Source organism: Actinomadura decatromicini (genome assembly GCF_008121305.1).
Lineage (GTDB): Bacteria > Actinomycetota > Actinomycetes > Streptosporangiales > Streptosporangiaceae > Spirillospora > Spirillospora syzygii.
In genome coordinates this window covers 288,357-344,537 of the sequence record NZ_VSRQ01000009.1, presented here as the reverse complement: position 1 = coordinate 344,537, position 56,181 = coordinate 288,357, and the positions used below count along the sequence as shown (strand labels likewise).

General features: G+C 69.5%; 55 protein-coding genes and 3 pseudogenes (2 of these 58 running past the window's edge). 34 read left to right on the top strand and 24 right to left on the bottom strand.

Annotated elements, in window-relative coordinates:
• From FXF68_RS36065 to FXF68_RS42815, 8 genes are all read left to right on the top strand, one after another.
• Positions 1-131, top strand: partial view of a GNAT family N-acetyltransferase gene (locus FXF68_RS36065; RefSeq protein ID WP_148767308.1) — the 3' end only. 631 nt of this gene lie to the left of the window's left edge; the window shows 131 of its 762 coding nt (coding positions 632-762); the start codon falls outside the window, past its left edge; the stop codon is at positions 129-131.
• 112 nt (positions 132-243) lie between these two features.
• The gene (locus tag FXF68_RS42820) at positions 244-585 is read left to right on the top strand and encodes a hypothetical protein (RefSeq protein WP_187438284.1); all 342 of its coding nucleotides are present in this window, start codon (positions 244-246) and stop codon (positions 583-585) included.
• Positions 586-1,287: 702 nt separating this feature from the next.
• Entirely contained in the window at positions 1,288-1,536 is a 249-nt protein-coding gene (locus FXF68_RS36055; RefSeq protein ID WP_148767307.1) for a hypothetical protein, read from the top strand.
• 3 nt (positions 1,537-1,539) lie between these two features.
• Positions 1,540-1,836, top strand: coding sequence for a hypothetical protein (locus tag FXF68_RS36050; protein WP_148767306.1), 297 nt, complete (start codon positions 1,540-1,542; stop codon positions 1,834-1,836).
• Positions 1,829-2,830 (top strand): hypothetical protein, encoded by a 1,002-nt coding sequence (locus FXF68_RS36045; protein WP_148767305.1) that lies wholly within the window; start codon positions 1,829-1,831, stop codon positions 2,828-2,830. The genes FXF68_RS36050 and FXF68_RS36045 overlap by 8 nt, the downstream gene beginning before the upstream one ends.
• 212 nt (positions 2,831-3,042) lie before the next feature.
• Positions 3,043-3,876, top strand: a complete 834-nt coding sequence (gene istA / locus FXF68_RS36040) for an IS21 family transposase (protein WP_222870250.1) — start codon at positions 3,043-3,045, stop codon at positions 3,874-3,876.
• A complete protein-coding gene (locus FXF68_RS43505) occupies positions 3,845-4,231 on the top strand; it encodes a Mu transposase domain-containing protein (protein ID WP_222870249.1) in 387 nt (128 codons plus the stop codon). The genes istA and FXF68_RS43505 overlap by 32 nt, the downstream gene beginning before the upstream one ends.
• A gap of 5 nt (positions 4,232-4,236) precedes the next feature.
• Positions 4,237-4,614, top strand: a complete 378-nt coding sequence (locus FXF68_RS42815; protein WP_425458649.1) for an ATP-binding protein — start codon at positions 4,237-4,239, stop codon at positions 4,612-4,614.
• 476 nt (positions 4,615-5,090) lie between these two features.
• On the opposite strand, the gene FXF68_RS36035 is transcribed toward FXF68_RS42815, so the two are convergent.
• Together FXF68_RS36035 and FXF68_RS42810 are read right to left on the bottom strand one after the other, a co-directional pair.
• Entirely contained in the window at positions 5,091-6,260 is a 1,170-nt protein-coding gene (locus FXF68_RS36035; protein ID WP_148767304.1) for a PP2C family protein-serine/threonine phosphatase, read from the bottom strand.
• A 910-nt stretch (positions 6,261-7,170) separates the two neighbouring features.
• Positions 7,171-7,650 (bottom strand): MarR family winged helix-turn-helix transcriptional regulator, encoded by a 480-nt coding sequence (locus FXF68_RS42810; RefSeq protein ID WP_187438283.1) that lies wholly within the window; start codon positions 7,648-7,650, stop codon positions 7,171-7,173.
• Positions 7,651-7,875: 225 nt separating this feature from the next.
• Between FXF68_RS42810 and FXF68_RS36025 the strand changes: the two genes are divergently transcribed.
• The 7 genes from FXF68_RS36025 (at position 7,876) to FXF68_RS42800 (ending at position 14,598) form a co-directional block, all read left to right on the top strand.
• The gene (locus tag FXF68_RS36025) at positions 7,876-8,547 is read left to right on the top strand and encodes an STAS domain-containing protein (RefSeq protein WP_148767344.1); all 672 of its coding nucleotides are present in this window, start codon (positions 7,876-7,878) and stop codon (positions 8,545-8,547) included.
• Positions 8,548-8,553: 6 nt separating this feature from the next.
• Positions 8,554-8,799 (top strand): STAS domain-containing protein, encoded by a 246-nt coding sequence (locus FXF68_RS36020; RefSeq protein WP_148767303.1) that lies wholly within the window; start codon positions 8,554-8,556, stop codon positions 8,797-8,799.
• A gap of 8 nt (positions 8,800-8,807) precedes the next feature.
• Positions 8,808-8,951: a hypothetical protein gene (locus FXF68_RS42805; protein WP_187438282.1), complete on the top strand. Its 144-nt coding sequence runs from the start codon at positions 8,808-8,810 to the stop codon at positions 8,949-8,951.
• Complete coding sequence (locus FXF68_RS36015; RefSeq protein WP_342787227.1) at positions 8,948-9,511, top strand: ATP-binding protein; 564 nt, start codon at positions 8,948-8,950, stop codon at positions 9,509-9,511. The genes FXF68_RS42805 and FXF68_RS36015 overlap by 4 nt, the downstream gene beginning before the upstream one ends.
• 231 nt (positions 9,512-9,742) lie before the next feature.
• Positions 9,743-10,216, top strand: coding sequence for a hypothetical protein (locus FXF68_RS36010; RefSeq protein WP_148767302.1), 474 nt, complete (start codon positions 9,743-9,745; stop codon positions 10,214-10,216).
• Positions 10,217-10,442: 226 nt separating this feature from the next.
• Complete coding sequence (locus FXF68_RS36005) at positions 10,443-14,279, top strand: tetratricopeptide repeat protein (RefSeq protein ID WP_187438281.1); 3,837 nt, start codon at positions 10,443-10,445, stop codon at positions 14,277-14,279.
• A gap of 151 nt (positions 14,280-14,430) precedes the next feature.
• Positions 14,431-14,598 carry a hypothetical protein gene (locus tag FXF68_RS42800; protein ID WP_187438280.1) on the top strand — a complete coding sequence of 56 codons (168 nt, stop codon included), beginning with the start codon at positions 14,431-14,433 and terminating at the stop codon, positions 14,596-14,598.
• Between the two features lie 561 nt (positions 14,599-15,159).
• Here the strand turns inward: FXF68_RS42800 and FXF68_RS36000 are convergent.
• Positions 15,160-15,570: a hypothetical protein gene (locus tag FXF68_RS36000; protein ID WP_148767300.1), complete on the bottom strand. Its 411-nt coding sequence runs from the start codon at positions 15,568-15,570 to the stop codon at positions 15,160-15,162.
• A gap of 41 nt (positions 15,571-15,611) precedes the next feature.
• Entirely contained in the window at positions 15,612-15,866 is a 255-nt protein-coding gene (locus tag FXF68_RS35995) for a hypothetical protein (protein WP_187438279.1), read from the bottom strand.
• Positions 15,867-16,620: 754 nt separating this feature from the next.
• Between FXF68_RS35995 and FXF68_RS42795 the strand changes: the two genes are divergently transcribed.
• On the top strand, positions 16,621-16,794 hold the full coding sequence (locus FXF68_RS42795; protein ID WP_187438278.1) for a hypothetical protein: 174 nt from the start codon (positions 16,621-16,623) through the stop codon (positions 16,792-16,794).
• Between the two features lie 518 nt (positions 16,795-17,312).
• Entirely contained in the window at positions 17,313-17,660 is a 348-nt protein-coding gene (locus tag FXF68_RS35990; protein WP_148767298.1) for a hypothetical protein, read from the top strand.
• 266 nt (positions 17,661-17,926) lie between these two features.
• On the opposite strand, the gene FXF68_RS44860 is transcribed toward FXF68_RS35990, so the two are convergent.
• The 9 genes and pseudogenes from FXF68_RS44860 to FXF68_RS35950 all read right to left on the bottom strand — a co-directional run bounded on the left by FXF68_RS44860 (position 17,927) and on the right by FXF68_RS35950 (position 26,904).
• Complete coding sequence (locus FXF68_RS44860) at positions 17,927-18,208, bottom strand: tyrosine-type recombinase/integrase (RefSeq protein WP_222870248.1); 282 nt, start codon at positions 18,206-18,208, stop codon at positions 17,927-17,929.
• Positions 18,209-18,361: 153 nt separating this feature from the next.
• Positions 18,362-18,565 carry a site-specific integrase gene (locus tag FXF68_RS44260; protein WP_246179123.1) on the bottom strand — a complete coding sequence of 68 codons (204 nt, stop codon included), beginning with the start codon at positions 18,563-18,565 and terminating at the stop codon, positions 18,362-18,364.
• A gap of 222 nt (positions 18,566-18,787) precedes the next feature.
• Positions 18,788-18,910: pseudogene (locus FXF68_RS44855) on the bottom strand (tyrosine-type recombinase/integrase); the annotation flags it as partial.
• Between the two features lie 183 nt (positions 18,911-19,093).
• Positions 19,094-20,059, bottom strand: coding sequence for an AraC family transcriptional regulator (locus FXF68_RS35975; RefSeq protein WP_148767341.1), 966 nt, complete (start codon positions 20,057-20,059; stop codon positions 19,094-19,096).
• On the bottom strand, positions 20,059-20,781 hold the full coding sequence (locus FXF68_RS35970) for an XdhC family protein (protein WP_148767297.1): 723 nt from the start codon (positions 20,779-20,781) through the stop codon (positions 20,059-20,061). Before FXF68_RS35970 ends, FXF68_RS35975 begins: the two co-directional genes overlap by 1 nt.
• Entirely contained in the window at positions 20,778-22,877 is a 2,100-nt protein-coding gene (locus tag FXF68_RS35965; protein ID WP_148767296.1) for a xanthine dehydrogenase family protein molybdopterin-binding subunit, read from the bottom strand. Before FXF68_RS35965 ends, FXF68_RS35970 begins: the two co-directional genes overlap by 4 nt.
• Complete coding sequence (locus FXF68_RS35960) at positions 22,877-23,860, bottom strand: FAD binding domain-containing protein (RefSeq protein WP_148767295.1); 984 nt, start codon at positions 23,858-23,860, stop codon at positions 22,877-22,879. Before FXF68_RS35960 ends, FXF68_RS35965 begins: the two co-directional genes overlap by 1 nt.
• Positions 23,857-24,402, bottom strand: a complete 546-nt coding sequence (locus tag FXF68_RS35955) for a 2Fe-2S iron-sulfur cluster-binding protein (protein WP_148767294.1) — start codon at positions 24,400-24,402, stop codon at positions 23,857-23,859. Before FXF68_RS35955 ends, FXF68_RS35960 begins: the two co-directional genes overlap by 4 nt.
• Positions 24,403-24,645: 243 nt before the next feature.
• Positions 24,646-26,904 (bottom strand): Orn/Lys/Arg family decarboxylase, encoded by a 2,259-nt coding sequence (locus tag FXF68_RS35950; protein ID WP_246179122.1) that lies wholly within the window; start codon positions 26,902-26,904, stop codon positions 24,646-24,648.
• Between the two features lie 480 nt (positions 26,905-27,384).
• Between FXF68_RS35950 and FXF68_RS35945 the strand changes: the two genes are divergently transcribed.
• Positions 27,385-27,750 carry a helix-turn-helix domain-containing protein gene (locus FXF68_RS35945; RefSeq protein ID WP_148767292.1) on the top strand — a complete coding sequence of 122 codons (366 nt, stop codon included), beginning with the start codon at positions 27,385-27,387 and terminating at the stop codon, positions 27,748-27,750.
• A gap of 8 nt (positions 27,751-27,758) precedes the next feature.
• On the opposite strand, the gene FXF68_RS35940 is transcribed toward FXF68_RS35945, so the two are convergent.
• From FXF68_RS35940 to FXF68_RS35910, 7 genes and pseudogenes are all read right to left on the bottom strand, one after another.
• Positions 27,759-28,361: a ClpP family protease gene (locus FXF68_RS35940; protein ID WP_148767291.1), complete on the bottom strand. Its 603-nt coding sequence runs from the start codon at positions 28,359-28,361 to the stop codon at positions 27,759-27,761.
• Positions 28,358-28,987: a ClpP family protease gene (locus tag FXF68_RS35935; protein ID WP_148767290.1), complete on the bottom strand. Its 630-nt coding sequence runs from the start codon at positions 28,985-28,987 to the stop codon at positions 28,358-28,360. Before FXF68_RS35935 ends, FXF68_RS35940 begins: the two co-directional genes overlap by 4 nt.
• 245 nt (positions 28,988-29,232) lie before the next feature.
• Positions 29,233-30,561, bottom strand: coding sequence for an FUSC family protein (locus tag FXF68_RS35930; protein WP_148767289.1), 1,329 nt, complete (start codon positions 30,559-30,561; stop codon positions 29,233-29,235).
• Positions 30,562-30,580: 19 nt separating this feature from the next.
• A complete protein-coding gene (locus tag FXF68_RS35925; protein WP_148767288.1) occupies positions 30,581-32,209 on the bottom strand; it encodes an FAD-dependent oxidoreductase in 1,629 nt (542 codons plus the stop codon).
• Positions 32,157-32,477: pseudogene (locus tag FXF68_RS44850) on the bottom strand (Hsp20 family protein); the annotation flags it as partial. The pseudogene FXF68_RS44850 and the gene FXF68_RS35925, both read right to left, overlap by 53 nt.
• Positions 32,478-32,755: 278 nt before the next feature.
• Positions 32,756-35,548 carry a LuxR C-terminal-related transcriptional regulator gene (locus tag FXF68_RS35915; protein WP_148767287.1) on the bottom strand — a complete coding sequence of 931 codons (2,793 nt, stop codon included), beginning with the start codon at positions 35,546-35,548 and terminating at the stop codon, positions 32,756-32,758.
• A 132-nt stretch (positions 35,549-35,680) separates the two neighbouring features.
• Positions 35,681-36,130 (bottom strand): DUF1931 family protein, encoded by a 450-nt coding sequence (locus FXF68_RS35910; RefSeq protein WP_148767286.1) that lies wholly within the window; start codon positions 36,128-36,130, stop codon positions 35,681-35,683.
• Positions 36,131-36,479: 349 nt separating this feature from the next.
• Here FXF68_RS35910 and dnaK point away from each other — a divergent pair, with 349 nt between their 5' ends.
• Genes dnaK through clpB form a run of 5 tightly spaced genes read left to right on the top strand, consistent with a single transcriptional unit; the run spans position 36,480 to position 42,793 of the window.
• Entirely contained in the window at positions 36,480-38,357 is a 1,878-nt protein-coding gene (gene dnaK / locus FXF68_RS35905) for a molecular chaperone DnaK (protein WP_148767285.1), read from the top strand.
• Positions 38,326-38,904, top strand: a complete 579-nt coding sequence (locus FXF68_RS35900; protein WP_148767284.1) for a nucleotide exchange factor GrpE — start codon at positions 38,326-38,328, stop codon at positions 38,902-38,904. The genes dnaK and FXF68_RS35900 overlap by 32 nt, the downstream gene beginning before the upstream one ends.
• Positions 38,905-38,907: 3 nt before the next feature.
• Positions 38,908-39,852 carry a DnaJ C-terminal domain-containing protein gene (locus tag FXF68_RS35895; protein ID WP_148767283.1) on the top strand — a complete coding sequence of 315 codons (945 nt, stop codon included), beginning with the start codon at positions 38,908-38,910 and terminating at the stop codon, positions 39,850-39,852.
• Positions 39,852-40,196 (top strand): chaperone modulator CbpM, encoded by a 345-nt coding sequence (locus tag FXF68_RS35890; protein WP_148767282.1) that lies wholly within the window; start codon positions 39,852-39,854, stop codon positions 40,194-40,196. Before FXF68_RS35895 ends, FXF68_RS35890 begins: the two co-directional genes overlap by 1 nt.
• Positions 40,178-42,793: an ATP-dependent chaperone ClpB gene (clpB, locus tag FXF68_RS35885; RefSeq protein ID WP_148767281.1), complete on the top strand. Its 2,616-nt coding sequence runs from the start codon at positions 40,178-40,180 to the stop codon at positions 42,791-42,793. Before FXF68_RS35890 ends, clpB begins: the two co-directional genes overlap by 19 nt.
• A gap of 8 nt (positions 42,794-42,801) precedes the next feature.
• Here the strand turns inward: clpB and FXF68_RS35880 are convergent, their stop codons facing one another.
• The 4 genes and pseudogenes from FXF68_RS35880 to FXF68_RS35865 form a co-directional block, all read right to left on the bottom strand.
• Positions 42,802-43,857, bottom strand: coding sequence for a hypothetical protein (locus tag FXF68_RS35880; protein WP_148767280.1), 1,056 nt, complete (start codon positions 43,855-43,857; stop codon positions 42,802-42,804).
• 159 nt (positions 43,858-44,016) lie between these two features.
• Positions 44,017-44,385, bottom strand: a pseudogene (locus FXF68_RS44255) (DUF1345 domain-containing protein).
• Between the two features lie 143 nt (positions 44,386-44,528).
• The gene (locus FXF68_RS35870) at positions 44,529-44,984 is read right to left on the bottom strand and encodes an acetyl-CoA carboxylase biotin carboxyl carrier protein (RefSeq protein WP_148767279.1); all 456 of its coding nucleotides are present in this window, start codon (positions 44,982-44,984) and stop codon (positions 44,529-44,531) included.
• Entirely contained in the window at positions 44,984-45,769 is a 786-nt protein-coding gene (locus tag FXF68_RS35865) for an SDR family NAD(P)-dependent oxidoreductase (RefSeq protein ID WP_148767278.1), read from the bottom strand. The genes FXF68_RS35870 and FXF68_RS35865 overlap by 1 nt, the downstream gene beginning before the upstream one ends.
• 170 nt (positions 45,770-45,939) lie before the next feature.
• Between FXF68_RS35865 and FXF68_RS35860 the strand changes: the two genes are divergently transcribed.
• The 11 genes from FXF68_RS35860 to FXF68_RS35810 all read left to right on the top strand — a co-directional run.
• Entirely contained in the window at positions 45,940-46,368 is a 429-nt protein-coding gene (locus FXF68_RS35860) for a nuclear transport factor 2 family protein (RefSeq protein ID WP_148767277.1), read from the top strand.
• A gap of 60 nt (positions 46,369-46,428) precedes the next feature.
• A complete protein-coding gene (locus tag FXF68_RS35855) occupies positions 46,429-47,697 on the top strand; it encodes a beta-ketoacyl-[acyl-carrier-protein] synthase family protein (RefSeq protein ID WP_148767276.1) in 1,269 nt (422 codons plus the stop codon).
• Entirely contained in the window at positions 47,694-48,917 is a 1,224-nt protein-coding gene (locus tag FXF68_RS35850; RefSeq protein ID WP_148767275.1) for a ketosynthase chain-length factor, read from the top strand. The genes FXF68_RS35855 and FXF68_RS35850 overlap by 4 nt, the downstream gene beginning before the upstream one ends.
• A 65-nt stretch (positions 48,918-48,982) precedes the next feature.
• Entirely contained in the window at positions 48,983-49,243 is a 261-nt protein-coding gene (locus tag FXF68_RS35845) for an acyl carrier protein (protein WP_148767274.1), read from the top strand.
• Positions 49,240-50,184 (top strand): aromatase/cyclase, encoded by a 945-nt coding sequence (locus FXF68_RS35840; RefSeq protein WP_148767273.1) that lies wholly within the window; start codon positions 49,240-49,242, stop codon positions 50,182-50,184. Before FXF68_RS35845 ends, FXF68_RS35840 begins: the two co-directional genes overlap by 4 nt.
• The gene (locus tag FXF68_RS35835; RefSeq protein WP_342787226.1) at positions 50,181-51,095 is read left to right on the top strand and encodes an MBL fold metallo-hydrolase; all 915 of its coding nucleotides are present in this window, start codon (positions 50,181-50,183) and stop codon (positions 51,093-51,095) included. Before FXF68_RS35840 ends, FXF68_RS35835 begins: the two co-directional genes overlap by 4 nt.
• Positions 51,096-51,112: 17 nt before the next feature.
• Positions 51,113-51,619, top strand: coding sequence for a flavin reductase family protein (locus FXF68_RS35830; protein WP_148767272.1), 507 nt, complete (start codon positions 51,113-51,115; stop codon positions 51,617-51,619).
• A 27-nt stretch (positions 51,620-51,646) separates the two neighbouring features.
• Positions 51,647-52,783, top strand: coding sequence for an acyl-CoA dehydrogenase family protein (locus FXF68_RS35825; RefSeq protein WP_148767271.1), 1,137 nt, complete (start codon positions 51,647-51,649; stop codon positions 52,781-52,783).
• On the top strand, positions 52,780-54,462 hold the full coding sequence (gene accA, locus FXF68_RS35820; protein WP_148767270.1) for an acetyl-CoA carboxylase carboxyl transferase subunit alpha: 1,683 nt from the start codon (positions 52,780-52,782) through the stop codon (positions 54,460-54,462). The genes FXF68_RS35825 and accA overlap by 4 nt, the downstream gene beginning before the upstream one ends.
• Before the next feature lie 4 nt (positions 54,463-54,466).
• On the top strand, positions 54,467-55,837 hold the full coding sequence (locus tag FXF68_RS35815) for an acetyl-CoA carboxylase biotin carboxylase subunit (RefSeq protein WP_148767269.1): 1,371 nt from the start codon (positions 54,467-54,469) through the stop codon (positions 55,835-55,837).
• Between the two features lie 2 nt (positions 55,838-55,839).
• On the top strand, positions 55,840-56,181 hold the 5' portion of the coding sequence (locus tag FXF68_RS35810) for a nuclear transport factor 2 family protein (protein ID WP_148767268.1). It continues 54 nt past the right edge of the window; 342 of the gene's 396 nt are visible here — the first part of the coding sequence; the start codon lies at positions 55,840-55,842; the stop codon falls past the right edge of the window.

Genomic DNA, 56,181 nt, shown 5'->3' with positions numbered 1-56,181 from the left:
ATCTCCCGCTGAACCGGCTGCTGGAGTCCTGCCGCACCCCCGGTGGCCTACCGCTCGTCCCCGCCGCAGAACTACCCGACCCCAGAGACGAGCGATCCGTGGACCATCCGCGCCCCAGATCCACCACGTGATGCCCTCGGCGACGCGAGCGAACATGTCGATCTCATCATCCGCTCTGGCCTGAACATCGCCATCGATCCCCGGGCCGCCTGGCGTCCCTTGCGCTAGCAAGACGTCAACCAGTTGGCCGACGCGCTGAACCGTTCAGACCTGGTCGGCCGGCTCAGGGTGCGGGAGGCCCGCTGGGTTCCCGCCAACGGCAGCCGGCAGGACCACCCCGAGCCGGACTGGCAAGTAAATGTCGAGGAGCTCGGAGGACTCATGGACGCGCTGGTCTCCGCGCTCATCGACCAAGACGTGGGCAGCTCGCTTGCCGAGCTGGCGCAGATCGATGCACTGGCCGTCCCTCAACCACGCGTCCTGCAAATGGTCACCCGGCGCCCAGTCCCGCAGACCCTGGATACCGCAGGCTCACCACGATTCCGGAGGCAGGCAACTGAAGTGCCCTGGGCTGGGCCCGCATGAGTGGCGGCACTCGGCGCTGACCTATCTGGGCGAGGGCGGCGCGAGCCTGCTGATGCTGATGGCCAAGTCCCGACACAAGAAGACGGAGAACCTGCATCGCTACTTCCACCCCTCGCCGGAGGCGATCGCCGAGGTCACTAGTCTGCTGGGCCCCAGCGACCGCCGTTGGTGAGTCGGTGGCAGGTGTGGGCGGTGCGGTCAACACCGCCTGGGATGTCCTGCTTTGAGGAACACAGGAATGTGACCAGGTGAGGTTCGCGTCGGCACTCGGGGCAGGTGGGTTCGCCCGTGGTCGGTTTGCCCTCTTCAGGGGGTCGGCAAGGATCTTGCTATGCGGTACACCCGGGGCGGTACCCGACGGAACCTCGATACCGTCCGGCTCGCCGCAGGTCAGCGCGTCGGCCGTCGACGCAACCTGATCCGGTCCCGGCCGGCAAGCCGTCGTCCACAACCGAAACCCGGGCTCCGTTCAGCCCACTCCGACCCTGCGTGACCTGCGATAACGAGGCTGGAACGTACGCCGTTGCACGGCTCTTACCGACACCCCGGGGCCCAGGGCGGGCGCCGGCCCGGGCCCGAGCAGTCGCGGCCGGTTGGCCGACACCGGTCGGGCCGGTGGTCCCTGCGGCGTTCGCCGATTCCAATAAGAGAAGGACGGTGCGTGCCACGGGGGCGGCGCCTTGCGCAGGGGGACGGGGCGGCATGGCAGAGAGTTCGGGTGCTCGGCGAATGGTGGTGCTGGTCGACCAGCAGGGCAGGCTGCTGGCCGCCCATCACCTGGGCGAGCCGGACGGGGAGTATGTGGCCGGGCTGGGCACCTTGCCCGGGCAGCGGTTGCACGAGGTCGAGGTGCCCCGGGAGCTGGCCCAGGCCGACGACCTTCAGGTCCTGCACGCCCTGGCAGGGTTCCGGCTCGGGGAAGCGGGCGTGCTGGTGGAGCGGGAGGGCTGAGGCATGTCGTTCAACGGGGTCCGGCCGCCCGGCGGTAAGCCGTTCGCGCTGTACGCCGGCGACGCGCCGGTGCGGATCTGGGTCGAGCGGGCCGACGGCACCGATTTCGGCGCCCAATGGATCATGGCCAATCCGGTGGGCGGGGAGTGCCTGCTGGAGGTGAGCCGCTTCGGCAAGGAACGCTATCTGCGGCGCGGCGCGCGCGGCTACTCCACCCGGTACTGGGTGAGCGTCGCCGCCCTCTACGACAGCGTGATCATGCCAGCGCAGTTCGACATGCAGGGCGGCGGCAATGTCTGAGGCCCCGCCCGCCGGCCCGGGACACCTCGCAGCCGACCAGCGTGCGCAGGCACACCAGACCCTGACCCGGCACCTGCAGGCGCTGGCCGCCCGGCATGCGGAGATCGGCCGCGTCAACGGCCTGGCCATGAACGCGCTGCACCACGGAATGCATCGCCTGCTCGCCCCCGATGACCGCTACCGGAGCCAGATGGCGGCGGTCATTGAACAGCGAGGCGACCGGACCCGGCCACCCGATCTCGTCGCCGACCGCCGCGCGCACCGCCTGGGCGGCGACGTGATGACCGACGAGCGGCTGCTGGAGCACGCCCGCCACGGCCTGCTGTCGGGTCCCGACCCCTTCCAGGACCCGCACCTGGACATCTACGCCGCCCCCTACGCCGACCACGGAACCTACCTGGGCGGGACCGGGCGTCCGCACCACACCGAAGACGTCTGGGCGTCCAGGGCGACCGGGGAGATGGGCTGGAGTTTCCAGATCTTCCCCGAGCCCGGGACCATCGTGTGCAGCTCGGCGATCTGGGTCGACTTCATGCGCATCACCCCCGGACACCCGCCCGGCCAGGGCCCGGCCGGCACCGCGCAGGTACGCACCTACACACCGTATGAGTACCTGTGGAACAACCAGTCCGACATGGCGGTCGCCCGCAGCTCGGCGCACTGGGGCATCTACGTGCTCAGCTGGGACCTGCACGGCGGCCCACCCGCCCTCGAGCAGGACCACATCCACCCGGCCCCGGTCTGGGACGACCTGACCGGCTGGAACTGGGTCCACGCCAACCCTGGATGGCCCTCGGTCACCTCCGACCACGCCTTCCCCGGCTACGGGCCACCGGTACCGACCTTCCCGATCAGGCCCGAACGCCTGTACTCGGCCGCGATCTGGTGCTGGACGACCGGCGACGCCATCGGACAGGCCCAACCAGATCTGGGAAGCTACGCCCTGGCAGCCCTATGGGCCCAGGTCCGCATGATCGTCATCGCCCAGACCTGAAACACCCGGCCAGCTTGAAGTCCGCCTTGTCTCCCCGGAGCTGTGCTGGTCGGGGACGGTCTGCATGGTTTCGTCCGCGTCTAGCGGCAACGTTTGTCGATGAGTTTGAGCAACACCCCTGATCGTCGGGTTGCCGTGTTCACGAGTTTCAGCAACAGCCCCGGTCTCGCAGGGAGAGTATCTACCTTGTCACCCTCCGTGAGGGGGCTTGGATGGCGCGGCACTCCAAGACCGAGCTGTACGCGGCCATCCGTCGCGATGTGCGGGACGGGCTGTCGATCGGGGCGGTGATGCGCAAGCATGGCGTCTCGCACCCGACGGTGCGTCAGGCGCTGGACTCGGCGTGGCCGAAGCCGCGCAAGAAGATGGAGCCGCGGGCATCACTGCTGGATCCGTTCAAGCCGGTGATCGATGCGATGTTGCGAGCGGATCTAAACGCGCCGCGCAAGCAGCGTCACACCGTCAAGCGGATCTTCGACCGGCTCGTCGACGAGCATGACGCGCCGGTGTCCTACGGGATCGTGCGACGCTATGTCGCCGAGCGTCGGCCGCAGATCCGGGTGGAGGCCGGCCGGGGATCGGTCGAGGCGTTCATCTCCCAGACCCACCGGCCCGGCGCCGAAGCCGAGCTCGACTTCGGTGACGTCACGGTCCGGATCCGCGGGCAGCAGGTGACCTGCTACCAGTTCAGCCTGCGGTTGTCGTATTCGGGCAAGGCGGTGCATCGGGTGTTCATGTCCGGTGGGCAGGAGGCGTTCTTCGAGGGCCACGTCCATGCGTCCGAGGTGTCGGGCGGGGTGCCGTTCGGCAAGATCCGTTACGACAACCTCAAGCCCGCGGTCGCCCAGATCCTGGGGTTCACCCGGCAGCGGGTGGAGACCGAGCGGTGGATGGCGTTCCGCTCCCACTACGGCATCGAGAGCTTCTACCGCCGCCCGGGGATCGGGGGGCGCCCACGAGAAGGGCGGGGTGGAAGGGCAGATCGGCTGGTTTCGCCGCAACCACTTTGTCCCGGTGCCCGAGGTCGACTCGCTGGCCGAGCTTAACCAGATGATCGACCGCTGGGACGAGGAGGACGAGGCGCGGCGGATCCGGTCGCGTCCCCGCACGATCGGTGAGCTGTTCGCCGTTGAGCGGCCACTGCGGCAGCCGCTGCCGGTCGAGGCGTTCGAGACCGGCCGGCACTTCACGCTGCGGGTCGACCGGCACAGCCGGATCAGCGTCCGCACCAACCGCTACTCGGTGCCGGTCCGGCTGATCGGTCGGATGGTCCAGGTCGTGCTGCACGCCTCGGATCTGGTCGCCTATGACGGACGCGAACAAGTCGCACGGCAGGAGCGCATCAGAGCCAAAGGCGGACGGCAACTGGAGCTGGCGACCGCGAGGGCACCCGCGCCCTGATCGACGTGCTGCTGCTGAACCGGCAGATGAACCACGAGCACATCGTCGCCGGGATAGCCGCGGCGTTGCGGGCCGGCTATCGGGTGAAATACACCCTGGCCACCAAGCTGGTGAACGAGCTGGTCGAGGCCGCCTACGACAAGCAGCTCAACAAGACCATCGCCCGCTACGGCCGCGTCGACCTGCTCTGCATCGACGAGCTGGGATACATGGAACTCGACCGCCGCGGCGCCGAGTTGCTGTTCCAGGTCCTGACCGAGCGCGAGGAGAAGAACAGCCTGGCCATCGCCTCCAACGGAGCCTTCGGCGGCACCATCATCGAGACCGGCACCGACTCCTGCCGACTCGCTCAGACCCGAGCCCGAGAGCAGGCCGCCGACTGAACCACCTCCTTGGGGGCCCGTGAGGCCGCCACTTCGCCAGCGTCCGCCCCAGACGGGCTCAGAAACAGGCGCTCACCTATCCACCGCCACCTCACCGTCGCTGAAATTCATCAACATCATCTTCGTTGCAGGCTCCCGACCGTCGCTCAAACCGACGCATGAACGTTGCTGCATCTGGCGGCCGTAACCATGCTGTCTCTCGACGGCGAGAAAGTCTTCGCCACACAGCTCGCGGCCAAGGCCGAACGCTCCCGTCTGCCCGGCTGACCTAGGCCGGTCCTCTCGAACACGAACATCCTTGCGGGCCTTCAAGCCCGCGCAGAGCGCGTAACGGCCGGGGACCGGAAGACCGCTGAACGGCCCTCGAACCAACCTTGTCGCTTCCACCGCGAGGTGACGGTTGTGCCGCGCGTCGCGGACCGCCCGGTAGATAGCCCATCATTTCTCGCGGTGCCCCGTCCGGGGTATTGGTGTGGCTATTTCCAGTCGAGACAGACCACCACTGCGTCGTCGAGGAGCTCCTGGCCTTCGTGATAGTCCATGAGGCTGGTGATGATCGACAGGGGCACTTCGGCGGGGTCCTGGAGGCGGGTGTTGAAGATTTGTTGTTGAAGGACCTTGGTGCCGAAGTCTTCGCCGTAGGGTGAAATAGCAGAGTAGACGCCGTCGCTGACGATCAGCAGCCGGTCTCCGGGGTCGAGTTTGAACTCCTGGGCCTTGTACTCGGTGTCGGGGAACATTCCCAACGGCATTTGGTGCTCCAGTTCGATCGGGATCACCTGTTCCCCGCGCATCCGGAAGATGTGGGGCGATCCCGCGTCGACGGCTGATACCAGGCCGCTGGCCAGGTCGATGCGCAGCAGTATGGTCTCGGTGAACTCGTGGCCGCGGTACCGCGCGTTGACCACGGCACCGGCGAGGCCGGCCTGGTCGGCCAGTTCTTCGCCTGAGCGCCGCGAGTTGCGGAGCGCTCCCACGGTCAGGGCGGTCAGCAGCGCCGCTTGAATGCCGGTCCCCGACCCGTTGGTCACGGTCAGCGTCAGATGGTCTTGTTCGGTGGACCAGTCGAAGTTGTCGCCGGCGATTGAGTACGCGGGTTCCAGGTGGCCGGCCAGGGAGAATTCCTTGCTGGTGCTTCCGTGCCCGGGAAGCAACTGCCACTGGATCTCCGCGGCCAAGGTCAGGCGCTGGCGGCGCCGCGCGCGTTCATAGCGGTCACTATGGTTCCAGGCGACCTTCAGGGCGGCACCGACGAGCTCGCCGATCTCGACCAGGTCGTCGATCAGGCGGTCGGCGTCAGGAGCCAGGGTGAGCACGCTCAGCACACCCAGGCGTTCGCCCCGCGCTGTGACCGGGGCGAAGAGCTGGCACGCGGGGCCTTCCGCTGAAACGTGCTGCCGAATAACCGGGCAGCGAGAGACGAACGCCTGCCCCGCCGCAGTGCCCTGCACTTTGAGCGCCTCGTCCGCAGCCGGGCCGTTGACGGGAACCAGAACATTGAGGTGGTAATCGGCGAGGAACAGCTGAGAGCCCACCACTGCCGGGAGATGCGCTGTCAGTGCCTTTCCCAAGGCCTCCGGCAGAGAATGCGCGGGCGCCGATCTGATCGCGCGTTCCACCTCGGCGGGCCGGTGCGAGGTGATCATCACCCCACCACCGGGGTCGCTGCCAGGTGCGGTGCGTGGAGTCGTCCGTGACGGCCAGGGGTCGGGCCGTCGGCCACCGACACCCCCGTCGGGGGCGAAGATCCATGAACGGCCTGGAGGGTAGGCACCTGCTTCGCCTTTTGGTCATCGACCGGGATGCGGGTTTGAGTCGCAACCAGGTCGCCGGTCTTCTTGTTATCCAGCCCTCGTCGGCGTCGCCCGACTGTGACCGGTTGGAAGCCACCGGTCTGGCCGGGAGGGAAGGACGCACCGTCGACCGCCGATAGACGGTCCAGTTCCTCACACATCACGGGCGGCAGCTCCTCCACCAGATCGCCCACCGACGCTGAGGCGATCGTGCCGTTCTCGTGGCCCGGATGTCGGCTGCAGGCCGCGCCGCCCTCCTTCACGGTCTCTCTGACCTTCGGGCAGCGCCTTAAGTTACCTCAGCCTCTGACGTGCCAGAAGACCCATCTGCGGGGCGTCATCGGCTGAACACTCTCCAGCCTTCAGGGCGCCGTGGGACCGCAGCGGCAGGGGGCGTCTGCACCAAACGTTCTTGGACGAACCGTCTGGTGTTCGCCCTACTGGATGATGCGTGTCTGCCGCGATCACTGTTGACCGTTGCCGGCGCTGCATATCGTCAGCCGTGCGAGTACCGCCTCGCAAAAGCGCCATGATCGCCGGTGTCGTCCGGGCGGGCGTTGAGAGCCGGATGCCCATGCCGAAGCCTGGTCCCGGCCTGCTACGGCGAAGACCTCATCGGCCCGCTTGGGCCTTGGAGACAAGCGAGCAGGGACAGCCTGCTGGCGCTGGAAAGTTGGTGTTCGGCGAGGCGCCCTGGCAAAGTGTTACATGCGGCAATTAGTGTCATCGGGCAACGAACTGGGAGGGGTTGGGGTGGTGGGCTTCATCGAGTGCCCGTGTGCGCGGCGAAGGCGGCCAAGCCTTGCAGCAGCTGGCTGCGCTGCTCGGCGGACATACGGGCCAGGATCGTTTTCAGGTCGGCGCGGCGCTGCAGCGTGATGTCGTTCAGCACCTGCGTGCCTTCGGCGGTGGGCCGCAGGGTGACCTGGCGGCGGTCGATGTCGGCGGGAGCCCGTTCCAGCAGCGAGGCGACGACCAGCCGTTCGCACAGACGGCTGACCGAGGACGGCATCGCGTCGAGTTCCCTGGCCAGCTCGCGGACGCTGATGCCGGGCTTGTCGGCGACGACCTGGAGGGCGCGCAGTTGCGAGGGGGGAAGGTGGCCCGCCACGTGCTCTTGGGCTTGGCACCAGATGGCAACGAAGGCGCGGCCGACCTCTGCCAGCTCCTGTTCCTCCGTTCTCTCGGCGGGCCGCTCCGGCTTCGGGAACTCGATCGGCTCACGGGTGGTACGCGATGGCACGGGATCTCCCGGTTTCAGTTCTGGTGCGCTGGGACCTTCCCTTGCCCGCCCCAAGGCACCCGTATCTCTCGATCGCCGCTCGGCACAGTGACGCCCGCAAGAAAGGTACCCCGTGAAGGACGGTGTCGCGATGTCCGCTGGGCCCACCTCTCCCCCGTTCGATGCGGTCGTGGGTGCCCCCACGCGGTCGGCGCCACGGACGCTTCGGACCCCGCCGGGGCGGCGGTGGCTGAAATCCTGCGGGCGCGGCGGGAACAACTGGCTCAGCGGTGGGCGGATGCGACGCTGTTCCGGACGGTCTTCGCCGACAGCCGCGACCAGGCTGTCTCGGCCACTGACCGGTTGGTCGAGTCCTCGGCCGACCTCGCCGCGGCGGGCCGGTGCGCCGATCCGGCCGCACCGGGGTTCGACCGGGTGCGCCAGGACCTGGCGCGGATCGTCACGGTGCGCACGGCGTCCGGTACCCCGGCCGAGCAGGTGCACATGGAGGTCGCCGAGCTTCGCGAGCCGGTGGTCACGCCAGCGCGTCACCGGTTCGGCGCCACTGGAGCGCACGCCGGGCAGCACAGCCCGAACGGCGCTGACAAGGCGGTGACCGCCGCCGAACTAATAGGCACGCATCGGCTGGCGATGGCCGAGGCCGCACGCGCCGGTGTCGCGATCCTGGGCATCCCCGGCGTCACGATGGTCGACACGGTGGTCGCCCAGCCTCTGATGCGCACGGCCACGGCGGTGCGGCTGATGGGCGGGACGTGCGTGATCAGCGGGATCCGCCCGCAGATCGCCCAGATTATCGCCGCGCTCGGCATCGACCTGGGCAAGGTCCGCGCCGAGGCGTCGCCGGCCGACGCGCTGGGGTGGGCCCTCGCCCGCTTGGGCGTCTCCGGGACCCGGTGAGGGCCGATGGAGGGCGTTCCAGTCATGCCGCTCGGACGGGTAGTCCTGGCTGGCGTCCAAAGAGAGGTAACCGACCACGTGGTCGGCGCGCTGCGCGAAGAACTCCTGGCACAGGTGACCGCACGAAGGGCTCGCGTTGTGGTCATCGACGTCTCCGGATTCCAGGTGTTCGACTCCTACGTGTCGCGGGTGCTGACCGAGACGGCGCAGGCACTGCGGCTGCTCTCGGCACGCATGGTGGTGGCGGGATGAGTCCGGCGATGGCCGTGATCCTGGCGGAGATGGGCTTGGACCTTGCCGGACTCGCCACCGCCCGGTCACTGTCCCACGCCCTGCAGATCCTGGCCCTCGGTTCCATCCCGCCGCCACGCTCCGCCGAGGCCGCGTCGCAGGACCCGGCTTGACCAGCCCGGATCCCGGCCGGGACGACGCTGCCGGCTCGACGGCCGAACGGGCCGACGCGCAGGCTCGCACTGTCCGGCAGATACGGGAAGACCCCGACCTCATCCGGCTGCGCCGGGCCGTGCGTGAATGTTCCGTCCGGTCTGGCATGTCGCTGATCGAACAGACCAAGTTCATGACAGCGGCCAGCGAACTGGCCCGCAACACCCTCGTCCATGGAGGCGGCGGCCAGGTCGAGATCATCGAGCTGCACCGGCCCGGCGCAGACACCGGGGAGCGCGGCATACGGCTGGTGTTCACCGATCAAGGACCCGGCATCGCCGACGCAACGCAAGCGATGACCGACGGCTACACCGCGAGCGGCGGACTCGGGCTCGGTCTAAGCGGGGCCCGCCGCCTGGTCGAAGAGTTCGATCTGCGAACCACCCTCGGCTCGGGCACCACCGTCATCATCACCTCGTGGGCACATTCCGGCCGTCCAAGCCGCGGCACCGTCCCCCACGACTCCAACGCGGGTTACAGCGGCGCCACCGGCTCGCGATGGGGAAACGCATGCGGATGACCGCCGGGCAGGCGGTGCCGATCCGGGACCGCAGCGATCTGCGCACCCGCCCGCAACCTCACCACACGGGCACCGGATATCGCCGGTGACGTGGTCTGCGGGGCGGTCGGGGTGTGCTGTTGGAGCACACGCGGGAGGATTACGCCCCGGGATCTGATAGCGGATGAACGTATCGGTTGCCCGGACGGTTCCGTAGGCGAGCAGACCTCCTATCGACCAGAATCGATCGTCATGGACGACCCGAATGCCGACGCGGCTGCACTGCTCTGGGAGCAGGCTCGGCAGCAACTAGGCCAGCAGAGCGCGGACCTTGACCTGCTCCGGACCCGCGCTGTCGCCATGCTGTCCGTCGCCGCGCTAGTCGCCGGCTTGTTCGGGGCACGCCTCCCCGCCGCTCATACCAGTGACCGGGCGGTCGGGTTCATGATCGCGGCACTGGCCCTGTTTGCGGCAAGCGTCGTGCTCGCGGTGACCGTCGCAGTACCTCGCCGCAACTGGGAGTTCACGTTCAAGCTCGATCTTCTCATCGCGCGTGTGGACGCCGGCGAGGCCGAACCAGCGGACGTTACTCGCAACTTGGCGGCATGGGCGGAGGCTGCACGGCGCAATAATGCCCGCACGATGAGCCGCCTGTACCTGTGGTTCCGGCTGGTCTGTCTCCTCGTGGGGCTCCAGGTGGTCGCTTGGATGGCAGTCCTGATCTAGGAACCCGCACGACCGTCCGGCTTTTCCTCCCTGGTCTGCTGGTCGGGCTCGTAGGGGAGAATCACCGGCCGCCGTGGACGGGGCTCAGGCTTCTGTGATTCTGTCGTCTGCGTGTTTCCCTCGTCCCCGTCGGGCTGTTCAGTGGCCATAAAGCATGAGTTTATTAGATCGGGGCGAGCTGGCGATGTTGATCCAGAATTCTATCTCTCTGAGAATCAGTCGGGGCGTGACGGTCCTGGACTATCGCGACGGCTGCGCCTTGTCGTATGCCCACGACGAACCATCCCCAGAATTGCACCACCTCCTATGGCGGCTAGAACGGGCCAAGGCGGGGAGAGTGACCAGCGCAGACATCTCCGAGGCGTCGGCGGGAAGCCCTGGTGCGCTCGGCGCTCGGCTGAGTTCCGCCCTGCGGGCCGTGGGCGGAGAACTTGGGCGGCACTTCCTTGGACCGGAAATCGCACAAGCCGTGGCTGAAGCGCTGGCCAACGCGACGGGCGCCGGCGAGCCTCTCCGGATCAGCCTGGAGATTGATGGGGAGTTGGCCGGCTTGCCCTGGGAGGCGATCACACTCCCCGGCCAGGACACGCCGCTGGTGCTCACTGCTGCGGTCGAGTTGTACCGCGCAGCGGCGGTGCAAGAAGCTACGCCGCCGACGCTCATCCCTCCGCCGTTGCGCGTTCTCGTCGCCATCGCCAGCCCCGATCACGGTGGTGGCGCGCTACTCGACTACGAGACCGAACTGTCCCGCATCCTCGATTCCGTTGAGGCGATCCGGAGTGCGGACAGTGTTGGGGGTGGAAGTCATGTCCGGGTGTTGAACTGGGGAAGCAGAGCCGCGATCCGAAAGGCCCTGCTGGATGAGCGGTTCCACGTCCTGCACATTACCTGCCATGGGGCGGCCGGGAGCTTGTTGCTGGAGTCCGGCGACGGTGGCCCGGATCGTATGGACGCCACCGAGTTCGTCACCCAGGTTCTGGTACCAGACCGCCCGGTTCCGCTGATCGTGCTCGCCGCCTGCTCGACGGCAGCTCCGGTGGTTGGCGAATCTACGGGGGCCGAGTGGCGCGGTATGGCTCAAACCCTCCTCGCCGAAGGGGTGTCCGCCGTGCTGGCGATGACAAATACGGTGAGCGACCCGTACGCAACGGAACTGCTGTCGGCCTTCTACGCCGAATTGGCTGGGCAGAGCGCTGGCGATGCGCTGGCCGCGCTGTCCGAGGCGCGGCGGATCGTGGAGCGTGACCGTGCGGCCCGAACCGACGCCGACCCCCGCGCGGCGCTGAGCGAGTGGGCGACCCCTGTCCTATTCCACCAGGGATCGCCGGAAGTTCTGTTCGACCCAGATGCGGACGCCGAACCGGTTCGCGAGCTTCCGCTGTCGGCGCTCACTGCCAGCATCACCGTACGGGGCGCTGAGCACTTCGTCGGGCGGCGCGCTGAACTGCGCCAGTTGCTGCGGACACTGCGGTTCGGCACGCCTGCTGTCGTCATCCACGGTCTGGGCGGGGTCGGTAAGAGCACTTTGGCCGGGCACGTCGTCCTGGGGCTCGACGACCGCGCGGGCATTGTCATCTCACTCAGCGGCGCGACGAACGCCGACCAAATCCTGCTCGCGTTCGCCGACCGGCTCGCTTCCTGGTGTGCCACGCATGACATCGCCATGGACGACGACCGGCGCGGACTGGTCGAGGTGTTGCGCGACGGCCACCGGTCCTGGCAGGACCGGCTGGCCGTGGTCGGTGAGCGGCTGCTGGCCACCGTCTCCGTCACCCTTGTCCTTGATGATTTCGACGACAACCTCGTCCACGTGGACGGCGGTCCAGACCATATGATCGGCGATGGCTCGCTCGTCGACCTGCTCGCCGAGTGGCCGACTCTGACCAACGTGTACCTGATTCTCACCAGCCGATACTCGTTCGCGGTTCCCGGGGACGCCCGGTTCTGGCAATATCACCACCTTGGACCACTGTCGTCAGCCGAGTGCCGCAAACTGGTATGGCGGTTGCCCGCGCTGGACGCGCTGAGCGTAGACGAGCAGCGCCGGGCGATCGCCGATGTCGGTGGCCATCCCCGGGCGCTGGAATACCTCGACGCGCTCCTACGCGCCGGAAATGCTCGTTTCACCGGCGTGGCCGATCGCCTCGAAGCGATCATCCGTGAGCACGATGTGCCCGACCCGCGCGCCCGACCGGCCAACGCCACCGAATTCGACCGCCGACTCGCGGAGGCCGTCGACATCGCCGCGGCCGACATACTGCTCACCGACCTGCTGGCCTGCCTGGACTCCGTACCGTACGCCCGGCGGCTCCTCATCGGCGCGTCGGTGTACCGGCAGCCCGTGGACGAGACCGGGCTGTTGCGGCAGGTCAGCGAAGAACAGGGCACGACGGTAGATCCGCTGGAGGAAAAGCGCTCCGCGGACTTGGCCCGGCGGGTGAGCGAGGCCTTACCGAACTGGCGGGAGTTAGGCTCGGCCCCTCCGGAGAACAAGGATGGCCTGCTGCCTGATCTAGAGGAGCTCTACGAGCATTTTGAACGTCTGCGCCGCCCGTCCCCGGCGCCCGACGCCTTCGAGCGGGCGCTGGCCACTCTGCTGGATCTCGGACTGCTGACACCTCTCCCAGGCACCGATGGCACTCCTGTCGCGTACTACGTGCATCGCTGGACCGCAGCGGCGATTGCGCAGTTGGTCACCTCGGATGAACTCACTGACGCCCACCGGCGAGCAGCGACGGACTACTGCATCCGCATTCTCCCGCTGATGGACGCGCTGCGGTTCTCCCTCGACAACCGCGATCGCGTCATTAATCAGTTGGAGGCGGCCCACCACCAGATCATGCTCGGTGAACCGGCAGAGGACATGATCGAGGGCGCGCTCACTCGACTACACGCCTGGGGCATGTGGGACTGGGAAGAGCGCGTCTGCCGAGACACACTCTCCGAAGTCCCAGAGCACAGCACGATCGCCGCGTCCCTGCACGCGAGAATTGGCGTCATCGCCTTCGACCGTGGCGACCTCGCGACCGCCGAAGCCCGATACCGGGAGGCGCTCACGATCAACGAGGCCCAAGGTGACCAGTATCGGCAGGGATCGGACTACCAGGAACTCGGCATGATCGCGCACGCCCGGGCCGACTGGGTGCAGGCCGAAGAGCTCTTCCAGCAAGCGCTGACTCGGTTCACCGAACCCGGCCGGGAGCGCGACCGCGCCAACGTCTACAACTCCCTTGGCATCGTCGCCATCGACCGAGGTGATTACGCCCAAGCCGAAGAGTGGTTCGGCAAGAGCGTTCCCCTCGCCGAACAGGTCGAGGATCGGGGGCTGCTCGCAAACGCGCTCGGGGAACTGGGCATCATCGCCCGCCTGCGAGGGGACCTCTCCGCAGCCGAGCAATGGTGCCGCCAGTCGATGGAGCTGAAGGCCACGACGGGCAACCGGTTGGCCTACGCGCGCGGTATCGGTGAGCTGGCCCTGATAGCCAGCGCACGGGGTAACCATTCGACGGCACGCGACCTACTGCACCGCGCACTGCGAATCTTCGACGAACTCGGCCACCCTGAGGGCGTCGCCCTGACGTATGCCAACCTCGGCGACGTCGCGCGTGCGACGCACAATTACGCATCCGCCGAACGTTGGTTCACCGAGGCCGCAACGCTCGCCCACGAACTCGGCATGCCCATGGCCGCGGGACTGTACGACGCGCTCATCCGCCTCGCGGTACGGCGCGAGGACTATCACGCAGGTCAGGCATGGGCTCAACTGCTCGTCGAACTACACAAACGGATCGGCAGCCCCGATGAGCTGGCCGAGGCGTGCCATGCTGTCGTCTCTTTCTGCACCGTCAACCAGGACATATCGGGCGCAATTGTCTATACGGTGCACGGGCTGGCGGCCACGTCTCCGGGTACACCCCTGTTTGACCAAGCTTTGAAACTGCCCCGGTCACTGCGCGTCTCCCTAGGCCGGGACGAGTTCCGGCGTATGCTCGCTGAAATCCTCTCGTCCGCCGAGATCGACCACCTCCTGACGGCACTCGACAGAGGAAGCAGTTCGCCATAGCTCTGCGCGCAACTCTTGACGAGCAGAACGTGGCCGAGCGGCGGTGGGCTGGGCGAGCAGGATGCGCGGGCGTTGGAGGTGCACCAGGCGTTCCCTCGGCCCGGCGAAAACGAGGACCACGTCCCGGCCGGTGCCGGTGCCGGTGCTGCCAGTGGCCCTGCAGCGCCCAGCGTTCGACGACCGGTTGCGCGCCGCCGTCGCGGGTGCGGCGCACGGCAGCCGCATGGTGGTGGTCGGGGACTCTTCGGCGGGCAAGACGCGGGCGTGTTGGGAGGCGATCCGCGCCGAACTGCCCGACGGCGGGTCTGGCACCCGCTAATCCAGGAACGTCCGGCAGTGCTAGCCGAGGCTGTCCGCGCCGGTCGAGGCGCCTCGACTCGCCGCGCCGCTTCCGGTACTTGGGCCCTAGCCAGCGCTGCGCTCCGGGTCGGCGACCCCGCCGTCACGTATGCCGCCGGGAACGCGCATGTCTACGGCCGCGGCACGGACGGACGCCTGTGGGAACGGATCCGCCTCAACGGCGCCTGGCAGCCCTGGACCAAGGTCGACGACCTGGTCGTCAGACCGCGCCCGCCGCCGTCGGACACCCTGACGGACGCGTCGAGGCGTTCGTCCGCGACGCCCCCGACCGGCTCAAGACCAAGCCCCCCGGATCAGGCTGGGGCGGCTGGACCGACCTCGAAGTCGCCGCCTGGATCATCACTCGCATCCTCAGTGTCCCGTCGCCGTCCCGGACTGGCCGTAGCCCCGAACCCCCATCTGTCCCAGCCGGGACGGGTAGGACACCTGGGGACAGGCCGGGACGCCTGGCCGGGACGGTGGCGGGCCAACACTACGCCCTGGCCGTGCTGCGCGCTTGGGAATCCAGCCCTGGGATTGGTCACGAAGAGTCGGGGACGTGTCTGGGACAGATGAGCCGAGGGGGTGGTGCAAGCGACGTGTAGGCCCCACCGGAGAAGCGGTACCAAAGGCCTCCCCAACTGCGGCGACCTGCGTTGATCACAAGGTAGGGGGCTTCGCCGGATTTGATGGCTGCAAGATATGCCTCTTCGATCCCCCGAAAAGGTTCCTCGTTCCCCAGCCATCTGATCGCTGGTTCCATTGCACAGTACGGGCAGGTGGCATAGGTGAAGTTGAACACGGCACCTCTGAAGATATGCCGCAAACCTGTTCGACGCGCAAGTAACTGAATGGGGACAGTGTCACCCTTCGTAAAGTTGATATGAATGACGTTGCGTCGTTCTTCTAGAAGCATACTCTTCAGGACGTTCTCGAACTCAGTCACGGCCATCTGCCGAATCATAGAGTCTCCCTGGTCGGATCCTTCGATTCCTAGGATGTAGTTTGAGCCAGGAGGGCGATCCCGATCACGCCCAGCACGAGTAATGAGAGCCCGAAGGCGACCGAAAAGTTCTTCGGGAGTCCACCACCATCCTTCTCGACTTTTCGGGCATCCTGAAAATAGGCAATGCTCGCCCCGAAACACTCGGCTATGGCCAGCGGCAACACATAAGAGCGGGAGATCCATCCGAACAGGAGTCCGACACCGGCCCCGGCTATAAGACAGTTCAGGAGTTGGATCTTCACGGAGATCACGCCTCCCTACGGCGAACTTTTCTATTAGACGTCAAACAAGTTGCCGAGTTGCAGGTAAAGCCCGCAAATCACATTTTACTGGCCCCGTTTCTTCTCACCAAGGCGTGGGGGCCTGCCCCCCGGGCCACCCAGCGCTGGCCCGGCGGCTAGGGCCGCCCATCTGTGTCACGGTTTCGCCCAAAATTTTGGTAACCCTCAGTTACGGAGAGATGCCCGACCCGATGCAGCGCTACGAAGTGGTCCCGCTGGACCGGCTACCACCACCCCGACAACCCTCGGCGTGGCAGCGTTGAGGACATCGCCGACAGCATGGACGCCAACGGCTGGTACGGCGCGCTGGTGGTTCAGCAGAACACCGGCCGCATCCTGGTCGGTAACCACCGGTGGCAGGTGCCTCGCGGGTACCAGCTACGACAGGGACGACCTGGAGGACCTGCGCGCCGTCCTGGACGAGGTGCCCACCGTCACCCCGCCCACCACTGGGGCGCACTACGCCGAGAGCCCCGAGGAGAAGGAACAGCGCGTCGCCTCCCTCGGGCGAACTCCCGCAACCTCGCCGGACTGCGGGAGCTGGTGGCCGTCCTCCCGCTGGCCCGGCACGGCGACGCCATGGCGCGCCTAGGCGACTGCGCAAGGTCCGACGCCAGCTCGGGGGAAGTGGTCCTCGCCGCGCTGAACCTCCTGGCCGAAGGTCGTCGTCAGGCTGGCGGCGCTGCGAGCGCACCGCGGCTGCGGGAGAAGGCCGGTGACCGCCAGAGCTCTGAACGGCTCGCCCGACAAAGCCGTCGACGTCGGGGACACCGAGGCGCTGCCCTATCTGGCCATTCTGTGGCAGGAGGCGGGTGACCGCGACGGCGTTGAGCGGCTCCGCCGCTTCGGCCTGACCGCCGCCGGAGATGTCGAGGAGCCCTGGACCTAGCGATCCGCTCAGGGACGGGTCCAGACACCACGACCAACCGGAGGGCACACTTGGCCATGACGCTCCTTCCATCTCTCCCCCTCCCCCGGTTCGTTCCACAAATCATGCGCCCGATCGCGTGTCCAGTTGCCGTGCGGAGTGGCCGGGGCACGGACGGTCAGAACTTGCGAGCAAGCAGGCTCACTGATCAGGTGATGGTGGCGGCGGTGCCCGCGGCAACCGCACCGCGGCTAATCCGGGCCGCTCGATGAGCGGCAGCCGGGACAGTCATGGGGCCGAGCTGGTCATGCCCGTGCCGCTGGCCGGTTCCCGCCTTCGGGGGGACCCCGCGCGGGGCCTCACGACGGGCCGATGCGGGCAGTCAAGTGCGGCCTACCTGTCGGGTCAGGCTACGGGGCCCCGCCCCCGCGCAAGTTCGGAACCGTCCAGTTCACGTGGGACGGATGCCTCGTACAGGACAACAGGATGCGGTGTCCGGGCAATCACACCGGGTATCCGCTCCTTAGGGAGAACAGGAAATGAACATCGTCAAGCAAATCGCGTGGTGGCTTTACGCCGTGCTGGCCTCGGTGCTCACGCTCGGCATCTGGTGCCGGGCCCACCTGGTGACCATCAGGATGCGGACGATGGGCGGTGTGCGGGCCGGAGTGTTCGGCGGTACACACATCTACCGCGAGAGCGGGAGCAAAGGCGACTTTCTGGTAATCAGCCGGTGGCGCGGCAAGTCCCGTTATCCGGTCAGCAGGATCGCGTCCGCCTCGACCGGGGTCTGGACAGTGGGCGTCGAGTCGTCCGGGGGGGGCACACCAACAAGCTGGCAACCTGGCAGACCAGGACGGTCGCCGCGTTCATCGACTCGTAGGTGAGACAGGAACCAGCGACATAATCTAACGGGGTGGGGTACAAGCCCGCTTGGGAGTACGTCAATCGTCGTACGCGAGATTGGTTGATACCTGCGTAAAGAGCCAATCGGGGAGCCACACCAGGTGACCGCGCGAGAACGACAGCAAGTCAAAGGCCGGATCCGATCTCACGGACCCGGCCCTTTCCCGTCTGTACAGCAGCGAAGACAGCTAGACGTCCTGATCGTTGCTCCCCGGCCGGTTCCCGTCAGCGCCGGTGAGGCTGTCCCCTAGACACTCCAGGGCCTCCCCGATCTCGTTGATACCTCCGTGTGGACCTCCATCGTGATGCTGATCTGGCTGTGTCGGAGAATCTGCATCGCCGTCCGGGGATGGACGTCCAGCACGGCTAGAAGTCGTCCGCAGGTATGCCGCGTATCGTGCACCCGAATGGTACGGAAGCCGGCGCGCTGGCACCGGTGGGCAAAGCTGCGATTGACGTTCCGCGGCTCGATAGGGGCGTCCCGGCCGCGTGGTGAAAACAAGTCTCTTTCCGGTCCAAGGCTCGTCACGCGCGGCACTTTTGGCTTTCTGCCGTTCCTCGCGGAGCCGTAGCGCTGTGATGCAGATGGCGGTCAGTGGCATGACGCCGGTCGAATCCTCGGCCTTTGTTCGCTCCTTGTATAGGAGCTGGCCGCGCACGCGCTGAAGCTGCATGCTGACGGTCACTCCCCCGCGTCCATGTCGATGTCTTCCCGTTGCAGACTGAGAACTTCGCCCTTGCGAAGCCCCATCACAAAAATCAGCACCCACGCGGCATACCGGGGGTCACTTCCACTTTGGGCCGATTCGAGGAATGCGTGCGCTGCCTCCACACTCCAGGACGCCTTACCGCACACCCGCTTGCGCATCGTCGGCAGCTTCACCATACGAGCGACGTTGCGCGAGAGGATTTCCTCGGTCTGGGCATGCGTGAGCGCGGGACGCAGCGTGTTGCGCGCGGCCTGGATCGTGCGGCGGCTGGGATAGGCACGGCAGCACCGGCCGATCGCGCAGCACCTTTGCCTCCTGCACGGGTCCAAGTGCCGTTTCGGCCTGGCGGAATCCTTGCCCTGCCCACAGCACTGGCACGTCTTGGGCAGTTTGTTCACCCACGCTTGGACGTCCCGACCGGTCAACCGGTCGAGGCGCTTTCGCCCTAGTGCTGGGATGACGTACAGGCGCGCGAGAATCTCGTACTGTGCGTAGGTTTGCGCTTCGCGGTTCGGCTCGATTACGGGGTCTCGCAGGTTTCACGGCCGGGACGGCCCCGCGGTGCACGGCGTCAAGGATGTCGGTGAGCAGCGTGCCATGCGCGGTCTCGCGCGCGGGGATCGCCTCCTGCAGCCGCCACGCGCCCAGGCCTTGTCGGTCGGTAGGTCCGAGGGGTGGCGGCCCCTCCGCTGTCACGCGAGGGATCAGTGGTGGTCCTGGTGGAGGGCCGTTGCAGGCTGGCTGGTCGGGAGGGGGGGACGCCGCTGGCCTACGGATCTGCCGGACGGTTGAGGGGTGGTTTGGATTCGGCGGGCGTCTTGGGTGGGTGATTCGCCGAAGTGGCGGCGGTATTCGCGGCTGAATTGGGAGGGGCTGGTGTAGCCGACTTGGCGGCTGATGCCGGCGATGTCGGTCGGGTCGGCCAGGAGGAGAAGGCGGGCCTGGTGGAGGCGGATCTGTTTCTGGAACTGGATCGGGCTCATGGCGGTGACCGTCTGGAAGTTGCGGTGGAAGGTGGAAATGCTCATGCCGGCCTCGCAGGCGAGGTCCTCGACGCGGAATGGGAGCCGGTAGTTCTCCCTGATCCAGTGGACGGTTCGGGCGATGTGGCTGAGGTTGCTGTCGGGTGCGGCGAACTGGCGGAGCATCGCGCCCTGTTCCCCGGTGATGAGGCGCCAGAGGATCTCGCGCTTGATCAGCGGTGCCAGCACGGCGATGTCCTGTGGGTGGTCGAGAAGGCGCAGCAGGCGGAGGACGGCGTCGAGCAGGGGCGGGGGCGCGTCTCCGACCGCGAGCCCGGGCGGGGCGGCCTCACCGAGATCCGGGAGGACCGCGGGCGGCGCCTGCAGGAGCGTCTCCACGATTTCCGAGGGGTTCAGTGTGATGCCGACGCCGAGCCCGGGACGGCCGGGCGATGCCTTGACGAAACGGGTCATCACGGGGAGGCCGAGCGATACCACGAGGTACTGGCCGGGCCGGTGCTCGAGAACGCGGTCCCCGAGCACGAACTGCTTGGTGCCCTGGCCGACCAGGGCGAAGACCCGGCTGTAGGTGACGGGCCGGGACGGCTGGGGGCGGTCGGCCTTGAAGATCAGGACGTCATCGATGGCGGTCGTCAGATCCGGGCGGGCATACCGGTCCATCAGGCTGCACAGTTCGTCGAGGGCCATCATCCGATTGAACACCCCGAAAGCGCGTGGATGGGCTGCCGCCCGCGGCGGAGCCGGCCGCCCTGGCGCCCGTTGTCCACGGCGACGAGCTCCGCCAGGATCGACAGTGCCGTCTCGGTGCTGGTGACCCCGCCCAGGTCCAGGCCGACCGGCCCGATCAGCCGCTCGAGCCCCATGGCCCCGGAGAGCCGTTCGAGGCGCTCCGCGTGGGTGGCCCGGCTGCCGAGTGCTGCCACGTAGCCCGCCTTCCCGGCCAGCGCCGTCCGGAGTGCGTCGTCATCGATGCGCTGATCATGGCTCACGGTGACCAGCGCGTCGCAGGGGTCGAGCGGGTGGGTGTCCAACCACTCGCCCGGCCAGGCCCGGACGAGTGCCGCGTCGGAGGGGAACGCGCCGGACGAGAGGTGCCGCTTCCGCGGATCGACGATCACGGTTTCGCGGTGCAGGGTGCCCGCAAAACCGGCGAGGGCCGCCGCGAGGTCGGTCGCGCCCACGAGGACGAGCCTGCGGCGCGGTCGCACGAACTCGGTGAAGGTCAGAGGGTCCGCATCACCGGGGTCTGGCCCGATGCTCCAGCGGTGGGGGCACACAGCGCCGAGCGGCCGAGCGCCGGGACCGTCCCGGCCCACCAGCCGGGCCAGGACGACGTCCCCGCCGTCGCGGACCACGGCGTCCACGAACGGCCAGATCTCCCGCAGCATGTGCGGATCCCCCGCCGTCATCGGCTCTCCAGTACCCGGTCGAGCCGGAGCGGCAGTGTCCGGTGGCGGACTCCGGTGGCGTGCCAGACGGCGTTGGCGATGGCCGCGGCGGTGCCGACGTTGCCGATCTCGCCCGCCCCCTTGATCCCGAGGGGGATGCCGGGCTCGTGGTCGGGCACGAAGTCGGCCTCGATGTCGGGGACGTCGGCGTGCGCGGCGATGTGGTAACCGGCGAAGTCGGCGTTGACCTGGCGTCCGGTGTGCGGGTCGCGGACGCCTTCCTCGTGCAGGGCCATCGACAGCCCGCCGATCATCCCGCCGACCACCTGGCTGCGGGCGAGCAGCGGGTTGACCACGCGGCCGATCGCGAACATCCCGAGCAGGCGCCGAACCCGGATCTCGCCCGTCGCCGGATCGACCGTGACCTCGGCGAAGACGGCACTGTAGGCGTGCCGTTCGAGTCCCATGAGATCGCCGAGCAGCCGGGAGGTGTCGGCCGTGACGGTCACGGGCCTCCTCCCGTCGATCTTCTCCCGGCGCAGGAGCCCGGCGGCCTCGGTGATCGCCCAGGCCCAGGACGTCGTCCCCCGGGATCCGCCGGCGCCCCAGGCCATGCCAAGGTCGCTGTCGGCGATCCGGAGCCTGATGCGGTCGATCTCGACGCCGAGCGTGTCGGCGGCGACGGCGCCGAGAGCGGTACGGGCGCCGGTGCCGATGTCGGAGGCGCCGATGCTCACGGTGAAGGTGCCGTCGGTCTCCGCGGTGATCGACGCCGAGGACGGGAACGCGCCCACGCCGAAGCTGGTCGCCGCGACGCCGGTACCGGTGAGCAGCGGCCCCTCCCGTCGCAGCCGCGGCCGGTGGTCGCGCTCCGCCCAGCCGAAGCGGCGGGCGCCCTCCCGCAGGCATGCGGTGAGCTCGCGGCTGCTGAACGGCAGTCCGGACACGGGCCCGGCGGACGGCTCGTTGCGCGACCGCAGTTCGACGGGGTCCATGCCGAGCCGTTCCGCGACCTCGTCGACGGCGCATTCCAAGGCGAACGAGCCCGGGGCGGCGCCGGGTGCGCGCATCGAGTAGGGCGGGACGGTGTCGACGGGGACCGCGGTCAGGGTCGTGTGGATGGCCGGGGCGGCGTAGAGCGCCTTGGTGGGTTCGGTGCAGCCCTCGATGTACTCCACGAGCGGCGAGACCGCAAACGCCGCGTCGTGCCGGATCACCTGGAAGCGGCCGTCGGCGTCGGCGCCGATCATGACCCGCTGGTCGGTCGGCGGCCGCATCGCGGTGGCCAGGAACACCTGGGCGCGGGTCAGGGTGACCTGGACGGGACGGCCGGTCAGAGTCGCGCCCATGACGGCGAGGATCAGCTGCGGGCCGCACAGTCCCTTGGAGCCGAAACCACCGCCGACGTGCTCGGCCCGGATGTGGACCCGCCGCTGATCGAGGCCGAACAGCGCGGAGAGGGCCGCCGCGACGATCCAGGGGCCTTGGTTGGAGTCGCTGGCGTGCAGATCGTTGCCGTCCCACCAGGCGGTGGCCGAGTGGGGTTCCATGGCGGAGCAGTGCTCCTCCGGGGTCCGGTACCGTTCGTCGACCACGACGGCCGAGGCGGCGAGTCCGGCGTCGGGGTCGCCGAGGGCGGCCTCGGGGCCGAACAGGTCCAGGGCGGGACGGGCGGCCGGGTGCTCCGCGGTGAAGGCGATGTCGTGCGGTTCGATCGCGTACTCCACGGGCAGGGCGGAGGCTGCCCGCCGCGCCTGCTCCCAGGTCTCGGCGACGACCAGGGCGACCGGCCGCCCGGCGAAGGGGACGTCGGCCTCCTGGAGAAGCTGGAGGGTGCCGTCCGGGCCGAAGAACGAGCCGGCCTCGGGGTTCAGCCGGGGCGCGTTGGTGTGGTCGATGACGGCGAGAACGCCGGGCATGTCCCGCACCGCGGCGGCGTCGAGCCGCGTGATCCGGCCGCGGGTCACCGGTGCCGTCACGAGATGGCCGAACGCGAGGTTCTCCAGGGGTTCGTCGGCCGCGTACCGGACCCGGCCGGACACCTTGCCGGGCCCCTCGGCCCTCGGTCGCGCCACGCCGATGGCGCCGCGCGGTGGCGTGGTCTCGTGGTCCTCCATCAGTGATCCCCCTTCGCAAGCAGATCATTGAGGACGGCCTCGATGAGGTTTCGGGCGAGGGGCACCTTGTAGCCGTTGTCGCGGAGCGGCCGCGCCGCGGACAGTTCGCGTTCGGCGGCGGCCCGGAACAGGGCCGGGGCGGCCGCCTCGCCGCGCAGAAGTTCCTCGGCGGCGTGCGCACGCCACGGCCGCGACGCCACTCCGCCGAGCGCGAGCCGCACGTCCTCGATCCGCCCGTCGCGAAGGTCGAGCGCCCCGGCGACCGAGACGGTGGCGAAGGCGTAGGAGGCGCGCTCGCGAACCTTGCGGTAACGGGACGTCGGCCCGGCCGCGACCGGCGGGAGCGCGATTCCGGTGATCAGCGCTCCCGGCGGCAGCGCGGTCTCCTCATGGGGGGTGTCGCCGACGGAACGGTAGAAGTCGGCCAGCGCGATCCGGCCCGGCCCGGCGGGACCTTCGAAGCGGACCTCGGCGTCGAAGGCGGCCAGCGGGACGGCCATGTCGGAGGGGTGGGTCGCCGCGCAGGCGTCCGACCAGCCGAGGATCGCGTGGTTGTGGTGCTGCCCCTCGATCGCCGGGCAGCCGCTGCCGGGGACCCGCCGGTTGCAGGGCTCGGACGGGTCGGCGAAGTAGGTGCAGCGGGTGCGCTGGAGGAGGTTGCCACCGGCCGTCGCCATGTTGCGCAGCTGGCCCGACGCTCCCGCGAGGATCGCCTGCGACAAGGCGGGATAGCCGCGGCGGATCTTCGGGTCCGCGGCGATGTCGCTGTTGGTCGTGGTGGCGCCGATGAGGAGCCCGCCGTCCGGGGTCGCGGAGATCCCCGCGAACGGCAGGAACCGGATGTCGACCAGGCGCGCCGGGGATTCGACGCCGCTCTTCATCAGATCGACCAGGTTGGTGCCGCCGCCGAGGAAGCGGGCGCCCTCGCCGAGGCGGAGTGCGTCGCTGAGATCGGTGGCGCGAACATAGGCGAACTCCCTCATCGTGCCGTTTCCTTCGCCTCGGCGTCGGTCTCCAGGATCGCCCGGACGATCGAGGGATAGGCCCCGCACCGGCACAGGTTCCCGCTCATCCGCTCGCGCACCTCGGCGGCGTCCAGGTCCCGCGGCGGAGCATCGGGCGAGACGTCCTCGGTCGCCGCACTGGGCCAGCCCGCGGCGTGCTCGGCCAAGACGGCGACGGCCGAGCAGAGCTGCCCCGAGGTGCAGAAGCCGCACTGGAAAGCGTCGAGCCGCACGAACCGCTCCTGCAGCGGGGTGAGGTCGTCGCCTTCGGCCAGGCCCTCCACGGTCGTGACGGCGGACCCCTCGGCCGCGACGGCCAGGGTCAGGCAGGAGACCACCCGGCGCCCGTCCACCAGGACGGTGCACGCGCCGCACTGGCCATGGTCGCAGCCCTTCTTCGGACCGATGAGACCGAGGTCCCAGCGGAGCGCGTCGAGCAGCGTCCGACGATTGTCCACCTCCAACGACCGTTCCCCGCCATTCACACAAAGGGTCAGCGAACTCCGCGAGCCGTCTCTCATGCGGCCCATGTAACCATCCGAACGATCAGAATCCTCGCCTAAAGATCGCATGCTCTTGCACGATCCTGCCGACCTCGCTGACACCCGGACTGCGACGGGAATGAATGGCCCAATTAATTGGCGTCCGCGCCGAGCCCCGTTCTTCGTGGCCGCGCTGGCCGTTCCCGGGCTATGCCGACGAAAAGGGCGGGCTTTCCGGCCGCTAAGCCGTCCGCGGCAAGGCCGACAGGGGACGGTGTGACGTCAGATGGTGAGGCATTCGATCCAGTAGTGGCCGGTCGCGTCGCGGTGGGCTCCGTGGATGTCGGTGCCCAGGTAAGGGAAAGCGCGGTCGAAGTCTTCCAGGGCATGGAGGTAGCGCATCAGCGGGCCGTCCTCCGGGCCGATGGACTCGCCCGGCATCAGCATGGGGATGCCGGGCGGAGTGACGACGACGGTCGCGGCGCAGACTCGTCCCGGCAGGTCCGCCAGCGGGACGCGTTCGGTGTTGGAGCGGATCAAGGCCTGGTAGCAGTCGGCCGGGGTCCGGACGGGTTCGGGGAGGTCGGTGAAGACCTGGTCGAGGAGGAGGTCGAACCTTGAGTCGCCGAGCCTGCCGTGGGTCTGGGCGCAGAGTTGCCGGAGCGTCGGCCCGGACGGGCCGAAACCGGGCATGACCTCGGCGAGTGGCAGGTCGCCGTCGTAGTCGTGCTTGAAGTCGATGAGCGCGTCGATCAGGGTGCCCCATTTGCCCTTCGTGATGCCGAGCGAGAACAGCACCAGGAGGGTGTGATCGCCGGTCTTCTCCACGACGATGCCGCGGCGCTCCAGATAGGCGGCCACGATCCGGGCCGGGATCCCCCATTCGGCGGTTCCTGTGGCGGCTTCGGCACCTGGGCAGGTGATGGTCACCTTGATCGGGTCGAGCATGCAGTGGCCGTCGTCCAGGCCGTCGAACCCGTGCCAGGCGGCGCCGGGTTCCAGCGTCCAGCAGCGGGGCTCGGTGGAGAGCATTCCGGGATCGGCGTCATGGAAGGGGACGGTCTCCCCGGTCCGGGGGTCGGTGACGTGCGGGGGCTGCCAGACGCCGAAGAACCAGCCGGGACGGGCGCCTTCGGCGCTGATGCGGGCGGCCAGGCGGACCATCGCCTGCCGGAAGCGGACGGCCTCGACGATCGCCTCCGTCGTCAGGAACGGGCCGGCCGGGCCGTCCATCATCGCCGCCGCCACGTCCAGGGACGCGATCATCGGGTAGAGCGGTGACGTGCTGGCGTGCATCAGGAAGGTCTCGTTGAACCGGTCGTAGTCCACCGGTGCCCGCGGGGACGGGCTGACATGCAGCATGGACGACTGCGACAGCGCGGCCAGCAGCTTGTGCGTGGACTGGGTGGCAAACACCGTCGGACGCGTCTCGTCCGGCATGGTGTGTTCACCGACGGCCATGCCGTACCGGCGCTCGTAAAGCGGGTTGAACCGGGCGTAGGCGAACCACGCCTCGTCGAAATGCACGCGTGGAACGGACGCTCCCAGCAGTTCGGCCACCTGGACGGCGTCGTAGCACAGGCCGTCGTAGGTCGAGTTGGTGATGACCGCGTACTCGGGATCGGATCTGACGGCCCCGGCGGTGAACGGATGGCCGGCCAGCCGGTCCCGCACGGCGGGTCCGGACAGCGCTCCGGCCGGGATCGGACCGGCCAGGCCGAGCCCGTTGCGTTCGGGAACGAGGTACACCGGACGGGCGCCGCTGATGGCCAGGGCGTGCTGGACGGACTTGTGGCAGTTGCGGTCGACCAGCACCAGCTCGTCGCGGGCGATGGCGTGATGGCCGACGATGCGGTTGGCCGTCGAGTTGCCGTTGACCACGAAGAATGTCCGATCGGCGCCGAAGACCCGGGCGGCGTTGCGCTCGGCGTCGCCGATCGGGCCCGTGTGGTCGAGCGGCGACCCCAGCTCGGGGACCGAGATGGACAGGTCGGTGCGCAGCAGCCGCTCGCCGTAGTAGTCGAAGAACGCCCTCCCCACCGGCGACTTCAGGAACGCCACGCCTCCGGCGTGGGCGGGGGTGTGCCAGGAGTAGCGGTGCCGGTCGTCGAGTTGCTGGAGCGCCCTGAAGAACGGGGGAAGTATCCGCTGCGCGTACTCGTCGGCGGCGTGCGCGATGCGTCCGGCGATGAAGTCCGGGGTGTCCTCCATCAGGAAGACGTAGCCCTCGATCACCTCGTACACCCACAACGGCACCTCGCGCGGCTCGTGCTCGACGGTCAGCAGGAATACGGGCAGCCGGTGGAACCGCTTGGTCACCGCCTTCATGATCTCTTCCGTCTCGGGCGCTCCCCAGGCGACGAGCGCCGCGGTCAGCATCGCATCCGACCGGATCACCCCGAGCGCGTCGGCGCCGCGATGCGTCCAGCGGACCCCCAGCCCGTGCGCGTCCATCGCGATACGGAGGCGGCGCAGCTGGTCGGCGATCACCGAGTCCCCGTCCGCCCGCTCTTCGACGGCCAGCAGGACTGTTCTCTCCACAACAGCACCTCCACGCGACAGACGCGTCACCGAATGCCTACAGAACGCGTCCAACCTGACGCGAAATGTAACAGCCGCAGGAAGTGGCAAATAGTGATGCATCGGTAGCTGGGAGTCACCGTTCCGTTACCAGTGCAGCACATGTCGGTAAGCGACTGCCCGCCTCCAGAACATGACGCTGCTTCCACCTCGTTCGTGCCGTCGGGCCTGTTCCCAGCCGTGCGCCTTGTCGCCGGGCGGGTCGACGACTCGCGTGGCATCCCGGGCGTCCCCCGGCGGAGGGGACGCCGTTGCCGCGTGGACGGGACGTGGGGCGTCATCGTCGGACTTGTGACCTGGCTCGACACCCGCAGCAGTGCGAGCGGCGACACCGCGCGGATATGCGCGTCCGTAGGCCGAGCAGCCGAAACGCCTGGGCCCCCGTTCTGCGGTCGGCGGAATGCATGGGACCTGATGGCGGTGCCGTCTTACGATGTGCGCATGGCCGAGACCGTCCGACCGCCCATGCCGACCGACGAGAAGCCGCACGAGCGGGGCGCCGCGCGCCGGGAGGCGGAGCCTTTGTGGCGCGACGCGCTCGGCCGTTGCCTGCGGCGCCGGCGTCTCGACCGCGGCGAGACGCTGGTCGAGACCGCCCGCCGCGCCGGGGTGTCGCCGCAGTACCTCTCCGAGATGGAGCGCGGCGTCAAGGAGCCGTCGAGCGAGATGATCGCCGCGGTCGCCGGCGCCCTGGAGACGACGCTCGCCGACCTGGCGCTCGCGGTCGCGACGACCCTGCTGGCCGCGCCGACCGGAACCGCTCCGATGGGCGCGACCTGCCGGGCCGCCTACGCTCTGGCCGCATAGAGCGGCTTCTACGCGGTGAAGGGCTGCTTCTCCTCGATCACCTGGTCGATGAGGCCGTAGTCCAGGGCCGTCTTCGCGGTGAACACGCGGTCGCGGTCCGTGTCGGCGCGCAGCGTCGCGGTGTCCTGCCCGGTGTGCCGGGAAAGGATGTGCTCAATGTCCGCGCGCACGCGGACGACCTCGTCCGCCTGAAGGATGAGGTCGGGAATCGCGCCGCGGCTCTGCCCGACCGGTTGGTGCAGGACGACGCGGGTGTGCGGCAGCGCGGCACGCTTGCCGGGAGCGCCCGCGGCGAGGAGCACGGCGCCGACGGCGACCGCCTGTCCCACGCAGGTCGTCGCGACCTGCGGGCGGATATAGCGCAACGTGTCATAAACGGCCAGCATCGCGCTGGGGTCGCCGCCTTCGCAGTTGATGTACAACTGGATGTCGCGGTCGGGGCTGTCGGCCTCCAGGTACAGCAACTGCGCGACGAGAGCGTTCGCGACCCCCGCGTCGATGGCGGTGCCGAGATAGATGATCCGCTCCGTCAGAAGGTGCGAATAGACGTCCATTATCCGTTCACCGCGAGGGTGCTGCGCGATGACGTTCGGAATCGTGTAAGAGCTCATCGGGCGGCTCCTTCGGAAGGGACGCCGAGTCCGATGGTGCGATGGCTGGTCGGCACGACCTCGTCGAAGGCGCCGACGATCGCGTCGATGAAGCCGTATTCGAGTGCTTCCTGCGCCGTGTACCAGCGGTCGTGCAGGGAGTCCTCGAAGACGCGCTCGACGGGTTGCCCGGTGTCCTCGGCGATGAGCCCGAGGACGGTGTCGCGAGTGTGGCGCAGGTCGTTGGCCTGCAGTTCGATGTCGACGGCGGCGCCGGCGATTCCGGCGGAGCCCTGGTGCATCAGCACGCGGGCGTGCGGCATGGCGCGGCGCTTTCCGCGGGTCCCGGACGACAGCAGAAACTGGCCGGCGCTGTAGGCGATGCCCAGCACCATCGTTGAAACGTCGCACGGGATAAGGCGCATGACGTCGCGAATGGCGAGCATCGACGGAACCGACCCGCCAGGGGAATGGATCCACAGCGCGATTTCGGTCGAGGAGTCCTCCCTCGCCAGAGTGATCAGTTGCGTTGCCAGAAGCGTGCCGTTGTCGTCGTCGAGCGGGCCGTCCAGCACCAGGACGCGTTGCTGATAAAGCTCACGCCGCACTCGCTCGTTGAATACCGGTACCTTCTCCTCTTCGCTCATGCTTCAACTCTGCGTCCAGGCGCGCACCGGTCACAGCCAGATCTGCCGGCGGCAGATCTGCTCAGAGCAGCAGAGCCCCTACACCCCCGTCAGGCGGCCGCCGTCGTCGAAAGCGTCTCGCGAGCACGGCGGCGGGCCTGGCGGCGGGTCGCGGCCCACACCGCCAGGCCCGCCGCCACCATGGCCGCCGCTCGGGACGGGCGGAGCCGTCGACCTGAGATGGGGGCGGGGTTCGCAGTCGCGGGCTAGTCGTGCCGGCCTGGCCAACTGGCGAATTCTCGGACCGTCGGAAGAGGTCGATGTAATGGTGGGAACTGCGTTCGCGTGGTGCGAGGTCGGGAATGCCTACGTGCTCGGCGTAGGTCGGTTCGCCGCCGGATCGGGCTGAGGGTGGCGGACGTGGAAGGCTTGGGAACGCGCAATCGGCGATTCGGGCGACCTTCCATTCGCATCCGTCGCCCGGACTCCAGTTCAGTTCTCAAACGGTCGAGATGAACGAGGAGCTCACCATGGAGCGGCCAGTCAGGGCTGTCGGCCCGCAACATCTCGGCCAGATTGACGCGCTCTACGCGCGCGGCGTTTAGATGGTAGGCGAGTGGGTCCTCGAGGTCAGTGGTTCCTGTGGCGAACTGCTGGCGGCGCATTCGCCCGTAGGTGCTCATCGCCAAAGCCAGGTGTCCGATGGTCGCGGCCAGCCGGCTGCGAGTGTCGCTCTTGGACAGGGGGTCCTCGCGCTCCTGCTCGGGCTCGTTGGCGTGGTCGGCCAGGCAGCGTGCGAGGCCGCGGATGGTGATCCCGCAGTGTTCCAGTGCGGCCAAGGTCTCCCGCAGTGCCACCATTGCCCGCAGCATTCCGACCCCCTGCGGGTTGAGTCGAATGCTTTCTTCGGCCTGTACAAGTTCGCCGTCCACGCGGTGGACTTGCCGGCTGAGGGAGCGGGCCTGAAAGAGCAACCTGTCAAATGTGCGTGGCTCAGGGCGTTTCTCCACCGCTTCGGCGATGTCGTGGAGGTGCCGTGCCAGGGTGCCGCTCAGGCCCTCTAAAGCCTCCTCTGCCGCCTGGATCTTGACGGGCGAGGTCAGGATCCCGGTGATCAGGCCGGTGAGCGCGCCGACGAGGGTCTCCACGATCCGCCCCTCGGCCGCGGCGCCGTTTTCGAGGGACAGGATGAGCATGGCGCTGATCGGCACCTCAAGGGTGTAGTTGCCGAGCCGCAGGACGAATCCGCAGATCAGCGCAGCCGTGATGGCAAGGCTGAGGCTCCACCAACTGAATCCCACCAGGCTGGACAGCAGTGCCGCGACCAGCACGCCGACCACGACGCTGACGACGCGTTGCCAGACATGGTGAATGGTCTGGTACAGCGTTACTTGGACGACGAGAATTGCGGTCAGAGGGGCGAGTATGGGCCTTGGGCTGGTGCCGGGCAGCCATGACGCGAGTTGGAAGGAAAGAACCGCCGTCACGGCGAGGCGGGCGATCACGATCGCCGTAGGCTGCACACGCAGCCCCCTCAGCCCCACCCGCGTGACGACGGCGTCGGCGGCCGCACGCATCTGCCGGTTGCCGCTCATCTCGGGCCCTCACAGCCGGTCATCGGTTCAGGCGCGCGAACGCCATGCGGACGGCCATCGCCCCCTCCCCCACCGCCGAAGCGACGCGCTTGATCGAACCGCTCCGCACGTCACCGGCGGCCAGCACGCCGGGCAGGCTGGTCTCCAGCGGCAGGGCCTGAGAGCCGCCGGTGAGCACGTATCCCTTGTCATCGAGTGCGACCGTGCTCGGCAACCAGTCGACACAAGGGTCGGCTCCGATGAAGACGAACAATGCGCGCACCTCGAATCGGCGGACCTCACCGGTCCGGTTGTTCTCCGCGAGAACCTCCTCCAGATGATCGTGTCCGTGCACTTCTCGGATCTCCGTGCGCAGGAACACCTCGATCTCGGGGCAGCGCTCGATCCGGTCGATGAGGTAGCGCGACATGTTCTCACCGAGCTCCGCACCACGGACGAAGAGCAGCACGCGTGTGGCGTGCCGGGCCAGGAACATGGCCGCCTGACCTGCCGAGTTACCGCCGCCGACGATGGCCACCGGCGCGCGCCGGCACTGCATCGCCTCAACCTGGGTCGCCGCGAAGTACACCCCGGCGCCGTCGAAGTCGTCCAGGTGCGGGACGTCCAGTCGGCGATACCGGGCACCGGTCGCGATGACGACGGTGCGGGCCGACAGCTCCCCGCCTCCGCCGAGGTCGACGGTGTACCGGCCGTTGCCCGGCCGCAGTCCCGTGACGTCGCCGGGGACGTGGACCTTCGCCCCGAACTTCTCAGCCTGGATGAGCGCCCGATCGGTCAACTCGGCGCCCGAGACGCCGGCGGGGAAACCGAGGTAGTTCTCGATCTTGGATGACGTGCCGGCCTGACCTCCGGTGGCGATGGAATCGACGAGCACCGTGTCCAGGCCCTCCGAGGAGCCGTACACGGCCGCGGCCAACCCGGCCGGGCCCGCGCCGATGACGAGCATGTCGTACGCCGAGGAGGCGGGTGCCGGTGGTGGCAGCCCGAGCAGCCGTGGGAGTTCGTCGTCCCCCGGATTGCGCAGCACCCGCTCCCCGTTCAGAATCACGACTGGTGTCTGCGACGCCGGGACGCCGAGTGCCCTGAGCAGCGATTCGGCGTCCTCATCGTCCTCGACGTCGATCCATCGGTGCGGCAGACGGTTGCGCGCGGCGAAGTCGCGCAGGCGCCGGCAGCGGGGAGAGAAACGCGAGCCGATGATTCGCAGCCCGGCGCCGAGCTCGATGAGCAGGGAGCGGCGGATGAGGAACGCGCGCAGGACGAGGTCACCGAACCAGGGTTCACGGTAGGCCAGCTCGCGCAGCCGCTCGGTCGGCACGGCGATCACCTCGCCAGGCTCGATGACGCGGGCTGTGAGGAACGTGGGCTGACCTACCAGCAGGCCCACCTCGCCGAGGAAGCGTCTCGAACCGTGCACGTGGATGACCTCGCCCTTGTCCAGCATCCCCACCGTGCCGGCCAGGATCAGGAAGAAGTCGTAATCGCGGTCCCCTTCCGAGAAGAGAACATCGCCACGGCGGGTCGGGCGTCGTTCCCCGTATGCCGCGACCAGCCCGATCTGCTCCCAGTCGAGCCGGGGGTAAGCGCCGTACAGATCAAGTGTCTCTTCCAAATGCTTCCTCCACCCGGGTCCTGAGCGGACCAGCATGTACGGCGCCCGCTCTCTGGTCGATCGCCTTCCCGTCACGCATCAGCAGCAACGTGGGAACGGCACGTACGGCGAAGCGCTCCCGCAGCTTCGGCGCCCGGTCTGCCACCCCGATGTGGCGATCCCTTTCGGTCGTGGCCTCGGGGACCGTGACGGTGAGCACGCCGTCGCTGAGGCCCGCGTCGACCCGCTCAGAGTCGATGTCACCGGGCAGGCACACGCGGTACTCGGACCGGCCGGTGCGCCGCTGCCTGCGATGCCGCAGCCCACTACTGTGATCCCTTCGTTGGGCGTTCCCTAAATGGGACGTTGCCCGCCCGGCCGGAGCGGCGCATCCTCAGAGTTGACAGGTCTGGGCGGCTCGGCTTCCGGTCGGCCGACTTCCCGGACGTCGCGGTCCCCGGGATCGAGCCAGCCGTCCACGGCCCTCAGGGCTTCGGCGCTCACCTTCCTTGGGAGTAGAGCGTGCGCACCTTCTCGGGCTGCTCCCCCACCGCTTCGCGGCGAAGGCCGAGGACGTCGGCGGCCTCCTTGTCGAAGTCCTCGTCAGTCGGATTGCTCCTTGGAACGCCCGTCGGGACGGTCCTCGGAATGTTCGAGGACCTGCCGAGCCAGCTCGACGCGCGAACGGACGTCGAGTTTGCGGAAGATCTGCCGCAGGTGGAACGCGACGGTATGGGCGCTGACGAACAGCTGATCGGCGACGCGCTGGTTGGTGAGCCCTTGGGCGACAAGCCCGGAGATGCGCTGCTCGGTCCCGGTGAGGCTCGCCCAGCCGGTCGCCGGCCGGTCGCGCTGTGTCCAGTGCCGGCGGCGTTCCCCCATCCGCCGCAGGCGCCCCCGGATCCGGGCCGCGTCCCGCTCGGAGCCCGCCGAGACGTAGCGGGAGAGGGCCTCGTCGAACCACTGGATCGTCTGACCGCGCGGGCCGTCCAGTCCGCCCAGCAGCATGCCGAGGTCCTCGTAGGCGGAGGCGCACGCCCAGCGGTCGGCGTGATCCGCGGCCGCGTGTCGCAACAGGTCCGGATCGCCGTGCAGCAGCCCTCGGGCGTGCGCGGCGGCGGCGGCCAGGCTGGGCAGCCCCGGGTTCATGTCGGCGAGCCGGACGGCCGCCGCGACGGCCGTCTCGGCCGGTCCGGTCTCACCCGCCGCGACCGCCGTCCGGACCAGCCAGGCCGCCGCGGTCGGATCGCAGATCAGCGCCCGGTTGTGCTCCGCCAGGCCGTCGAGGAGCCGGCTCACCCCGGCCATGGCGGCCCGCGGCCCGTCGCGCGCCTCGGTGACCTGCGCCCGGATCAGCTCGCTTCGCGCCAGGTCGAAGGGGGGAGGTGCGGGCCCGCCCGCGTTCTCTCGGCCGAGGGCGTGCTCGGCCGTCTCGAGATCCCCCGAGCGCAGCGCCGCGACGGACAGCGCGGACCGGGCGGAGGCGCCCAGCAGGTGCGCGCCGACCGCGTCGGCCGCCTCCAGAGCCGCCCTCGCCTCGCGGATCGCCTCCCCCGGGCGCCCCTCGGCGAGCTCGATGCGTGATCGCACGATCGCCGGTCCGGCGGCCCAGCCGTCCCGCCCGATCCCATCGGCCCCGCCGGTCCCCAGCGCCATCGTCCGCCGCGCCTCGTCCAAGAGCCTGACGTCCACCAGCAACGCGGCCAAGACCAGGCCCGGATGGAGCCGGCAATCGCCGTCGTTGGACGCCTGCCGCACGCCGGTCCGCGCGAGGTCGAGCGCGCCGTTCAGCTCGCCCTCGTCCCAGCCGTTCAGCGCGAGGACGGTGAGCGCCCCGGACGCAAGGCCCCGGCCGGGCTCGGCACCCGCCTTGACGATCGCTCTGGCCCGGTCCGGTACGCCTGCGCTCTCGGGCAGCCCGACCTCGGCCTGCAGGAGGGCGAGATCAGCGCGGTCGCGCATCGCGTCAGGCAGATTCGGCATGCCCAGTACCGCCCTGGCCGTGTCGGACGCCCTGGCGGCCTGACCCATCGGCACCAGGACGAAGGACAGCGAGGTCAGCAGTTCGGCGGTGGACGGCCCGGAGGCGCAGTGGTCGAGCGCGGCCTCCGCGAGTTCCGCGGCTCCGATCAGGTCACCGGCGGCGACGAGCGCGCGCATCGCCGTCATCGTGCGCGCGAACCAACGCGGGTCGGCGAGCTCGGTGAGGTCGAGCGCCCGGCGGATCAACTCCGCTGCGACCGCCGGGTGGGTGTCGAGCATCTCCGCGCTCGCCTGGTCCAGGTTCGGGAGGATCTCCGGGACGCCCGGGACCGCCCCCGCCATGAGATGGGACGCCGCGGCCCGCACCCGGCCGCCGTGCTCCAGCAGCGTCCTACCGATCTGGACGTGCAGCGCCTGCCGGACGGGACCGGGAATATTCGCGATGATCGATTCGCGCACCACGTCGTGCCGGAACGCCAGAGCGTCCTCATGCACGGTCAGCAGCCCGGTGGCCAGTATCGCCTCCAGATCCGGCAGCAATTCGGCGGGGGTGAAGCCGAGCAGGTCGGCGGCGACCAGTGGGTGGAACGCGGCCCCCAGCATCGCCGCGACCTCGAGGAGCCGCCGAGCCGCCGGATCCAGATCGTCCAGCTGGTCCTGGACGGCGATGCGGACCCGCTCCGGAAGCCGGGGAGTGACGAGGTGGGCGCGGCCGCGGGAGATCGTCACCCCGCCCTCGTCGCGCAGACCGTTCATCAGCTCGAGAAGCAGCAGTGGATTGCCGCCCGCCCGGTCCGCGAGCACGAGCAGGTCAGGGTCCGGTCGCGCCCCCAGAGCGGCGGTGGCCAGGTCGGAGACCGCCTCACCCGAAAGGGGGCGGAGCTGGACCAGGACCGCGCCGGCCATCCGCAGCCGGAGGAACAGCCGGTCGAGCTCGCCGCCACCGGACCCGGTGCGGCGGGCGAGGATCCAGCGAACGGGAGACGACGCCAGCCAGAGCGGCAGCGTCCGCAGCGCGAGGATCGTAGCGGGGTCGGCCCGTTCGAGGTCGTCCAGCACGACCAGCAGCGAGGTGGTGCGGGCCCGCCGCTCCAGGGCGGCCCGCAGCCGTTCGGCCGACCGGTCCTGTTCCCCGACCGACGGCGGATCCGGGCCGGGCTCGTCGAGCACCGACAGCAACAGCTCCAGAAACGCGGGCCGACGCAACTCGGGGGCCGGGTCGGCGACCACCGCGAAGCCTCCCCTGCCGGCCGTTCTCGTGGCCTCGGCAAGCAGCCTGGTCCGCCCGATGCCGGGCTCCCCCTCGACGAGCATGACCCTCGGGCCGTCGACGCGCGTCAGCAACTCGTCGATGCTCGCCTGTTCCCCTTGGCGACCGAAGGTCGCGCCCCCCGTCGGCGGCCCCCCATCCATACCGGGAACATGCCCCAAATGCCCGGAACGATACGCGAGCGTCAACGCCGCGGGCCCCTTTTTGCCCGTCACAGATCAAGATTCGGCAAAGGCAGGCCAATTGCCGGGGCCCGGTCAAAGCAGCAGTCCGGGTCACAAGAGCAAATCAAAGATCCGCTGGACTCCTTCCCACTGCGTGGTCTGCGGGTTGCGCCGGTCCGGGTACATGATCCTGAAGGCCTGCGACAGCGCGTGGGACAGGCCGCCCGCGATCTCGGGGAGTTTCTCTTCGGTGACGTCGCTGAGCGCGAGGTCCAGCGGTGGGCGCCTGGCCAGCAACTTCAGGATCGGCTCGATCTCGATCTCCTCGTCCAGCCGGCGGAACCGGTGAATGCTCTCCTGGAGGCCCTTCGTGATCGGCAGGTCGAACGGCTCGATGACGTCGCGCCCGTTCGCCTTCGCCTTCGCCTGTCCTATGAGGAGCAGGTCGTACAACTTGGCATCCAGGAACTCGTGGTACCGCCGCAGATCGCTCTTGTCGACGTCCAGCCCGCCGGCCGCTTTGAAGAAGCGCTCGAACCTGCTGATTCCCATCACAGCCATGCAGCCACCTCGCCTGTCGTCTCCTGCACAGAGGGAAGAAGGTCCCTTGCAGCTTTCCCGCTCGCGCGGATCGTCACATCGTCAGGTCTTGTAGGGCCGGTCCGGTGCGACGAGACAGTGCGTCCGGGCCGGTCGGGTGTTCGGCCTGCGTGCCCGCCCGCCGGGCTGCCTCGCGTCCGCGGTGAGTTCACGGACGCACCGCGGTTGGGGCCGACCACAGACCTACACGGTCAGTGGATGTGGCAGATCACCTGGTGACGCAACCTCGATCACGAAGGCGTTGCCATCTTCGGCAGCGGCGCACGCCATCTCACCGCAGTGGCCGGTGAGAACCATCGGAGGGAACCTGATGGCCAAAGCAGTCGGCATAGACCTCGGCACCACCAACTCGGTCATCGCGGTGACCGAAGGCGGTGAGCCCCGGGTCATCCCCAACGCGGAAGGGGCACGGACGACCCCGTCGGTGGTGGCCTTCACCGAACAGGGGGAAAGGCTGGTAGGGCAACTGGCCCGGCGGCAGGCGATCCTGAATCCGAAGGGCACCATCACCTCGGCGAAGCGCTTCATCGGGCGACACTACGACGAGGTCGAGACCGAGAAGGACGCGGTCTCCTTCGACGTGGTCGCCGGTCCCGACGGGACGGCACGCTTCGACGTACACGGCAAGCAGTACGCGCCGGAGGAGATCTCGGCGCTGGTGCTGCGCAAGCTGGTGGACGACGCCGGAAAATCGCTCGGGGAGAAGGTCACCGAGGCGGTCATCACCGTGCCCGCCTACTTCAACGACGCCCAGCGGCACGCCACCAGCGACGCGGGGAAGATCGCCGGGCTTGAGGTCCTGCGCATCATCAACGAGCCCACGGCGGCGGCACTGGCCTACGGCCTCGACAAGAAGACCAACGAGACCGTCCTGGTGTTCGACCTCGGCGGCGGCACGTTCGACGTCAGCCTCCTGAGCATCGGTGATGACGTGGTGGAGGTCCGCGCCACCTCCGGTGACGGCCATCTCGGCGGCGATGACTTCGACCGGCGGATCGTCGATCACCTCGCCGACGAGTTCCAGCGGGAGAACGGGATCGACCTCCGCGCGGACCCCCAGGCCCTGCAGCGACTGTTCGAGGCCGCCGAGAAGGCCAAGGTCGAACTGTCCTCCGTGACCCAGACACAGATCAGCCTGCCGTTCATCACCGCGGACGCAAGCGGCCCGAAACACCTGAACACCTCGCTGATGCGCTCCACGTTCGAGCAGATCACCGCAGACCTGATCGAGCGCTGCGTCGGCCCGGTGGAACGGGCGATGAGCGATGCCAAGGTCGCCGCCGACGACGTCGACGAGGTCATCATGGTCGGCGGGTCCACCCGGATCCCCGCCGTGCAGAGCCTCGTCCGCAGGCTGACCGGCGGCAAGGACCCCAACATGTCGGTCAATCCCGACGAGGTCGTGGCGCTGGGCGCGGCGATCCAGGCCGGCGTCCTCAAGGGCGAGGTCAAGGACGTCCTGCTCCTCGACGTCACGCCCCTGTCGCTCGGCGTGGAGACCATGGGCGGCGTGATGACCAAGATCATCGAGCGGAACACGACCATTCCCGCCCGCCGCACCGAAACGTTCAGTACCGCCGAGGACAACCAGAACGCGGTCGACATCGTGGTCCTGCAGGGTGAACGGGAACGGGCCGCCGACAACCGGGTGCTCGGCCGCTTCCGGCTGGAGAACATCCGGCCCGCGCCGCGCGGCGAGCCGCAGATCGAGGTGACGTTCGACATCGACGCCAACGGCCTCCTCAACGTCTCCGCGCGCGACAAGGACACCGGCGCCGAACAGCGCATCACGATCAGCCAGAGTTCGAACCTCGACGAGAGCGAGGTCGAGCGCATGATCGCCGATGCCGAGCGGAACCGGCAGGAGGACGCCCGGCTGCGCGCGCAGGTCGACGCGCGCAACGAGCTGGACTCGGCCGTCTACCAGGTCGAACACCGGCTCGGCGAACTCGGTGACAGGGTGCCCGTGCATGAGAAGGCGCGGGCCGAGGGGCTGATCGAGGACGCCCGGCAGGCCATCAAGGAGGAGGCGCCGCTGGACCGGCTGCGCACGCTCACCTCCGAACTCCAGCAGATCCTGCACGGCCTGGGAACGACCACCGGAGCGGGCGCGGGCGAGCGTCCCGCTGGGGCCACGACGGAAGGCTCGGACGAGGATGTCATCGACGCCGAATTCACGACGGACTGAGCGGACCGGGCAGTCGGCCGGCGAGGATCGGCCACCCGACCACCCCGAGCAGGGGCCCGAGCGGGAAGGGCCCGCCGAGGCCGCGGGCCGGGATTCCGGCGAGGTCGAACGGCTCAGGGCGCGGGTCGAAGAACTCGAGGACCTGCGGCGGCGCGCACTCGCCGATCTCGACAACCTGCGCAAGCGCATGACGCGCGAAGTGGAGACGCAGCGCCGTGCCCAGCGGGCCGAGGCCACCGCGGCGTGGCTACCGGTTCTCGACGACCTCGAACGCGCTCTCCAGCACGCCGAGTCCGACCCGGCCAGCGTCGTCGAGGGCGTTCGCAGCGTCCGGGACCGGGCCGTGGCGACGTTGCGCGATCTCGGTTACCCGCGTCGCGAAGACCTGGGGGTCCCGTTCGACCCGGCCCGGCACTCGGCGGTCGCCGTGCGCCCCGACCCCGACGTTCCGCCGGGCACCGTGGTCGAAGTGCACCAGCCGGGCTACGGCGACGACGAGAACCAGCTGCGTCCGGCGCTGGTGTCGGTGTCGGCCGAGGCCGGGTGACCGATGACCGTCCAAGATCCGTACGCGGCGCTCGGGGTCTCCCGGGACGCCGACCAGGACGAGATCCAGCGGGCCTACCGCAAGCTCGCCCGTGCCCATCATCCCGACATCAACAAGGACCCCGATGCCGAGGAGACGTTCAAGGACGTCTCCGAGGCTTACGCCATCCTGTCCGATCCGGAGCAGCGCCGTCGCTACGACGCCTTCGGGCCCGACTTCCGGCGGGTTCCGGAGGACGCCGACCCGGACATGTGGGCGCGCTCCCGCGCGGGTGCCGCCGCCGGCCGCACCGGCCCCTACACCACCACGGGCGGCGTCTACACCGGCGGGTCCGGCGAGGACATCGACTTCGAGGAGTTGTTCGGCGGGATCTTCGGTGGCCGTCGGCGGGGCGGTGGCCGCTGGTCCACCTGGTCGCCGTCGCGCGGCGCCGACCAGGAGACCGAGATCGAGATCAGCGTCGAGGAGGCCTACCGAGGGACCAGACGCACCATCACCCTCCAACGTCCAGAAGGCCGGCAGAACCTGGACGTCACCGTTCCCGCCGGTGTGACCGACGGCCAGCGGATCCGGCTGGCCGGGCAGGGCGGGAGCGGCGACACCACCGGAGACCTCTACCTGGTGGTGCGGATCGCCCCCCATCCCCGCTACCGCGTCGAGGGGCGCGACGTGTACACCGACCTGCCGCTCGCTCCGTGGGAGGCCGCCCTCGGCACGACGGTGGGACTGCGGACGCCCGGCGGCGAGGCCAAGGTGAAGGTGCCCCCCGGCACGTCCAGCGGGCGGCGGCTCCGGCTGCGCGGCCGCGGGCTGCCCAATCCCCGCGGCGCACCGGGCGACCTGTTCGCCGAAGTCCGGATCGTGGTGCCGGCCGAGCCGTCCGAAACGGAACGCCGGCTGCTCGAAGAGCTCGCCTCGGCGTCGCCGTTCGATCCGAGGAGATCGTGATGGAACATCTGCTGCCCGGCACGGTCTACGCCATCATCCCGACCCGCCCCCGGCTGATGGACCTCGACGCCTTCGCCGAGGCCGCCGGAATCCATCCCGAGACGGCACGCCGGCTGGTGCGTCTCGGGCTGCTCGACCCCGAACGCGACCGCTCCGGCCGGCTCTGGTTCCCGCCCGCGCAAGTCGCCGCGTACGCACGCCTCGAACGCCTGCGGACGGGGCTTTGCCTCAACTACGCCGCGCTGGGACTCGTGGTCGACCTACTCGACCGCATCGCCGAGCTCGAGCGGGAGCTACGCATCCAACACAACACCGGAGGCCCGACGTGGACCCCAACCGCCTGACCCAGAAATCGCAGGAGGCCCTGCACGACGCCCAGACCAAGGCCCTGCGCTTCGGGCACGTCGAAGTGGACGGCGAGCACCTGCTGCTCGCCCTGCTCGACCAGGCCGACGGACTGGTCCCGCGGCTGATCAAGGAGGCGAAGGCCGATCCGGCGCGATTGCGCGAGGCGCTGGAGGCCGAGTTGGAGCACCGCCCCAGCGTGAGCGGTCCGGGGACCGAGCCGGGCAAGGTGCTGGTGACGCAGCGGCTCTCCCGCCTGCTCGACGCCGCCCAGCAGGAGGCCGAACGGCTGAAGGACGACTATGTCTCCGTGGAGCACCTGGTCATCGCGCTGCTGGAGGAGGGCTCGGCGTCGGCCGCGGGCCGGCTGCTGCACCGCCAGGGCATTACCAGGGACTCCTTCCTGGAGGCCCTCACCCGAATCCGCGGCAATCAGCGAGTGACGTCCGCCATGCCCGAGGTCGCCTACGAGGCGCTGGAGAAGTACGGCCGGGATCTGGTGGCCGACGCCGCGGCAGGCAAACTCGACCCCGTCATCGGCCGGGACACCGAGATCCGTCGAGTCGTCCAGATCCTGTCCCGCAAGTCCAAGAACAATCCGGTGCTGATCGGCGACCCCGGCGTCGGCAAGACCGCCATCGTCGAAGGGCTCGCCCGGCGCATCACCGACGGCGACGTCCCCGAGGGCCTCCGCGACAAGACGATCTTCAATCTGGACGTGGGCTCGCTCGTCGCGGGCGCCAAGTACCGGGGTGAGTTCGAGGAACGCCTCACCGCCGTACTCAACGAGGTCAAGGCGGCCGAGGGCCAGATCCTGCTGTTCGTCGACGAGCTGCACAACGTCGTCGGCGCGGGCGCCACCGAAGGGGCCATGGACGCCGGCAACATGCTCAAGCCGATGCTCGCCCGCGGCGAACTCCACATGATCGGCGCCACGACGGTGGAGGAGTACCGCAAGCACGTCGAGAAGGACGCGGCCCTGGAGCGACGCTTCCAGCCCGTCCTGGTCAACGAGCCCACGGTGGAGGACACCGTCTCCATCCTGCGCGGCCTCCGCGAACGCCTTGAGGTCTTCCACGGCGTGAAGATCCAGGACGCCGCCCTGGTCGCCGCCGTGACGCTCAGCCACCGCTACATCTCCGACCGGTTCCTGCCCGACAAGGCCATCGACCTGGTCGACGAAGCGTGCGCCATGCTGCGCACCGAGATCGACTCCATGCCCGCGCCGCTGGACGAGCTCACCCGCCGCGTCATGCGGCTGGAGATCGAGGAGGCCGCGCTGTCCAAGGAGGAGGACACCGCGAGCAAAGCCCGCCTGGAGAAACTCCGCAAGGAACTGACCGAACTGCGCGCCGAGGCCGACTCCATGCGCGCCCAGTGGGAGGCCGAGCGCCAGGCGCTCCGTAAGGTGCAGACGCTGCGTCAGGAGATCGAACAGGTCCGGCAGGAGGCCGGGCGGGCCGAGCGCGACTACGACCTCGACCACGCCGCGGAACTGCGGCACGGCCGGTTGCCCGAGCTGGAGCGGCGGCTGCGCGCCGAGGAGGAGCGGCTGGCCGCCAAGCAGCACGGCGGCCGGCTACTCCGCGAGGTCGTGACCGAAGAGGAGATCGCGGTGATCGTGTCCCGCTGGACCGGCATCCCGGTGAGCCGTCTCCAGGAGGGCGAGCGGGACAAGCTGCTCAGGCTCGACAAGGTCCTGCACGAGCGCGTGGTCGGGCAGGACGAGGCCGTCCAGCTGGTGTCCGACGCCATCATCCGCGCCCGCTCGGGCATCAAGGACCCGCGCCGCCCCATCGGCTCGTTCGTCTTCCTCGGCCCCACCGGCGTCGGCAAGACCGAACTGGCCCGCACCCTCGCCGCGGCCCTGTTCGACACCGAGGAGAACATGGTCCGCATCGACATGAGCGAATACCAGGAGCGGCACACCGTGAGCCGGCTGGTCGGCGCGCCCCCCGGCTACGTGGGATACGAGGAGGGCGGCCAGCTCACCGAGGCCGTCCGGCGCAAGCCCTACTCGGTCGTGCTGTTCGACGAGATCGAGAAAGCGCACGGCGACGTCTTCAACACGCTGCTCCAGGTGCTCGACGACGGCCGCCTGACCGACGCGCAGGGCCGCACCGTCGACTTCCGCAACACCGTGATCATCATGACGTCCAACATCGGGTCGGAGCACCTGCTGCAGGGCGTCACCTCGGAGGGTGACATCGACGCGGACGCCCGCGACCGGGTGATGGGCGAGTTGCGCCGCCATTTCCGCCCCGAGTTCCTCAACCGGGTCGACGACATAGTCCTGTTCAAGCCGCTCACGCTGCCGCAGATCGAACAGGTGGTGGACCTGATGTTCAACGACCTCCGCGCGCGGCTCGCCGACCGCCGGATGCGCCTGTCGATCGACGAGGACGCCCGGCGACTGATCGCCGAGCAGGGCTTCGACCCAGTGTACGGCGCCCGCCCGCTCCGCCGCTTCATCGCCCGCGAGGTCGAGACCCGCATCGGCCGCGCGCTCATCGCGGGGGACGTCCGGGACGGCGCGACCATCCATATCACCGTCGCGAACGAGCAGCTGAACGTCCGCTACGAGAACCCGGAGTGACGGCCCGATCATGAGGCATGGTGCTTCCCCTGCTGTTCCAGGCGGCTACGTTGACGGATCCCGTACGCGGCTTCACGCACGGCCGACTCGTCCTCCAGCCCCGACCCGAGCGCACCACCGGCCATGCCCATGGACGTGGTGAGCCAGGCTATCGACAGATAGAAGCTCCACTCGGCCCCATGGTCAAGGCTGGACCGCAGCGCATCGCCCGTGAGCACCACAGGCACCAGCACGATCGTTAGGGCGAAAACAGCCATATAAAGGCACAGCACACCGATCAGCAACGTAACCAGAGTAACGGCGTTGTACAGCTTGGCACGCTGGCGATTGATGACGTCGTCAGGACGTTCCCACAACTGATGGTCGATGATGAGCCATGCCAGCAAGGCCACCACCGCCAGGACCGCCAAGACCGCTTGCCGGATCGGCCCGAGCGCATCGGTTATGTTCCAGATGGTGGAGTTGACCACCGCAAACGCCGCAGTGGCCAACACCCCGGCCAGCGCCTTGGACAAGCCGGCGAACAGCCGCCAAGGACGGTTCGCCCGGATCATGCCGGACAGCAGCCGGAGCCTGCCCAGCAGCCCCGGAGTCACGAACCGCTGCTCAGGCTGCTGTCCAGCATCGGCCTGGCGGACGGTGTATTCCCGCGCGAACCTCGGCGGCGTCCCGTCATAGATCAGCGTGATCAGATCCGCCACGCCGCGGCGGGCCCGGCTCGGCCGATGGAACCAGCCAAGTGCGGGAAGCGACAATAAGGCGATCCTCTCGGTCCTGCTCACTTCCGCCAGAATCGGCTGAGTTCTGTAACGACGCGGCAGATCAGTCACGAACACGGCGATGTCGTAGGTTCCACTGGGGAACTGGTCGGCCAGGGCGTCCGCCAGATGCTCTGCCTCCACCTGCTCGTCGGCCGTAAAGGCCCCAGGCTCCGCGTCGGCCTCCCAGTCCACCGTCGTTCGTTTCCGCATGTCGTCGGGTAGGGTCTCGGCGATCTCACGGGCGATCTCCAATGGGAGCCCAGGATCAGCACGCAACACCACCCGCACCACGTCGTCAGCCAACCCACCGCTCCCTCCGCCACGAATAGGGCAGCCCCTACCCGGAGGCGGTAACGGAAACCTCGTACGCGACTACTGGCTCCGGTCCCACCGGCTGGGCCGACACTCCGCCGGGGTTCGCTCCCACCGCCTTGCTACGGGTGAGCATGAGCGGGAGCTTCCTCACCCCTGCCCGATGCCGGCGACCAAACTTATGGCGACCGCCAGTATCCCGGTGCCGAAGGCATACGCCAGCAAGGCATGCCCAAGGGCGGTTCGGCGGATCCGGATGTCGGCGGGTTCACTTTCGGAGACAGCGAACGACATTCCGAGGGTGAAGGCCGATTAGGCGAAATCACTGTAGGAGGGAGGCGCGGTCTGCTTGAAATCGATGCCGCCTTCGTCGTCCTCGCAATAGAGGCGGGCGTATCGAAATGCGAACACGGTATTCACCAGTGCCCAGGACAGGATGACGGCGACGACGGCGAGAATGACCGCCGTCACCGAGCGCGCGCCTTGACGACCTGCGTAACGAATCTGTGCGTCGGCCACGACGGCCAAACTGGCTTACCCACCTCGGCCACCGGCAGTAGGTGGGCGGCTAGGCGGTCCGAGGCCGTCGGGTGGACGAGTTGTGGCTGATCTCGTGGACCGGGCGCGGCGCCTTGGCTGTCGTCCGGCACCGGGAGGGGCGGTTAGGTGGCGATGGCGAACAGTGGTTCGCCGAACTCCACGGCGGTGGCGTTCTCGCAGAGCACCTCGACGATCTCTCCGGACACCTCGGCGGTGACCGGGATCATCAGCTTCATCACCTCGACGATCGCCACCTGCTGCCCGGCCGCGACCGTGTCGCCGACCTGGACGAAGGGTTTCGCGCCGGGCTCGGGAGCGTGGTAGATCATCCCGACCGAGGGCGACCGCAGGACGGTCCGGTCGTCAGCCGGAGCCGCCGGGGCCGCCGCGGCCGGGACGGGCGGCGGGGGCGTTCCGGCGACGGGTCCGGTGGTTTCGCTCCATTCGAGCTCGATCGTGACGCCCGCCGCCCGCAGCCGCAGGACGGTCGGCGGGAAGCGCAGGCCGGCGAGAAGTTCGAGGGTCCCGTCCCTGACCTGCTCCAGGGCGGACAGCGTGTCCCGCACCTCGCCGGTCATCAATAGTTCCCCAGCCCGCCGCAGACGTTCAGGGCCTGCGCGGTCACCGCCGCCGCGCCGTCGCCGACCAGGTAGCTCACCATCGCGGCGACCTCGTGCGGCTCGACGTACCGGCCGATCGGGACCCGGCCGGTGATGCGGCCGAACGCCTCCTGCTCGTCCACGCCCCAGATCGCGGCGTAGTGCTCGCGGACCCGTTCGGCCATGGGCGTCTCGACGAAACCGGGGCACACCGCGTTGACGGTGATCTTGGTGTGCGCGAGCTCCAGGCCGAGCGCCTTGCTGAAGCCGACGACACCGTGCTTGGAGGCCGAGTACGGCGCGGCGTGGATGACACCCTGCTTGCCGCCGGTCGAGGCGATGTTGATGATCCGGCCGGTGCCGCGGGCGAGCATCCCACCGGCGTTGAGGACGCTCTTGGTGACCAGGAAGACGCTGGTCAGGTTGGTCTCGATCACGTCGGTCCAGAGCTCGTCGGTGATCTGCGCGGTCGCTCCGCCACCGGGCCGTCCGGCGTTGTTGACCAGGACGTCGATCGGGCCGAACCTCGCCACCGCGGCGGCGACGAGGGCCTGGACCTGGGCGGAGTCGCGGACGTCGCAGACCGCGCCGTCCGCCTCGCGGCCCTCGGCCTGGAGTGCCTTCACCGTGGCGGCGACGGATTCCTCGGTCCGGGCGCAGATGAAGACGCTCGCCCCCTCCTCGCCGAGGCGCCGGGCGATCTCCAGGCCCATCCCGCTGGTGCCCCCCGTGACCAACGCTACCCGGTGAACCTTTTCCGCCATGGCTGCTCCTTCGGTATGGCCTGGGAAGAACTGATCGGTGTGAAAACAGCGTGCGCGGCCCACCTCGAACGGGCCTCGAAATTGTCTTGGATTCCACTCGGTCGAGGTCTGGTCAAGGCTCCATCGAGACGGCCGGGGCACCTTGGAGCCAACGACTAACGGAGGCATCCATGAGCTCGACTCCGGCACTTGCCGAACTTTATGCAGAGGTTCAGCTCTTCTACGCACGGCAAATGCAGGGCCTCGACTCGGGAAAACTCGAAGCCTATGCGGACACCTTCACCGAGGATGCCGAATTCAGTCACACGCCGGGCCGCGAGCCCGCCCGGACCAGGGCCGGGATCCTTGCCGACCTGGAGGACTTCCACAAGCGCTTCGAGGACGACCCGCTGCGCCGCCGGCACTGGTTCAACATGATCGACATCGATCCCCAGCCGGACGGCACGATCATCTCGGTCTGCTATGCGCTCGTCGTGAAAATCCGTCCCGGGAAGGCTCCGGAGATCGCGGCGAGTTGCGTCGTGCACGACGTCCTCACCCGGGCCGGCGGCGAACTCCTCAACAAGTCCCGCCGGGTCGAATACGACCCCGCCCTCTGAGGAACCCAACGAGCGAAAAGGAAACACTGTGCTGTTCATCGCATCATCAGGAATTCTCCGATGACGCGCCGAGTGGTCATCACGGGCTTCGGTGTGCGGGCACCCGGCGGCTCGGGCGCCGCCGCCTTCTGGGACCTGCTGACCTCGGGACGTACCGCGACCCGCCGCATCAGCTTCTTCGACCCGTCGCCGTACCGGTCGCAGATCGCCGCGGAGGCCGACTTCGACGCGGCGGCCGAGGGCCTGACGCCTCGGGAGATCCGCCGCATGGACCGGGCCGCGCAGTTCGCGGTGGTCTGCGCCCGCGAGGCGGTGGCCGACAGCGGCCTGGACGTCGGCGCCCTCGACCCGCACCGGGTCGGGGTCAGCCTCGGCAGCGCGGTGGCCGCCGCGTCCAGCCTGGAGCAGGAGTACCTGGTACTGTCCGACGCCGGTCGCCAGTGGGAGGTGGACCCGGGCTTCCTGTCCGCCCACATGTTCGACTACCTCGTCCCGAGCGTGATGCCGGCCGAGGTCGCCTGGACGGTCGGCGCCGAGGGTCCGGTCGCGATGGTCTCGAACGGCTGCACCTCCGGGCTCGACTCGGTCGGGCACGCCGTCCAGCTGATCCACGAGGGCAGCGCCGACGTCATGCTCGCGGGCGCCGCCGACACCCCCATCACGCCGATCGTGGTGGCCTGCTTCGACGCCATCAAGGCCACCACGCCCCGCAACGACGACCCGGAGCACGCGTCCCGTCCCTTCGACGGCTCGCGCAATGGCTTCGTGCTGGCGGAGGGCGCGGCGATGTTCGTGCTGGAGGAGTACGAGTCGGCCCGGCGGCGGGGCGCGCGCGTCTACGCCGAGATCGCCGGGTACGCGACCCGGTGCAACGCGTACCACATGACCGGGCTGAAGACCGACGGCAGGGAGATGGCCGAGGCGATCCGGGTCGCCATGGCGCAGGCCAGGACCGACGCCGACGCGGTGGATTACATCAACGCCCACGGGTCCGGGACCAAGCAGAACGACCGGCACGAGACGGCCGCCTTCAAACGCAGCCTGGGCGAGACCGCCAGGAAGGTCCCGGTCAGTTCGATCAAGTCGATGGTCGGCCACTCCCTCGGGGCGATCGGCTCGATCGAGATCGCCGCCTCGATGCTGGCCATAGAGCACAACGTCGTCCCGCCGACGGCCAACCTGCACCGGGCCGACCCCGAGTGCGACCTGGACTACGTGCCCCTGGTCGCGCGGGAGAAGCGGGTCGACACCGTGCTGACCGTGGGCAGCGGCTTCGGCGGCTTCCAGAGCGCGATGGTCCTGCGATCACCCGAAGCGGGGGCCGCATGAGCGTGCGCACGCTGGTCACCGGGCTCGGGGTGGTCGCCCCGAACGGCCTCGGCGTCGAGCAGTACTGGGAGGCGGTCCTGGAGGGCAGGTCCGGGATCGCGCCGCTGACGCGGTTCGACGTCTCCGCGTACCCGGCGACGCTGGCCGGGCAGGTCCAGGACCTCCTCGTCGAGGACCACCTCCCGAGCCGGCTGCTCCCGCAGACCGACGTCTCCACGCGGTTCGCCCTGATCGCCGCCGAATGGGCGCTGGGCGACGCCAAGGTGGACCCGTCCACGATGACCGACTACGGGATGGGCGTGGTCACCGCCAACGCCTGCGGCGGGTTCGAGTTCACCCACCGGGAGTTCCGCAAGCTGTGGACGCAGGGCTCCAAGTCGGTCAGCGTCTACGAGTCGTTCGCCTGGTTCTACGCCGTGAACACCGGCCAGATCTCCATCCGGCACGGCATGCGCGGGCCGAGCAGCGCCCTCGTCGCCGAGCAGGCCGGCGGGCTGGACGCGATCGGCCACGCCTGCCGGACCATCCGGCGGGGAACCCCGCTCATGGTGACCGGGGGCGTCGACTCGGCCTTCGACCCGTGGGGATGGGCGTCCCAGATCGCCAGCGGCGGGGTGAGCCGGTCGACGGACCCGCACGGCGCCTATCTGCCGTTCGACCGCGCGGCCTCCGGTTACGTGCCCGGCGAGGGCGGCGCGCTCCTCGTGCTGGAGGACGCCGAGCTCGCCATGGCGCGCGGCCTGCCCGAGGTCTACGGCGAGATCTGCGGATACGCCTCCACCTTCGACCCTCCCCCGGACTCGGACCGCCCGCCCGGGCTGCGGCGGGCCGCCGAACTAGCGCTGTCGGACGCCGGGCTCGCACCGGACGACGTGGACGTGGTCTTCGCCGACGCCGCGGGCCGGCCCGACCTGGACCGCGCCGAGGCCGAGGCGATCCGCGGGCTCTTCGGCGCGCGCGGCGTCCCGGTCACCGCGCCGAAGACGCTGACCGGCCGGCTCTACTCCGGCGGCGGCCCGCTCGACGTGGTGACCGCGCTGCGGACGCTGACCGAGGGCGTGATCCCGCCGACCCACGGCCCGTCCGACATCCCCCGGGAGTACGGCCTGGACCTCGTCGTGGACGAGCCCCGCGAGGGCCGTCCCGACACCGCCCTGATCCTCGCGCGCGGCCGCTGGGGGTTCAACGCGGCCGTCGTCGTCCGCCGCTTCACCGGCTGACGCCGCTTCACCCGCCGATTCACCCGCCGCCTCACCAGACGCTTCACCGACCAAGGAGCCATCCCATGAGCAAGACCATCAGCCTCGACGACCTGCGCCGCCTCCTCGTCCAGTGCGCGGGCGAGGCGACCGACGTCGACCTGACCGGAGACATCATCGACACCGACTTCGAGGAGATCGGCTACGACTCGCTCGCCCTGATGGAGACCGGGGCCCGGCTGGAGTCGGTGTACGGCGTGGTGATCCCCGACGACGACATCGCCGAGCTGAAGACGCCCCGCGCGCTCCTCGACCGGGTCAACCAGACGCTGGTCGAGGCGTCGTGAGCGAGCATCGGACGCTGCACACCCGCGACGTCGCGGCGCCGCCGGAGGCCGTGTACGGGCTGATCGAGGACGTCGGCCGGTGGCCGGTGATCTTCGAGCCGACCGTCCGCGTCCGGTACCTGCAGCGCGCCGCCGCGACCGAGCGCTTCCAGCTCTGGGCGACGGTGGGCGGCGAGGTGAAGACCTGGACGTCCAGGCGGACGCACGACAAGGCCGCGCGGCGGATCGAGTTCCGGCAGGAGCGCAGCCAGCCGCCGATCGCCTCGATGGGCGGGGCGTGGGAGTTCCGGCCGCTGGACGGCGGCGGCTGCCGCGTCCTGCTCCACCACGACTTCACCGCGACCGACGAGCGCGCCGTCGACGGGCTGATCGAGGCGGTGAACGCCAACAGCGAGCGGGAGCTCGCGGCGGCGGCCCGGGTGGCGGAGCTGGGCCGCCCGCCGGAGGAGCTGATCTTCACCTTCGAGGACGAGGTCCTGCTCCCCGGCACGGCCGCCGACGTCTTCACCTTCATCGACCGCGCCGACCTCTGGCCGGACCGGCTGCCCCACGTGAGCCGGGTCGACCTGACGGAGACCGTCCGCGGGATCCAGGACATGGAGATGGAGACCGTCACCTCCGACGGCGGCGCCCACACCACCCGCTCGATCCGGCTCTGCTTCCCGGACGAGCTGATCGTCTACAAGCAGCTCGTCCCCCCGGCCCTGCTCATCGGCCACAGCGGGGCCTGGGAGTTGACCGAGCGGGACGGCGGCACCGCCGTCGTCGCCCGGCACATGGTCGCCGTCCAGCCTGCGGCCGTCGCGAAGGTCCTCGGGCCCGGCAAGGACCTCGCGGACGCGCGGGAGTTCCTCCGCGACGCCCTCGGCACGAACAGCCGGACCACGCTCGCCCACGCCGGGGAGTACGCGAGGGCCAGGCGGAAGGGTGCCCTGCAGTGATCGTCGAGGTGGCCGACAGGGTCTTCGGGTACGTCCAGGAACCCGGCGGCTGGTGCGTCAGCAACGCCGGCCTGGTCGCCGGGCCCGACGGCATGCTGGTCATCGACACCCTGGCGACGGAGAGCCGGGCGGGCCGGCTCCGCGAGGCCGTCGACCGGCGCGCGACCGGCCCCGGGCGGACGATCGTCAACACCCACAGCCACGGCGACCACACCTTCGGCAACCATCGCTACGGCCGCGGCGCGACGATCGTCGCGCACGCCGGGGCCCGCGCCGAGATGGCCGAGACCGGCACCGCCCTGACCGGTCTCTGGCCCGAGGTGGAGTGGGGCGACGTCCGGGTGACCCTGCCCACGGTGACCTTCGAGGACCGGCTGACGCTGCACCTCGGGGAACGCCGGGTGGAGCTGCTCTCCGTCGCCCCGGCGCACACCGGGCACGACGTCGTGGTGTGGCTGCCGGAGGAGCGGGTGCTCTTCGCCGGGGACGTGGTCATGTCCGGGGCGACGCCGTTCTGCCTGTTCGGATCGGTGCCGGGCACGCTCGCCGCCATCGAGCGGCTGCGCGCGCTCGACCCCGTGACGGTCGTCTGCGGGCACGGGCCGATCGCCGGGCCCGAGGTGTTCGACGCCAACGCCGCGTATCTGCGGTGGGTCCAGCGGCTGGCGGCCGATGGCAGGGACGCCGGGCTCACCCCTCTGGAGGTCGCGACCAAGGCCGACCTCGGGGCGTACGCGGGCCTGCTCGACGCCGAACGGCTCGTGGGCAACCTGCACCGCGCCTACGCCGAGGCCGACGGCGACACCGGCAGCGGCAGCGGCACCGGCGCCCCCGGGCGGCTGGACCTCACCGAGATCTTCAACGAGATGGTCGCCTACAACGGCGGCCGTCCCCTCACCTGCCTGGCCTGAAAGGAGGCACGACACCCATGGCCGCCGAACCCGACGCCTTCCGTGAGGCGATGGCCCGCTTTCCCGCAGGCGTCACGATCGTGACGACCCACGACCAGGACGGCACGTCGTACGGCTTCACGGCGAGCTCGGTCACCTCGGTGTCGATGTCGCCGCCGCTGATCCTGGTCTGCCTGGCGCGGACGGCCAACTCCTTCCCGATGTTCGCGAGGACCGAGCACTTCGCGGTCAGCATGCTCCGTCCGCACCACGCCGAGCTGGCGATGCACTTCGCCGGGAAGCATCCGGACAAGTTCGCCCGCGGCGGCTTCACCAGGACCGGGACCGGCTCGACCGTGGTCGAGACGGCCCTCGCCACCGTCGAGTGCTCGGTGTACGGCCGGTTCGACGCGGGCGACCACGTCGTCCTCGTCGGCCAGGTCGAGCACCTTCACGTCCCCGACGGACCCACCGAACCGGCGATCTACGTCGGCCGCGAGTTCGCCACGCTGTGCACCGGCCGGGGCACCTGCCTGAACCGGTGACCCGACCGAGTACGAGGAGAGATCACGATGCTGGACCAGCACGTCCCGAGGGTGTCCAGGACCGCGGCCGGCGCGGCCGCCGTGGCGGCGCGGTGCGTGGCGGACGCGGAGGGCTCCCGCCGGCTCGCCCCCGACGTCGTGGGCGCACTGATCGACGCGGGCTTCGCCCGCCACTTCGTCCCGGCGGTGTTCGGCGGGACGCAGGGCGGCTTCGCCGAGCTGACCGGCTCGGTCGCCACGGTCGGCGAGGCATGCGCGGCGAGCGCCTGGTGCGCCTCGCTGCTGGCCTACCTGCCGCGCTTCGCGGCCTACCTCCCGCTGGACGGCCAGCGGGAGATCTGGGCGGGCGGACCGGACGCGGTCGTGGTCGGCTCGCCGTCGCCGTTCGGGACGGCGCGCGCCGTCTCCGGGGGCTGGCGGCTGTCCGGGAGCTGGCCGTACGTCAGCGGCGTCGACTACGCGGACTGGTCCCTGGTCTGCGCGACGGTCCCGGACGCGGCTCCGAGGATCTTCGCGCTCCCCCGGCGGGACTACACGGTCGCCGAGTCCTGGTTCAACGTCGGCATGCAGGCCACCGGCAGCAACACGGTCGTGGTGGACGACGCCTTCGTCCCGGGCGCGCGCTCGTTCCCCCGCGAGGAGCTGTTCGACGGAAAGGCCGTCGCCGCCGAGGGCGACTGCCACCAGGTCCCGCTCCACACGGTGAACGGGCTGTCGTTCGCCGCTCCGATCCTGGGCGCGGCTCGCGGGGCGCTCGCCGCCTGGACGGGCTACATCGCCGGGAAGCTCGCCCGTTCCCGTCCCGGAGCGCCCGGCCCGAGCCGCACCTCCTTCGACATGGCCCTCGCGCAGGCGTCCGGGGAGATCGACTCCGCCGCGCTGCTGCTGGACCGCGCGGGCGCCGTCGCCGACGCCCGCGCGGCCCTCACCCCGGAGCTGACCGCGCGCAACCTGCGCGACTGCGCGATCGCCGTCCGGACGCTGGTGCACGCGGTCGACCTGCTCTTCGACCTGGCCGGGACGAGCGGCCAGTCGACCAGCAGCCCCGTACAGCGCTTCTGGCGGGACGTCCACTCCGCCGCCAGCCATGTCGCGCTCCAGTTCGAGCCCGCCGCCAACGCCTATGCCGCCACCGTGTTCGGCGACGAGGAGGCGCGGCCGTGACCGGGGACTCCGACTGGGTGCTCTGCTCGAACTGCGGATACCCGCTGTACGGGAAACGCGTCAGCCGCAACCTCAACGTCTGCCCCGAATGCGACGCGCACCGTCCGCTCACCGCCGACGAGCGGCTGCGGCAACTCGCCGACGACGGCGAGTACGAACCGCTGCCGGTGCCGGTCACGCTGTCCGATCCGCTGGACTTCGCGGACACCGTCCCCTACGCGTCGCGGCTGGCCGACGCGCGGCGCCGCACGGGCATGGCGGACGGGGTGCTCTGCGCGCGGGCCGCCGTCGAGGGAAGCCCGGTGATCCTCGCGGTGATGGACTTCCGCTTCATGGGCGGCAGCCTCGGCTGCGCCGTCGGCGAGGCGATCACGGCGGCCATGGAGACGGCGCTCGACGAGCTGACCCCGTTGATCCTGGTGACCGCCTCGGGCGGCGCGCGGATGCAGGAGGGCGCGCTGTCGCTCATGCAGATGGCCAAGACGAGCGCGGCGCTCCTGGCGCTCGACGAGGCCGGCGTCCTGACGGTCTCGCTGATCGCCGACCCGACCTACGGCGGCGTCGCGGCGTCCTTCGCCACGCTCACGGACGTGATCGTGGCCGAGCCGGGCGCGCGGCTCGGCTTCGCCGGGCGCCGGGTGATCGAGCAGACCATCCGGCAGACGCTCCCGGCGGAGTTCCAGACCGCGGAGTTCCTGCTGGAGCGCGGCTTCATCGACATGATCGTCCCGCGCTCGCGGCTCAGGGCCGAGCTGGGCCGGCTGCTCCGGGCGGGCGGCGGGAGCGAACCGCCGGCGCCGCCCGCGACGGCGCCGCTGGTGAAGGACCCGGGCGTGCTGCCGGAGCCGGACTCGTGGCGGCAGGTCAGGCTGGCCCGCGATCTCGGCCGGCCCACCACGCTCGACTATCTGACCATGGCCTTCGAGGGCTTCCAGGAACTGCACGGCGACCGGGTCTCCGGCGAGTGCCCGGCCGTCGTGGGTGGGACGGCCCGGCTCGACGGCCGTCCGGTCATGGTGATCGGCCAGCAGAAGGGCCGCACTCCCGCCCAGCTCCAGGCCCGCAACTACGGCATGCCCACGCCCGCCGGGTACCGGAAGGCCGCGCGGCTGATGCGGCTCGCCGACAAGCTCGGGATCCCGGTCGTCACCCTCGTCGACACGCCGGGCGCCTACCCGGGCGCCGACGCCGAGGAGCAGGGCCAGTCGGTGGCCATCGCCGAGAACCTCCGCCTGATGGCCGGGCTCAGGGTGCCGGTGGTGAGCGTCGTCATCGGCGAGGGCGGCAGCGGCGGGGCCCTCGCCCTGGCCGTCGCGAACCGGGTGCTGATGTTCGCCAACGGCGTCTACTCGGTGATCAGTCCGGAGGGCTGCGCCTCCATCGTGTGGAAGGACGCCGCGTCCGCGCCCAGGGCGGCCGAGGCCCTGCGGGTGAACTCGCGGGACCTGCTCCTGCTCGGGGTCGTGGACGGCGTGATCCCCGAGCCCGGGGAGAGCACGAAGGCCGACCCGCTGCGGGCGGCCGACCTGCTCCGGGACGCGCTCGGCCAGGCGCTCCACGAGCTCGACGGGCTCAGCGGCCGGGAGCTCGCCGCCGACCGGCGGCTCCGGTTCCGCCGGTTCGGCTCGGCGGAGCTGGTCAGGGCCGGGTTCGGCGGCTTCGGCGACCGGATCGGGTGAGCGCGTGTTCGCGAAGATCCTCATCGCCAACCGGGGTGAGATCGCGCTCCGGGTCGCCCGGACCTGCCGGGAGATGGGCATCCCGACCGTCGCCGTGCACTCCGAGGCCGACCGCGACTCGGCCGTGGTCGGGTTCGCGGACGAGAGCGTCCAGATCGGGCCCGGGCCGCCGCAGCGCAGCTACCTGAACGCGGCCGCGGTCCTGCAGGCCGCCCAGCAGACGGGCGCGGAGGCCGTCCACCCGGGCTACGGCTTCCTGTCGGAGTCCCCGGACTTCGCCGACGCCTGCGAGTCCCTCGGCATCACGCTGATCGGCCCGCCCGCCTCGGTGATGGCCGTGCTCGGCGACAAGACCTCGGCCCGCGCCCTCATGGGGAAGGCCGGCCTGCCGCTGCTGCCGGGCAGCCTCGACCCGCTCGACGCCGCGTCCGCCAGGGAGCTGGTCGCGGAGATCGGGTTCCCGGTCATCGTCAAGGCGGCCGCCGGAGGAGGCGGCCGGGGGATGTCGGTGGTCCGCGACCCGGCCCGCTTCGACGAGGAGTTCCGGCGCACGCAGGCGACGGCGCAGCTCCTCTTCGGCGACGGGACCGTGTACGTCGAGCGGTACCTGGAGAACGCCCGGCACGTCGAGATCCAAGTGCTCTGCGACGGGCGGGGAAACGCGGTCCATCTGGGTGAGCGCGATTGCAGTGTGCAGCGCAGGCACCAGAAGCTCATCGAGGAGACGCCCGCGCCGAGGCTCCCCGGCGGGCTCGCCGAGCGGATCGGCCGGTCGGCGGTGGAGGGCGCGCTGGCCGCGGGGTACTCCGGGGCGGGAACCTTCGAGTTCCTGGTCGGACCGGACGGCGGGTACTACTTCATGGAGGTCAACTGCCGGATCCAGGTGGAGCATCCCGTCACCGAGATGGCGACGGGGATCGACCTGGTCCAGCGGCAGATCCGGATCGCCGGCGGCGAGCCGCTCGGCCTCGTCCAGGACGACGTGGCCCCGCGCGGAGCGGCGATCGAGTGCCGGATCAACGCCGAGAACCCGGCGCGCGGGTTCGTCCCCACGCCCGGCCCGGTCACCCAGTTCGTCCCGCCCGGAGGGCCTTTCGTGCGTGTCGACACCCACGTCCACTCCGGGTATGTCGTTCCGCCGAACTACGACTCCCTGCTGGCTAAGCTCGTCGTCTGGGCGCCTGGAAGAGACGAGGCGATCCAGCGGATGAAGCGGTCTCTGACGGAGTTCCGGGTCTCCGGTCCCACGCTTCACACGACCCGGGACTTTCTGCTCTCCATGCTCGACCATCCGCGATTCCGGAATGCCGAGCATTCCACTTCATTCGTCGATGAACTGGTCCAAACGACCACTGAGCAGCAGGCAGGAGACTGACCATGGAGCACGGAAGCCCGGCGGCGAACAAGAAGCTGGTCGCCGAGTTCATCCAGGCCTTCTACAACGACAAGGACTTCTCCCGCGCCCGGGAACTGATGGCGGAGGACTTCGTCAACCACCGCCCGGACGTCGGCACCGGACGGGAGGGCACGTTAACGGCGTTCCAGGAGCAGGTCGCCGCCAACCTCCCGGAGTTCACGCTGGAAGTGGTCCGGAGCGGCGCGGACGAGGACCTCGTGTGGACCCACAACCTGCTCCGGCCGTCCCCCGGAGCCGCCCCGATGGTCAGCGTCGACATCTTTCGCGTCCGCGACGGCCGGGTGTGCGAGCACTGGGACGTC

What these genes read in the sequence shown, in the direction of transcription:
- FXF68_RS35865 (WP_148767278.1), bottom strand. Translation starts at nt 45,769, where the DNA reads ATGGCGGAAAAGGTTCACCGGGTAGCGTTGGTCACGGGGGGCACCAGC.
- FXF68_RS35860 (WP_148767277.1), top strand. Translation starts at nt 45,940, where the DNA reads ATGAGCTCGACTCCGGCACTTGCCGAACTTTATGCAGAGGTTCAGCTC.
- dnaK (WP_148767285.1), top strand. Translation starts at nt 36,480, where the DNA reads ATGGCCAAAGCAGTCGGCATAGACCTCGGCACCACCAACTCGGTCATC.
- FXF68_RS35830 (WP_148767272.1), top strand. Translation starts at nt 51,113, where the DNA reads ATGGCCGCCGAACCCGACGCCTTCCGTGAGGCGATGGCCCGCTTTCCC.
- FXF68_RS35845 (WP_148767274.1), top strand. Translation starts at nt 48,983, where the DNA reads ATGAGCAAGACCATCAGCCTCGACGACCTGCGCCGCCTCCTCGTCCAG.
- FXF68_RS35940 (WP_148767291.1), bottom strand. Translation starts at nt 28,361, where the DNA reads ATGAGCTCTTACACGATTCCGAACGTCATCGCGCAGCACCCTCGCGGT.
- FXF68_RS36035 (WP_148767304.1), bottom strand. Translation starts at nt 6,260, where the DNA reads ATGATCACCTCGCACCGGCCCGCCGAGGTGGAACGCGCGATCAGATCG.
- FXF68_RS36020 (WP_148767303.1), top strand. Translation starts at nt 8,554, where the DNA reads ATGGAGGGCGTTCCAGTCATGCCGCTCGGACGGGTAGTCCTGGCTGGC.
- FXF68_RS35895 (WP_148767283.1), top strand. Translation starts at nt 38,908, where the DNA reads ATGACCGTCCAAGATCCGTACGCGGCGCTCGGGGTCTCCCGGGACGCC.
- FXF68_RS35965 (WP_148767296.1), bottom strand. Translation starts at nt 22,877, where the DNA reads ATGGAGGACCACGAGACCACGCCACCGCGCGGCGCCATCGGCGTGGCG.
- FXF68_RS36055 (WP_148767307.1), top strand. Translation starts at nt 1,288, where the DNA reads ATGGCAGAGAGTTCGGGTGCTCGGCGAATGGTGGTGCTGGTCGACCAG.
- FXF68_RS36045 (WP_148767305.1), top strand. Translation starts at nt 1,829, where the DNA reads ATGTCTGAGGCCCCGCCCGCCGGCCCGGGACACCTCGCAGCCGACCAG.
- FXF68_RS35945 (WP_148767292.1), top strand. Translation starts at nt 27,385, where the DNA reads ATGGCCGAGACCGTCCGACCGCCCATGCCGACCGACGAGAAGCCGCAC.
- FXF68_RS35970 (WP_148767297.1), bottom strand. Translation starts at nt 20,781, where the DNA reads ATGACGGCGGGGGATCCGCACATGCTGCGGGAGATCTGGCCGTTCGTG.
- FXF68_RS35890 (WP_148767282.1), top strand. Translation starts at nt 39,852, where the DNA reads ATGGAACATCTGCTGCCCGGCACGGTCTACGCCATCATCCCGACCCGC.
- FXF68_RS35960 (WP_148767295.1), bottom strand. Translation starts at nt 23,860, where the DNA reads ATGAGGGAGTTCGCCTATGTTCGCGCCACCGATCTCAGCGACGCACTC.
- FXF68_RS35900 (WP_148767284.1), top strand. Translation starts at nt 38,326, where the DNA reads ATGTCATCGACGCCGAATTCACGACGGACTGAGCGGACCGGGCAGTCG.
- FXF68_RS35870 (WP_148767279.1), bottom strand. Translation starts at nt 44,984, where the DNA reads ATGACCGGCGAGGTGCGGGACACGCTGTCCGCCCTGGAGCAGGTCAGG.
- FXF68_RS36000 (WP_148767300.1), bottom strand. Translation starts at nt 15,570, where the DNA reads ATGGCCGTGACTGAGTTCGAGAACGTCCTGAAGAGTATGCTTCTAGAA.
- FXF68_RS36050 (WP_148767306.1), top strand. Translation starts at nt 1,540, where the DNA reads ATGTCGTTCAACGGGGTCCGGCCGCCCGGCGGTAAGCCGTTCGCGCTG.
- FXF68_RS42805 (WP_187438282.1), top strand. Translation starts at nt 8,808, where the DNA reads ATGGCCGTGATCCTGGCGGAGATGGGCTTGGACCTTGCCGGACTCGCC.
- FXF68_RS35990 (WP_148767298.1), top strand. Translation starts at nt 17,313, where the DNA reads ATGAACATCGTCAAGCAAATCGCGTGGTGGCTTTACGCCGTGCTGGCC.
- FXF68_RS35825 (WP_148767271.1), top strand. Translation starts at nt 51,647, where the DNA reads ATGCTGGACCAGCACGTCCCGAGGGTGTCCAGGACCGCGGCCGGCGCG.
- istA (WP_222870250.1), top strand. Translation starts at nt 3,043, where the DNA reads ATGGCGCGGCACTCCAAGACCGAGCTGTACGCGGCCATCCGTCGCGAT.
- FXF68_RS36010 (WP_148767302.1), top strand. Translation starts at nt 9,743, where the DNA reads ATGGACGACCCGAATGCCGACGCGGCTGCACTGCTCTGGGAGCAGGCT.
- FXF68_RS35975 (WP_148767341.1), bottom strand. Translation starts at nt 20,059, where the DNA reads ATGGCCCTCGACGAACTGTGCAGCCTGATGGACCGGTATGCCCGCCCG.
- FXF68_RS35935 (WP_148767290.1), bottom strand. Translation starts at nt 28,987, where the DNA reads ATGAGCGAAGAGGAGAAGGTACCGGTATTCAACGAGCGAGTGCGGCGT.
- FXF68_RS35855 (WP_148767276.1), top strand. Translation starts at nt 46,429, where the DNA reads ATGACGCGCCGAGTGGTCATCACGGGCTTCGGTGTGCGGGCACCCGGC.
- FXF68_RS35925 (WP_148767288.1), bottom strand. Translation starts at nt 32,209, where the DNA reads ATGCTGGTCCGCTCAGGACCCGGGTGGAGGAAGCATTTGGAAGAGACA.
- FXF68_RS35910 (WP_148767286.1), bottom strand. Translation starts at nt 36,130, where the DNA reads ATGGCTGTGATGGGAATCAGCAGGTTCGAGCGCTTCTTCAAAGCGGCC.
- FXF68_RS35955 (WP_148767294.1), bottom strand. Translation starts at nt 24,402, where the DNA reads ATGAGAGACGGCTCGCGGAGTTCGCTGACCCTTTGTGTGAATGGCGGG.
- FXF68_RS35850 (WP_148767275.1), top strand. Translation starts at nt 47,694, where the DNA reads ATGAGCGTGCGCACGCTGGTCACCGGGCTCGGGGTGGTCGCCCCGAAC.
- FXF68_RS35915 (WP_148767287.1), bottom strand. Translation starts at nt 35,548, where the DNA reads ATGGATGGGGGGCCGCCGACGGGGGGCGCGACCTTCGGTCGCCAAGGG.
- FXF68_RS44260 (WP_246179123.1), bottom strand. Translation starts at nt 18,565, where the DNA reads ATGGTGAAGCTGCCGACGATGCGCAAGCGGGTGTGCGGTAAGGCGTCC.
- FXF68_RS35930 (WP_148767289.1), bottom strand. Translation starts at nt 30,561, where the DNA reads ATGAGCGGCAACCGGCAGATGCGTGCGGCCGCCGACGCCGTCGTCACG.